The sequence below is a fragment of the Klebsiella sp. GB_Kp056 genome, assembly GCF_040064755.1.
Lineage (GTDB): Bacteria > Pseudomonadota > Gammaproteobacteria > Enterobacterales > Enterobacteriaceae > Klebsiella > Klebsiella quasipneumoniae.
In genome coordinates, this window is record NZ_JBEAJA010000049.1 from 1 (window position 1) to 57,509 (window position 57,509).

General features: G+C 57.2%; 54 protein-coding genes, 1 pseudogene and 1 other annotated feature (1 of these 56 running past the window's edge). Of the genes and pseudogenes, 16 read left to right on the plus strand and 39 right to left on the minus strand.

The genetic code is table 11. The features are described 5' to 3' along the window. The 3 genes from ABLV52_RS12205 to ABLV52_RS12215 all read left to right on the plus strand — a co-directional run. A partial coding sequence (locus ABLV52_RS12205; protein ID WP_211775229.1) for a sodium ion-translocating decarboxylase subunit beta occupies positions 1–262 on the plus strand: 262 nt, incomplete at its 5' end. A 165-nt stretch (positions 263–427) separates the two neighbouring features. Beyond that, entirely contained in the window at positions 428–2,056 is a 1,629-nt protein-coding gene (locus ABLV52_RS12210; RefSeq protein ID WP_048296653.1) for a sensor histidine kinase, read from the plus strand. Then, the gene (locus ABLV52_RS12215; protein ID WP_048296651.1) at positions 2,049–2,753 is read left to right on the plus strand and encodes a response regulator; all 705 of its coding nucleotides are present in this window, start codon (positions 2,049–2,051) and stop codon (positions 2,751–2,753) included. The genes ABLV52_RS12210 and ABLV52_RS12215 overlap by 8 nt, the downstream gene beginning before the upstream one ends. Positions 2,754–2,758: 5 nt before the next feature. Here ABLV52_RS12215 and ABLV52_RS12220 read toward each other — a convergent pair whose 3' ends face one another. Further along, positions 2,759–3,388, minus strand: a complete 630-nt coding sequence (locus ABLV52_RS12220; protein WP_032452407.1) for a serine-tRNA(Ala) deacylase AlaX — start codon at positions 3,386–3,388, stop codon at positions 2,759–2,761. 92 nt (positions 3,389–3,480) lie between these two features. Between ABLV52_RS12220 and ABLV52_RS12225 the strand changes: the two genes are divergently transcribed. Further along, positions 3,481–4,410, plus strand: coding sequence for a LysR family transcriptional regulator (locus ABLV52_RS12225; RefSeq protein ID WP_348890438.1), 930 nt, complete (start codon positions 3,481–3,483; stop codon positions 4,408–4,410). Here the strand turns inward: ABLV52_RS12225 and ABLV52_RS12230 are convergent. From ABLV52_RS12230 to ABLV52_RS12265, 8 genes and pseudogenes are all read right to left on the minus strand, one after another. Further along, positions 4,358–4,723, minus strand: a complete 366-nt coding sequence (locus ABLV52_RS12230) for a DUF805 domain-containing protein (RefSeq protein WP_348890439.1) — start codon at positions 4,721–4,723, stop codon at positions 4,358–4,360. The genes ABLV52_RS12225 and ABLV52_RS12230 overlap by 53 nt on opposite strands. Positions 4,724–4,752: 29 nt before the next feature. Further along, positions 4,753–5,667, minus strand: coding sequence for a ribonucleoside hydrolase RihC (gene rihC, locus ABLV52_RS12235; protein ID WP_023291929.1), 915 nt, complete (start codon positions 5,665–5,667; stop codon positions 4,753–4,755). 67 nt (positions 5,668–5,734) lie between these two features. Continuing rightward, positions 5,735–6,685, minus strand: coding sequence for a 4-hydroxy-3-methylbut-2-enyl diphosphate reductase (gene ispH / locus ABLV52_RS12240; protein WP_002887979.1), 951 nt, complete (start codon positions 6,683–6,685; stop codon positions 5,735–5,737). Position 6,686: 1 nt separating this feature from the next. After that, on the minus strand, positions 6,687–7,136 hold the full coding sequence (fkpB, locus tag ABLV52_RS12245) for an FKBP-type peptidyl-prolyl cis-trans isomerase (protein ID WP_023291927.1): 450 nt from the start codon (positions 7,134–7,136) through the stop codon (positions 6,687–6,689). 116 nt (positions 7,137–7,252) lie between these two features. Continuing rightward, positions 7,253–7,753: a signal peptidase II gene (gene lspA, locus ABLV52_RS12250; RefSeq protein WP_023291926.1), complete on the minus strand. Its 501-nt coding sequence runs from the start codon at positions 7,751–7,753 to the stop codon at positions 7,253–7,255. Then, the gene (ileS, locus tag ABLV52_RS12255) at positions 7,753–10,569 is read right to left on the minus strand and encodes an isoleucine--tRNA ligase (protein WP_032429278.1); all 2,817 of its coding nucleotides are present in this window, start codon (positions 10,567–10,569) and stop codon (positions 7,753–7,755) included. The genes lspA and ileS overlap by 1 nt, the downstream gene beginning before the upstream one ends. 43 nt (positions 10,570–10,612) lie before the next feature. After that, complete coding sequence (gene ribF / locus ABLV52_RS12260) at positions 10,613–11,551, minus strand: bifunctional riboflavin kinase/FAD synthetase (RefSeq protein WP_218810384.1); 939 nt, start codon at positions 11,549–11,551, stop codon at positions 10,613–10,615. Positions 11,552–11,558: 7 nt separating this feature from the next. After that, positions 11,559–11,764: pseudogene (locus ABLV52_RS12265) on the minus strand (DUF2575 domain-containing protein); the annotation flags it as partial. Positions 11,765–11,880: 116 nt separating this feature from the next. Here ABLV52_RS12265 and rpsT point away from each other — a divergent pair. Next, complete coding sequence (gene rpsT, locus ABLV52_RS12270; RefSeq protein WP_002887965.1) at positions 11,881–12,144, plus strand: 30S ribosomal protein S20; 264 nt, start codon at positions 11,881–11,883, stop codon at positions 12,142–12,144. Positions 12,145–12,253: 109 nt separating this feature from the next. On the opposite strand, the gene nhaR is transcribed toward rpsT, so the two are convergent. The 8 genes from nhaR to dnaK all read right to left on the minus strand — a co-directional run bounded on the left by nhaR (position 12,254) and on the right by dnaK (position 23,168). Next, complete coding sequence (gene nhaR / locus ABLV52_RS12275; protein WP_023291923.1) at positions 12,254–13,150, minus strand: transcriptional activator NhaR; 897 nt, start codon at positions 13,148–13,150, stop codon at positions 12,254–12,256. A gap of 54 nt (positions 13,151–13,204) precedes the next feature. Continuing rightward, positions 13,205–14,380, minus strand: coding sequence for a Na+/H+ antiporter NhaA (nhaA, locus tag ABLV52_RS12280; RefSeq protein WP_348890440.1), 1,176 nt, complete (start codon positions 14,378–14,380; stop codon positions 13,205–13,207). Positions 14,381–14,551: 171 nt separating this feature from the next. After that, positions 14,552–15,820 carry a cytoplasmic protein gene (locus ABLV52_RS12285; RefSeq protein ID WP_348890441.1) on the minus strand — a complete coding sequence of 423 codons (1,269 nt, stop codon included), beginning with the start codon at positions 15,818–15,820 and terminating at the stop codon, positions 14,552–14,554. A gap of 27 nt (positions 15,821–15,847) precedes the next feature. Beyond that, the gene (locus ABLV52_RS12290) at positions 15,848–17,047 is read right to left on the minus strand and encodes an anaerobic sulfatase maturase (RefSeq protein ID WP_348890448.1); all 1,200 of its coding nucleotides are present in this window, start codon (positions 17,045–17,047) and stop codon (positions 15,848–15,850) included. Between the two features lie 99 nt (positions 17,048–17,146). After that, positions 17,147–18,640: a sulfatase-like hydrolase/transferase gene (locus tag ABLV52_RS12295; protein ID WP_275257082.1), complete on the minus strand. Its 1,494-nt coding sequence runs from the start codon at positions 18,638–18,640 to the stop codon at positions 17,147–17,149. A 20-nt stretch (positions 18,641–18,660) separates the two neighbouring features. After that, positions 18,661–19,428, minus strand: coding sequence for an outer membrane protein OmpK (locus tag ABLV52_RS12300; RefSeq protein ID WP_023291918.1), 768 nt, complete (start codon positions 19,426–19,428; stop codon positions 18,661–18,663). A gap of 602 nt (positions 19,429–20,030) precedes the next feature. Further along, complete coding sequence (gene dnaJ / locus ABLV52_RS12305; protein ID WP_002887955.1) at positions 20,031–21,164, minus strand: molecular chaperone DnaJ; 1,134 nt, start codon at positions 21,162–21,164, stop codon at positions 20,031–20,033. 87 nt (positions 21,165–21,251) lie between these two features. Next, positions 21,252–23,168, minus strand: coding sequence for a molecular chaperone DnaK (gene dnaK / locus ABLV52_RS12310; RefSeq protein ID WP_023291917.1), 1,917 nt, complete (start codon positions 23,166–23,168; stop codon positions 21,252–21,254). Positions 23,169–23,564: 396 nt separating this feature from the next. Here dnaK and ABLV52_RS12315 point away from each other — a divergent pair, with 396 nt between their 5' ends. From ABLV52_RS12315 to satP, 3 genes are all read left to right on the plus strand, one after another. Next, entirely contained in the window at positions 23,565–23,969 is a 405-nt protein-coding gene (locus tag ABLV52_RS12315) for a DUF2541 family protein (protein ID WP_171879320.1), read from the plus strand. A 28-nt stretch (positions 23,970–23,997) separates the two neighbouring features. Continuing rightward, positions 23,998–24,747: an acidic protein MsyB gene (gene msyB / locus ABLV52_RS12320; protein WP_032452396.1), complete on the plus strand. Its 750-nt coding sequence runs from the start codon at positions 23,998–24,000 to the stop codon at positions 24,745–24,747. An 88-nt stretch (positions 24,748–24,835) separates the two neighbouring features. After that, positions 24,836–25,402 (plus strand): acetate uptake transporter, encoded by a 567-nt coding sequence (gene satP / locus ABLV52_RS12325; protein ID WP_348890442.1) that lies wholly within the window; start codon positions 24,836–24,838, stop codon positions 25,400–25,402. A gap of 55 nt (positions 25,403–25,457) precedes the next feature. Here satP and ABLV52_RS12330 read toward each other — a convergent pair whose 3' ends face one another. From ABLV52_RS12330 to tal, 3 genes are all read right to left on the minus strand, one after another. Further along, positions 25,458–26,759, minus strand: coding sequence for an MFS transporter (locus ABLV52_RS12330; protein ID WP_023291913.1), 1,302 nt, complete (start codon positions 26,757–26,759; stop codon positions 25,458–25,460). Positions 26,760–26,878: 119 nt separating this feature from the next. After that, entirely contained in the window at positions 26,879–27,466 is a 588-nt protein-coding gene (gene mog / locus ABLV52_RS12335) for a molybdopterin adenylyltransferase (RefSeq protein ID WP_023291912.1), read from the minus strand. 99 nt (positions 27,467–27,565) lie between these two features. After that, positions 27,566–28,519, minus strand: coding sequence for a transaldolase (gene tal, locus ABLV52_RS12340; protein ID WP_004204228.1), 954 nt, complete (start codon positions 28,517–28,519; stop codon positions 27,566–27,568). 202 nt (positions 28,520–28,721) lie between these two features. Here tal and ABLV52_RS12345 point away from each other — a divergent pair, with 202 nt between their 5' ends. Together ABLV52_RS12345 and yaaA are read left to right on the plus strand one after the other, a co-directional pair. After that, entirely contained in the window at positions 28,722–30,152 is a 1,431-nt protein-coding gene (locus ABLV52_RS12345) for a sodium:alanine symporter family protein (protein WP_085551417.1), read from the plus strand. Between the two features lie 77 nt (positions 30,153–30,229). Further along, positions 30,230–31,003 (plus strand): peroxide stress protein YaaA, encoded by a 774-nt coding sequence (yaaA, locus tag ABLV52_RS12350; protein ID WP_032452393.1) that lies wholly within the window; start codon positions 30,230–30,232, stop codon positions 31,001–31,003. A gap of 49 nt (positions 31,004–31,052) precedes the next feature. On the opposite strand, the gene thrC is transcribed toward yaaA, so the two are convergent. The 6 genes from thrC to yjjY form a co-directional block, all read right to left on the minus strand. Beyond that, positions 31,053–32,333 (minus strand): threonine synthase, encoded by a 1,281-nt coding sequence (thrC, locus tag ABLV52_RS12355; protein WP_002887863.1) that lies wholly within the window; start codon positions 32,331–32,333, stop codon positions 31,053–31,055. Positions 32,334–32,336: 3 nt separating this feature from the next. Then, the gene (thrB, locus tag ABLV52_RS12360) at positions 32,337–33,266 is read right to left on the minus strand and encodes a homoserine kinase (RefSeq protein WP_002887853.1); all 930 of its coding nucleotides are present in this window, start codon (positions 33,264–33,266) and stop codon (positions 32,337–32,339) included. 1 nt (position 33,267) lies between these two features. After that, positions 33,268–35,730 carry a bifunctional aspartate kinase/homoserine dehydrogenase I gene (thrA, locus tag ABLV52_RS12365; RefSeq protein WP_023291908.1) on the minus strand — a complete coding sequence of 821 codons (2,463 nt, stop codon included), beginning with the start codon at positions 35,728–35,730 and terminating at the stop codon, positions 33,268–33,270. Between the two features lie 25 nt (positions 35,731–35,755). After that, positions 35,756–35,873: a sequence feature (Thr leader region), on the minus strand. Then, entirely contained in the window at positions 35,812–35,880 is a 69-nt protein-coding gene (gene thrL, locus ABLV52_RS12370) for a thr operon leader peptide (RefSeq protein ID WP_004222578.1), read from the minus strand. (Overlaps the previous feature by 62 nt.) 211 nt (positions 35,881–36,091) lie before the next feature. Further along, entirely contained in the window at positions 36,092–36,778 is a 687-nt protein-coding gene (locus ABLV52_RS12375; protein WP_348890443.1) for a tRNA/rRNA methyltransferase, read from the minus strand. A 396-nt stretch (positions 36,779–37,174) separates the two neighbouring features. Beyond that, complete coding sequence (gene yjjY, locus ABLV52_RS12380; RefSeq protein ID WP_004146984.1) at positions 37,175–37,315, minus strand: protein YjjY; 141 nt, start codon at positions 37,313–37,315, stop codon at positions 37,175–37,177. 95 nt (positions 37,316–37,410) lie between these two features. Between yjjY and arcA the strand changes: the two genes are divergently transcribed. After that, on the plus strand, positions 37,411–38,127 hold the full coding sequence (gene arcA, locus ABLV52_RS12385; RefSeq protein WP_002887843.1) for a two-component system response regulator ArcA: 717 nt from the start codon (positions 37,411–37,413) through the stop codon (positions 38,125–38,127). 63 nt (positions 38,128–38,190) lie between these two features. On the opposite strand, the gene creD is transcribed toward arcA, so the two are convergent. The 4 genes from creD to creA are packed head-to-tail and all read right to left on the minus strand — an operon-like array spanning position 38,191 to position 42,208. Further along, the gene (creD, locus tag ABLV52_RS12390; RefSeq protein WP_348890444.1) at positions 38,191–39,549 is read right to left on the minus strand and encodes a cell envelope integrity protein CreD; all 1,359 of its coding nucleotides are present in this window, start codon (positions 39,547–39,549) and stop codon (positions 38,191–38,193) included. Between the two features lie 59 nt (positions 39,550–39,608). Beyond that, positions 39,609–41,033 carry a two-component system sensor histidine kinase CreC gene (gene creC / locus ABLV52_RS12395; RefSeq protein ID WP_348890445.1) on the minus strand — a complete coding sequence of 475 codons (1,425 nt, stop codon included), beginning with the start codon at positions 41,031–41,033 and terminating at the stop codon, positions 39,609–39,611. Continuing rightward, a complete protein-coding gene (gene creB, locus ABLV52_RS12400; RefSeq protein WP_023291904.1) occupies positions 41,033–41,722 on the minus strand; it encodes a two-component system response regulator CreB in 690 nt (229 codons plus the stop codon). Before creB ends, creC begins: the two co-directional genes overlap by 1 nt. A 12-nt stretch (positions 41,723–41,734) precedes the next feature. Then, positions 41,735–42,208, minus strand: a complete 474-nt coding sequence (creA, locus tag ABLV52_RS12405) for a protein CreA (RefSeq protein ID WP_009309170.1) — start codon at positions 42,206–42,208, stop codon at positions 41,735–41,737. A gap of 209 nt (positions 42,209–42,417) precedes the next feature. On the opposite strand from creA, the gene robA reads away from it, so the two are divergent. Beyond that, complete coding sequence (robA, locus tag ABLV52_RS12410) at positions 42,418–43,287, plus strand: MDR efflux pump AcrAB transcriptional activator RobA (protein ID WP_004204217.1); 870 nt, start codon at positions 42,418–42,420, stop codon at positions 43,285–43,287. Here the strand turns inward: robA and gpmB are convergent. After that, a complete protein-coding gene (gene gpmB, locus ABLV52_RS12415; RefSeq protein WP_004204216.1) occupies positions 43,284–43,931 on the minus strand; it encodes a 2,3-diphosphoglycerate-dependent phosphoglycerate mutase GpmB in 648 nt (215 codons plus the stop codon). The genes robA and gpmB overlap by 4 nt on opposite strands. A 113-nt stretch (positions 43,932–44,044) precedes the next feature. Between gpmB and yjjX the strand changes: the two genes are divergently transcribed. Beyond that, complete coding sequence (gene yjjX / locus ABLV52_RS12420; protein ID WP_032452387.1) at positions 44,045–44,560, plus strand: inosine/xanthosine triphosphatase; 516 nt, start codon at positions 44,045–44,047, stop codon at positions 44,558–44,560. On the opposite strand, the gene trpR is transcribed toward yjjX, so the two are convergent. Next, positions 44,547–44,876, minus strand: a complete 330-nt coding sequence (gene trpR, locus ABLV52_RS12425) for a trp operon repressor (protein ID WP_004204213.1) — start codon at positions 44,874–44,876, stop codon at positions 44,547–44,549. The genes yjjX and trpR overlap by 14 nt on opposite strands. A gap of 88 nt (positions 44,877–44,964) precedes the next feature. Next, positions 44,965–46,902: a murein transglycosylase gene (gene sltY, locus ABLV52_RS12430; protein WP_044525328.1), complete on the minus strand. Its 1,938-nt coding sequence runs from the start codon at positions 46,900–46,902 to the stop codon at positions 44,965–44,967. Positions 46,903–47,130: 228 nt separating this feature from the next. Here sltY and ettA point away from each other — a divergent pair, with 228 nt between their 5' ends. Next, complete coding sequence (ettA, locus tag ABLV52_RS12435) at positions 47,131–48,798, plus strand: energy-dependent translational throttle protein EttA (RefSeq protein ID WP_023291900.1); 1,668 nt, start codon at positions 47,131–47,133, stop codon at positions 48,796–48,798. A gap of 93 nt (positions 48,799–48,891) precedes the next feature. Here ettA and nadR read toward each other — a convergent pair whose 3' ends face one another. The 3 genes from nadR to serB are packed head-to-tail and all read right to left on the minus strand — an operon-like array spanning position 48,892 to position 52,509. Beyond that, complete coding sequence (nadR, locus tag ABLV52_RS12440) at positions 48,892–50,124, minus strand: multifunctional transcriptional regulator/nicotinamide-nucleotide adenylyltransferase/ribosylnicotinamide kinase NadR (protein ID WP_004886547.1); 1,233 nt, start codon at positions 50,122–50,124, stop codon at positions 48,892–48,894. A 21-nt stretch (positions 50,125–50,145) separates the two neighbouring features. Further along, positions 50,146–51,528 (minus strand): DNA repair protein RadA, encoded by a 1,383-nt coding sequence (gene radA, locus ABLV52_RS12445; RefSeq protein WP_023291899.1) that lies wholly within the window; start codon positions 51,526–51,528, stop codon positions 50,146–50,148. A gap of 9 nt (positions 51,529–51,537) precedes the next feature. Continuing rightward, the gene (gene serB, locus ABLV52_RS12450; protein ID WP_023291898.1) at positions 51,538–52,509 is read right to left on the minus strand and encodes a phosphoserine phosphatase; all 972 of its coding nucleotides are present in this window, start codon (positions 52,507–52,509) and stop codon (positions 51,538–51,540) included. 104 nt (positions 52,510–52,613) lie between these two features. Here serB and ABLV52_RS12455 point away from each other — a divergent pair, with 104 nt between their 5' ends. Continuing rightward, positions 52,614–53,261 (plus strand): YtjB family periplasmic protein, encoded by a 648-nt coding sequence (locus ABLV52_RS12455; RefSeq protein WP_023291897.1) that lies wholly within the window; start codon positions 52,614–52,616, stop codon positions 53,259–53,261. Next, entirely contained in the window at positions 53,261–54,277 is a 1,017-nt protein-coding gene (lplA, locus tag ABLV52_RS12460) for a lipoate--protein ligase LplA (RefSeq protein WP_032452385.1), read from the plus strand. Before ABLV52_RS12455 ends, lplA begins: the two co-directional genes overlap by 1 nt. Before the next feature lie 83 nt (positions 54,278–54,360). On the opposite strand, the gene deoD is transcribed toward lplA, so the two are convergent. The 3 genes from deoD to deoA form a co-directional block, all read right to left on the minus strand. Further along, positions 54,361–55,080, minus strand: coding sequence for a purine-nucleoside phosphorylase (gene deoD / locus ABLV52_RS12465; RefSeq protein WP_002887789.1), 720 nt, complete (start codon positions 55,078–55,080; stop codon positions 54,361–54,363). Positions 55,081–55,183: 103 nt separating this feature from the next. Continuing rightward, a complete protein-coding gene (gene deoB / locus ABLV52_RS12470; protein WP_072421116.1) occupies positions 55,184–56,407 on the minus strand; it encodes a phosphopentomutase in 1,224 nt (407 codons plus the stop codon). Between the two features lie 52 nt (positions 56,408–56,459). Beyond that, on the minus strand, positions 56,460–57,509 hold the 3' portion of the coding sequence (deoA, locus tag ABLV52_RS12475; RefSeq protein WP_032429093.1) for a thymidine phosphorylase. The gene runs 273 nt beyond the window's last position; the window shows 1,050 of its 1,323 coding nt (coding positions 274–1,323); the start codon falls outside the window, past its right edge; its stop codon occupies positions 56,460–56,462.

Below are 57,509 nucleotides of genomic sequence, written 5' to 3' on the forward strand. Positions count from 1 at the left end.
GATCGCCTTCTGCGTGGGGACCGCCGCCGGGGTGCTGATGGCGAAGCTGCTGAACAGGTTCAGTAAGAACCCGATCAACCCGCTGATCGGTTCAGCCGGGGTGTCGGCGGTGCCGATGGCGGCAAGGGTGTCGAACAAGGTGGGTCTGGAAGCGGACGGGCAGAACTTCCTGCTGATGCACGCGATGGGCCCGAACGTGGCGGGGGTGATCGGCTCGGCGATCGCCGCCGGGGTGATGCTCAAGTACGTGCTGGCGATGTAGGCCGGCGTCCTCCCCGGAGGCGTGGCCGTTGCCCCGCCTCCGGGTCAGGATTAACAACGCCCCTTTGCCATCGATCACTTTTCTGAAATTAGCGGTTCTGTGCGCCATCTGCGGGTTCTCGGGCCGCGAAACGGGGAAACTAATCATTTAATGTCTATTGGCGCTATGTATACCCGAAAAATCACCCACTGGTTTGCCAGGCGATCGTTTCAGAATCGCATCTTCCTGCTGATCTTATTCACCTCGACGATCGTTATGCTGGCGATGTCATGGTATCTGACCGACATTACCGAAGAGCGTCTGCATTACCAGGTCGGGCAGCGGGCGCTGATTCAGGCAATGCAGATTTCGGCGATGCCGGAGCTGGTCGAGGCGGTTCAGAAACGCGACCTCGCCAGAATCAAAGCGCTTATCGACCCCATGCGTTCGTTCTCCGACGCCACCTATATCACCGTCGGTGATGCTAGCGGCCAGCGCCTCTATCACGTCAACCCTGATGAAATCGGCAAATCGATGGAGGGCGGCGACAGCGATGAAGCACTATTAAACGCGAAAAGCTACGTGTCAGTGCGCAAAGGCTCGCTGGGTTCCTCGCTGCGCGGTAAATCACCGATTCAGGACGAGACCGGCAAGGTGATCGGCATTGTGTCGGTAGGCTATACCATTGAACAGTTAGAAAACTGGCTCAGCCTGCAGATAAGCTCGCTGCTGATCCCGATGGCGATCATGTTACTGCTCCTGCTCTACTGCGCCCGCCGCTTCTCGTTGCATATCAAAAAGCAGATGCTGAATATGGAACCCCAACAGCTGTCGCAGTTGTTGATCCAGCAAAGCGTATTGTTTGAATCCGTGTTCGAAGGGCTTATCGCCATCGACTCCCGTTACAAGATCACCGCGATTAATCAGACTGCCCGCCGGCTGCTCAACCTGAGCCAACCGGAAACGACGCTTATCGGTAAAGGGATCAGCAGCGTGATTTCGCAGGAGGCTTTCTTCTACGATGCGCCGCAGACCAATAAAAAAGACGAGATCGTCACCTTCAATCAGATCAAAGTGATCGCCAGCCGGATGGCGGTGATCTTAAATAATGAGCCACAGGGCTGGGTGATCAGCTTTCGTAGTAAAGACGATATCAACACCCTCAGCCTGCAGCTTAGCCAGGTACAACAATATGCCGATAACCTGCGCGCCGTGCAGCATGAGCATCGCAATCTGATCTCCACCATCGCCGGCCTGCTGTTTCTTAAACGCTACGATCATGCGCTGGATCTGATCCAACAGCAGTCGGAAAGTCACCAGAAGGTCATCGATTTTATCGCGCGTAATTTCCAGGACAACCACCTGGCCGGGCTGTTGATCGGCAAATATTACCGGGCCAAAGAGCTTGGACTTGAGCTGATTTTCGATCCGGCCTGCTTCGTCGACAGATTACCCACCGCCCTTTCTCACAACGAATGGATCTCGATCGTGGGGAATCTGCTTGATAACGCCTACAATGCCAGCCTGCAACAGCCGCAGGGCTCAAGGCAGATAGAGTGCCTGATCAACAGTGACGGCCACGAGGTGATTATCGAGGTCGCCGATCAGGGATGCGGCATTGACGAGACGCTGCGCGATCGGATCTTCGAGCGCGGCGTCACCAGCAGCGTCAGCAAAGATCATGGCATCGGACTCTGGCTGGTTCGCAGCTACGTGGAACAGGCAGGCGGCAGCATCGTCGTCGAAAATAACATTCCTTTTGGCACCATCTTTACTCTTTATATTCCCCTGACCCGAGATGAACATCATGGATAGCATCACCACTCTTATCGTTGAAGACGAACCTATGCTGGCGGAGATCCTGGTGGATAACATCAAACAGTTTCCCCAGTTCGACGTCATTGGCATTGCGGATAAACTCGAGAGCGCCAGGAAACAACTCAGACTGTATCAACCGCAGCTGATCCTGCTGGATAATTTCTTACCTGACGGCAAAGGTATCGACCTGATCCGCCATGCGGTCAGTACCCATTACAAGGGGCGGATTATCTTTATTACCGCTGATAATCATATGGATACCATCAGCGAAGCACTGCGCCTGGGGGTGTTCGACTATCTGATTAAGCCGGTGCACTATCAGCGCCTGCAGCACACCCTGGAACGCTTCGCTCGCTATCGCAGCTCGCTGCGTTCCAGCGAACAGGCCAGCCAGATCCACGTCGATGCGCTGTTTAATATTCAGGCTCGGGAACAGACGGAACCGGCCAGCGCACCGCTACGCGGGATCGATGAAAGCACCTTTCAGCGCGTACTCCAGCTGTTTGCCGACCCGGCGGTGGTGCATACCGCCGACTCGCTGGCGCGTATCCTTGGCAGCAGCAAAACCACCGCCCGCCGTTATCTGGAACAAGGGGTGAAGAACGACTTTCTGGAAGCGGAAATTAGCTACGGCAAGGTTGGTCGACCGGAGCGTATTTATCGCGGCAAACAGACCTCCCCTGAGCAGGTCTGAAACGTTTACGCCAGGGAATAGCTGACCACCAGCTGCCCCTTCTTCATCTTAATCTGACTGATAAGAATGTCGCCCAGCTCCGCCAGGCGGGCGACATGTGTGCCACCGCAGGGATAGGCGGGCAGTTCGCCAAACCCCACCATGCGCAAACCCTCAGCGAAGATCACCTGACGCGGGAGGTCCTGCGCCTGCCATGCCTTCACCTGGCTCAACAGCGCGCTGGCGTCGGGTATCACGGCGTGGTTCCCGCCGGTGAAAGCGATCCGCCCTTCGCCAGGCCAGTGGTGCGCTTTCACCGGTTGCCAGCCAAGCTGTTCGCCCGCCAGGCCAAGCAGGTGGCCGGCGGAATGCAGGCGGGCATGCAGTTGTCTCGCGGAGGCATCTATTCTCATCTCCACTTCACCGAGGGGAAGCGGTTGCGACAGAATATGCAGCACGCTGTCGCCACGCACAATAACCGTCTCAACGGCCTGACCAGCTATCCAGCCGCGATCCGCCGGTTGACCGCCCCCTTGCGGGTGAAACAGCGTCCGATCCAGTTCGATGGCGTAGCGGCCATCCGCTTCAGCGGTGCAGGCGATGATCTGGGCGCGCCCATCGGTAGCGTCGCTGGTGTAATAAACCCGTTCAGTCATAGTGATTCTCCTCTCTGTCCGCCCAGTATATTATTAATACCGACAGCGATAATCCTATCACCAGCCAATGCACTCTTGCTCCGGGAGCACAAATGAATCTCAGCCTCCTGCCCGACCTTGCCCTTTTCGTCCAGATCGTCGACCAGGGCAGCTTCTCCGCCGTCGCCCGCCAGAGCGGCATTACCCCTTCCGCCGTTAGCCGCAGCGTGTCGCGGCTGGAGCGAGAGATGGGCTGCAAACTGCTGCAGCGTACCACCCGCAAGCTGCGTCTGAGCGATGCCGGGGAAACGGTGTATCAGCATGCCCAGCAGATGCTGGAAGCGGCGCGACAGGCGATGGATTCCGCCGGCAGTCGCCAAACGGTCGCCCAGGGAAAGCTGACGCTCAGCGTGCCGAAAGCCGTCGGCCGCTTCGTGATCCATCCGCTGATGATGGCGTTTTTTCAGCGTTACCCGCAGGTTGACGTCTGCCTGCGGCTGGAAGATCGCCCTCTGGATTTTATCGATGACGGTATCGATCTGGCGTTACGCATCACCGATACCCCCTCGCCCGGTCTGCATGGCAAACCGTTGATGCCAGTCAAGCACGTTATCTGCGCCACTGAGGTCTATTTACAGCGCCACGGTATGCCGCGCACGCCGCAGGAACTGCGCGCGCACAGCTGCATCAGCCTTGGCGAAACGCCCGCCGACGCGCGCTGGAAGTTCCGTCGGGAAGGGAAAACCGAAACGGTGCAAACATACGGGCGGTACGCCGCCAACCATACCGCCGTGCGCCTCGACGCGGTCAGGCAGCATTTAGGGATCGGCAGCCTGCCGCTGTTCACCGCCCGCGAGGCGCTGGCGAATGGCGACATCGTGCAGGTGCTGCCCGAATGGGAATTTATCAGCAGCTACTCTGGCGATCTGTGGCTGCTCTGGGCGGGAGATAAGCATATGCCCGCCAGAATGCGGGCGATGATTGATTATCTCAGCGAGACGGTGCCGACGCTGAACGCAGGCAGCATAGCGCCAGCGAAATAACCGCAAACCACGGAATGATAACCCCCAGCACGAACCAGAGCCCGGAGCGGCCGATATCATGCATCCGCCGGCAGCCGATCGCCAGCAGAGGGAGAGTCATCAGCAGCAACCACAGCGCAGCAAAGGGAATAACAACAAAACTGAGGATGCCGTATTGAGGGTTAAAGCTGGTTGCCAGCCACCAGACGGCCAGCGGCGCGCTGGCGATCAGTAGATTGATAAGAAAAAACGTCCAGAACTGCTGTCGGCTGGCCCGGCCGCTAAAATTAAAGGTCTCTTTCCAGCCGCTTAAATACGCCTGTCCATAGGTCATCACTTCTCTCCTTGAAGATTGGGTGAGTATCACGGCGCCAGGGCGATCACCTCCGCCGCCCAGCGCTGAAACCCTTCGACATCGATATCCAGCGCCACCTGGGCATTGGCCGGCTGGCCCAGTCGCCCTTCGATATCCACCACCGTGGCGCCGGCGGTCCAGGTTCCCTGCGTCTCCACCGCCACAAAACACGGCTGTAGGGTGAACAGTTCCGGGCGGACCAGCCATGCGATAGCGCAGAGATCGTGCATTCTCAGACCACTACTCATGCTGCCGCTGCGATAGTGGCTAAACAGCGCATGGAGCATTTTACCGGTCTGATTCAGCGTCGGCAGGGTCGCCAGATAATCCGCCGTCAGCAGCGCCCGATTGGTGACGTCCAGCCCGCACATGATAATCTCCAGCCCGCTGTGGAAGACTTTCGCGGCGGCTTCCGGATCGATGGCAATATTGAATTCGGCATTCGGCGTAAAGTTGCCCCGGCCCGCCGAGCCGCCCATGATCACCAGCCGGCGAATGTTGAACACGCATTCGGGATACTGAGTCAGCAGCAGCGCAATATTGGTCAATGGGCCAATCGCCACCAGAGTGATCGGCTCGGCAGCATGCATCAGCGCATCGCGGATCGCCTGGAAGGCCGGCTTCGCCAGCGGTTGCCGGTGATGCTCAACAAAGTCATACCCTTCCATACCGGATTCGCCATGCACCGAGGCGGCATCGCGCAGAGGACGCACCAGCGGCATCGAGGCGCCCTGCGCCAGCGGCACATCGGCATGCCAGAAGTGCAGCAGCTGCAGCGCGTTACGGGTCGTCTTCTCCACCGAGACATTGCCCGCCACGGTGGTCATCAGCTGCAGATCCAGCTCAGGGGCGAACAGCGCCGCGGCAATAGCGGCAGCATCGTCGATGCCCGGGTCTGTATCAAGAATGATCGGTAAGCGCATGGTTTCTCCCTAAAAAAAATGCCAGACGTTAAGTCTGGCATCTTCTCATACTGCTGACGGAAAGAACTTACTCTACTTCACGGACATCCACACGCAGCTCTTTCGGCACTTCAAAGACGATATTCTCTTCCCGGCCTTCCAGCGGTACGGCTTCGCCGCCGCCCAGCTCCTGCAGGCGGGTAATGACGTTCTGCACCAGAATATCCGGCGCCGACGCGCCCGCCGTCACGCCGACGCAGGCCGCATCCTTGACCCACGCTTCCTGAATATCGGAGGCATCGTCAATCAGGTAAGCCGCCTTACCCATCCGCTGCGCCAGTTCGGCGAGGCGGTTTGAGTTGGAGGAGTTTTTCGAACCAACCACCAGCACCACGTCAGCCTGCTCCGCCAGCGCGCGCACCGCTTCCTGACGGTTAGTGGTGGCATAGCAAATGTCGTCTTTGCGCGGGCCGACGATTTTCGGGAAACGCGCGCGCAGCGCGTCAATCACATCCGAGGTATCATCCACTGAGAGGGTGGTCTGGGTCATAAACGACAGCCGGGCGTCGTTTTTGACTTCCAGCTTGAGAACGTCTTCCGGCGACTCGACCAGGTACATGCCCCCTTGCGGGTTATTGTACTGCCCCATCGTGCCTTCGACTTCCGGGTGCCCGGCATGGCCGATCAGAATCGACTCTTCGCCACGGCGGCTGGCGCGGGCGACTTCCATATGCACTTTCGTCACCAGCGGACAGGTGGCGTCGAACACCGTCAGATCGCGGCTCTTCGCTTCATTCCGTACCGCCTGCGATACGCCGTGAGCGGAGAAGATCAGGATCGCGCCATCCGGTACTTCGCTGATCTGTTCGATAAAAATGGCGCCGCGCTTGCGCAGGCTATCCACCACATAGCGGTTATGCACCACTTCATGACGAACATAGATCGGCGCGCCGTACAGCGTCAGCGCGTTTTCTACAATGCTGATAGCGCGGTCAACGCCAGCGCAAAAGCCGCGCGGGTTAGCCAACAGGATCTGCATGTTAATCCTCCAGCGCCGGATCGATCTCCAGCACTTCAATATCAAAATGAACGGTGCGCCCGGCCAGCGGATGGTTGAAGTCGACGGTGATGGAATCGCCGTTCACTTCACGGATCACGCCAGGCATTTCGCTGCCATCCATTGCGGTAAAGAGCATAATCGCGCCGATCTCCGGCTCGCCGGCGTCGATAAACTCGCGGCGAGAGAAATACTGAATCAGGTCCGGGCTCGGGACGCCAAATGCGGCGTCAGGCTCCAGCGAAAAGGCCTTTTTCTCGCCCTCTTTCAGACCAAGAAGCTGTTGCTCCAGCCCCTCAGACAGGGAGGTGTCGCCGAGGCGAAACAGCGCCGGTTTGCCATTGTTACGGGTGGACTCGGCGGTGGATCCATCGTCCAGCTTCAGCGTGAAGTGAACGAGAACCGCGCTGTTGCTCTGTACGGATTTAGACATGCAAATTGCTCGCTTGTTTTCGGTCACCTGTTGCCCGGAGGCGCTACGCTTACCGGGCGACGGGAGACCACACATTCTGTAGGCCGGGCTGGCGTGGCGCCACCCGGCATTAACATTTACGCCTGCTCTTTTGCGGTCGGTTTCGGCAGGAAGCCTTCCAGCACAATCATCGCCGCGCCGATGCAGATAGCGCTATCGGCGAGGTTGAAAGTGGCGAAGTGCCAGTCGCCGACGTAGAAGTCGATCATATCGACCACAAAGCCGTGCCACAGGCGATCGAACAAGTTGCCCAGCGCGCCGCCGATAATCAGGGCGTAGGCTATATTGTTCAGCTTTTGCGTCGCCTTCGAACGGTACATCAGCACCGTCAGCACCACGCAAATGCCGATGGCGATCCCGGAAAAGAACCAGCGCTGCCAGCCGCCGCTGTCGGCGAGGAAGCTAAAGGCCGCGCCATAGTTGCGGGCATAATGCAGATTAAGCGACGGGAACAGCGGAACCGTCTCCCCCAGAGCGAAGTTCTGGAGGATCAGGAATTTGCTGCCCAGATCGATAATCAGCACGGCTACGACCACCCACAGCCAGCGTAGCCCCGTTGAACAAATCGATTTACTCATCAGGCGAATTTACGTTGCTCGCCGTCACCGGCGACGTTGCTCACACAGCGTCCGCAGATTTCCGCGTGTTCCGCCACCTTGCCGATATCGGTGGTGTAATGCCAGCAGCGCGGGCATTTCTCACCTTCAGCTTTGCTCAATGCGACTTTCAGCCCTTTGAGCAGTTCGCTCTGCTGGGCATCAGCAGGCGCGCTCGCATAGTCTGCGACGTTCGCCCCGGAGGTCAACAGGACAAATCGCAATTCATCGCCCAGCGCGTTGAGCTTAGCGGCCAGATCGGCATCAGCATACAGCGTCACCGAGGCTTCCAGCGAGCCGCCGACTTTCTTATCCGCACGCGCCTGTTCGATCACTTTGTTGACTTCGCCGCGGACTTTCAGCAGCTCATCCCAGAAGCCGTCATTCATCGCTTCGTTGTCGGCCAGACCGAAGAGACCTTGATACCATTCGCCGGTAAAGACGTATTTCTCACGCTCGCCCGGCAGGTAACCCCAGATTTCGTCCGCGGTGAAGGACATGATCGGCGCCATCCAGCGCACCAGCGCTTCCACGATGTGGAACAGCGCGGTCTGGCAACTGCGACGCGCCACGCTGTCCGCCCTGGCGGTGTACTGACGGTCTTTGATGATGTCGAGGTAGAACGAGCCCATCTCAATGGAGCAGAAGCGCATCAGGCGCTGCACCACTTCGTGGAAGTCGTAGGATTCGTAGGCTTTCAGGATATCTTCCTGTGCCGCCTGCGCGCAGCCGACCGCCCAGCGATCCAGCACCACCATCTCTTCCGGTTTGACCATGTCTTTTGCCGGATCGAAACCGTTCAGGTTGGCCAGCAGGAAGCGCGCGGTGTTACGGATACGACGATAGCTGTCCGCGGCGCGTTTGAGGATCTCGTCAGAAACCGCCATTTCGCCAGTGTAGTCGGTGGAAGCCACCCACAGGCGCAGGATATCGGCGCCCAGCTTGTTCATCACGTCCTGCGGGCTAACGGTGTTGCCGATAGACTTGGACATTTTGCGGCCCTGACCATCGACGGTGAAGCCGTGGGTCAGTACCTGACGATATGGCGCTTTGCCTTTCATCGCCGTGGAAATCATCAGAGAGGACATGAACCAGCCGCGATGCTGGTCGGAGCCTTCCAGATACATATCGGCGGCGTGACCGGCGAATTCCGGACGCACGTCAACCACGGAAGAGTGGGTCGACCCGGAGTCAAACCAGACGTCGAGGGTATCCGGCACTTTCTCGTAGCTGTCAGCGTCATCGCCAAGGATGTCGCGGGAATCGAGATCCCACCACGCCTGGATGCCGTCGACTTCAACACGCTTCGCGACTTCTTCCATCAGCTCAAGGGTACGCGGGTGCAGTTCGTGAGTTTCTTTATGCACGAACAGCGACATCGGCACGCCCCAGGTACGCTGACGGGAGATGCACCAGTCAGGACGGTTGGCGACCATCGATTCGATACGCGCCTGGCCCCAGTCCGGGATCCACTGCACGCCTTTGATCTCTTTCAGCGACTGCGCGCGCAGACCTTTCTGATCCATGCTCACGAACCACTGCGGGGTGGCGCGGAAGATGATTGGCGACTTGTGGCGCCAGCAGCACGGATAGCTGTGCTGCATTTTTTCCACATGCAGCAGCGCGCCGCGCTCACGCAGCATCTCAACGATGATATCGTTGGCTTTGAAGACGTTGATACCGTCCAGAGACGGATAGGTGCCTGGCAGATAAGCCCCGTCCGGGCCAACCGGGTTAGCGATTTCCAGACCGTATTTCTGGCTGATCGTGTAGTCGTCCGGACCATGGCCGCCGGCGGTATGCACCGCACCGGTACCGGCATCCAGCGTCACGTGGTCGCCAAGGATCGCCGGCACGTCGAAATCGAGGAACGGGTGCTGGAAACGCATCAGTTCAAGCTCGGCGCCGTTCACCGCCGCCAGGATGGTGTAATCGGCCGCGCCAACGCGCTTCATCACGCTCTCAACGAGGTCTTTCGCCAGGATCAGCGCCTGGCCGTCCACCTGCACCAGCGCATAGTCGAACTCTGGCGACAGGGAGATGGCGCGGTTAGCCGGCAGGGTCCACGGGGTGGTGGTCCAGATAACCAGCGACACCGGGCCGTTGACGTCGGCGACGCCGAATTTCGCCAGCACCGCGGCTTTATCTACCGCGTGGAACGCCACGTCGATGGATGGAGAAGTCTTGTCGTAATACTCCACTTCCGCTTCCGCCAGCGCGGAACGGCAGTCTACGCACCAGTGCACCGGCTTGGCGCCTTTATGCAGGTGGCCGTTGCCGATGATTTTACCCAGCGCGCGAATGATGTTGGCTTCGGTTTTGAAGTCCATGGTCAGATACGGATGCGACCAGTCGCCCAGCACGCCGAGACGGATGAAATCTTTACGCTGACCCTCGATCTGCAGAGCGGCATATTCGCGGCACTTGGCGCGGAATTCTGCGGCGGTGAACTTCTCGCCCGGCTTGCCGTATTCCTGCTCTACTTTCAGCTCGATCGGCAGACCGTGGCAGTCCCAGCCCGGAACGTAAGGCGAGTCATAGCCCGTCAGTCCTTTGGACTTAACGATAATGTCTTTCAGAATCTTGTTAACCGAGTGACCAATATGAATACTGCCATTCGCATAAGGAGGGCCATCATGCAGAATGAAGGTTTTTTTGCCTTTTTTGGCTGCACGAATGATGCCGTACAGGTCATCATCGGTCCAACGCGCCAGCATTCCCGGTTCGCGTTTGGCGAGGTCGCCACGCATAGGGAACCCTGTTTCCGGCAAATTCAGGGTCGATTTATAGTCACTCATCAGATTCTCGGTTCCGTATTTCGGTTTGATAAACACCAGTGGCTCAGGCCTGGCTGGTCAGCCCAAATAATTCGCGGGCCGTTAACTCATCACGTGCGATTTGCGCCTTCAGCTCGTCGAGCGACGCAAACCGCTGCTCATTACGTATCTTTTTACGCAGTACTACATTGATATGGCGACCGTAGAGGTCCATTACAACGTCCAACAGATGCACTTCGAGCTGCTGACGCACGCCCGCTACCGTTGGACGGGTGCCAATATTGGCGACGCCGGCGATCGGCTTGTCGCCCAGCCCTGTCACTTCTACCGCATAGACCCCTTTAACCGGGGAAACCTGACGACGCAGCGGTAAGTTCGCCGTCGGAAAACCTATGGTACGGCCCAGTTCGTCGCCATGCACGACGCGTCCGGAAATGCTAAACGGATGGCCGAGCAGCGTCTCCGCCAGCAGGAGATCGTCATCGGCCAGCGCCTGACGCACCGCCGTGCTGCTGATCCGCACCCCGCCTTCGCAGAAGGTTTGGGTGCTGGTGACGTCGAAGCCGTATTCCGCCCCCGCCTTTTGTAATAACAAGAAATCCCCCTGGCGACCAGCGCCAAAGCGGAAATCGTCACCGACGGCAAGGAACTGCACGCCCAGGCGGCGCACCAGCAGTTCGCTGATAAAATCCTGCGCCGTCAGCGCGGCGAACCGGCGGTCGAAGCGAACGCACAGCACATAGTCGACCCCGCTTTCAGCCAGATGGCTCAGCTTTTCACGCAGGCGGGTCAACCGCGCCGGGGCTTTATCGGCGGCAAAGAGCTCGAGCGGCTGGGGTTCGAAAATCATCACTACCACCGGTAAACCGCGCTGGCGGCCCTCTTCGCGCAAGCGCTGCAGCAGCGCCTGATGCCCACGATGCACGCCGTCAAAATTGCCAATGGTCAGCACGCACCCGTGCGGGGCCTGACTGAGATTATGTATGCCGCGTATCAGCTTCATGTCTGGCTCAAAACAGTGAAAATCGTCCGAGTATACCTTGTACAACTGTCAACGTTAACCAGCGATTGCTCCTCGGCAACGAAAGTTCTCAGGAATTCATTCACTCAGCGCGAGTCAGCGGGAAAACCGCCCGCCTCAGGCGATTTTTATGGTGGAAAAGCTGTATTCGCCTGCAACAAGCTGGTAGAATCTTGCGCCATCACTACGTAATGAAGCGCTGTGGTGTTAAACGGCGCTTATTTGCACAAATCCATTGACAAAAGAAGGCTAAACGGGCATATTCCTCGGCCTTTGAATTGTCCATATAGAACACATTTGGGAGTTGGACCTTGGCTAATATCAAATCAGCTAAGAAGCGCGCCGTTCAGTCTGAAAAGGCTCGCAAGCACAACGCTAGCCGTCGCTCTATGATGCGTACTTTCATCAAGAAAGTATACGCAGCTATCGAAGCTGGCGACAAAGCTGCTGCACAAAAAGCATTTAACGAAATGCAACCGATCGTGGACCGTCAGGCTGCTAAAGGTCTGATCCACAAAAACAAAGCTGCGCGTCATAAGGCTAACCTGACCGCTCAGATCAACAAACTGGCTTAATCGCTGCTTGTTGTCGCTTTGTGAAAAAACCCGCGAAAGCGGGTTTTTTTATGCCTGTCATCTTTCCCGTCCTGGCGCGACCTGAGCCACGCCAGCCCACGCTTTCCGGCTATCTGGGTTCAGTAAACAGCGACGAATAATCGCGATTGCAGATGCGCTGTACCGCCGGATGCTGAATCATCCGTTCGGCGAAAATGGCGTGATACTCCTCCATCACGCTATCCATGCGGCCAATTTCGACAATCGATTCATCATGGTAGAAATCATGCGCGTAGAGCGTCGGCGCGACAAAAATCGCATTATGCGCGGCGCCGAAGGCTTTCATGAGCGCCGCGTCGTCAAACTCGCCGAGGATCTCCACCTTCAGCCCCTGCACGTTAATCCAGTTCAGCAGCTTACGTCCCAGCATCGAGCGTCGACCAGGGATCAGCAGCCGTCGCTCTTCAAGACAGGCCGGGAACGGCTTCATTGGCGCCGGGTTCATGCACCAGAAGCTGACGCTGCACTCGCCAATCTTCACCGAAAACAGCCCTTCCTGCTGCGTCGAGTCGATCGGGCAGTCAGAGATAATCATATCGAGCTTATGCTGGCTCAGTTGCTCCAGCAGCAGCTCATGGGTGGATTCAAAACAGCGCAGATGGATCTGCTCGCTTTCGACAACGGCGGCATCCAGTACGCCGCTGACCAGCCGTTTCGATAGCGCATCGGCCACGCCGACGTCAAACAGCAGATTCGACTCTTTGCGGTAGTTGACGATGTCGAGCATCTCCTGGCTCAGGGTAAACATCCGGTCGGCGTAGCGAAAGACCAGCTCCCCGAGCTCGCTCGGCTCCAGCCCTCTTCCCTTGCGCTTAAATAACTTTCCCTGCAGACGCTCCTCCAGCGCTTTGATCTGCCCGGTAATGGTTTGCGGCGTCAGAAACAGCGCCTCCGCCGCGCCCACGACAGACCCTTCTTTATAGACGTGCCAGAAGTAGTACAGATGGTTGTAGTTGATATGTGACATGCTTCTCTCCCTGATAATGTCCAGGAGAGCCTGGCAGGCCCTCCTGCAGAAAGGTTATACCGCGAGGCGAGTATCCGTTACGCGCTGACGCAGTATGAGGTAGCCGGTAACAGCTGATACCACCGATCCAATTAAGATGCCAAGCTTGGCCCAGTTAATTAACGCGGGATCGACATTGCCGAAGGCAAGCGTGGCGATAAAAATCGACATCGTAAAGCCAATCCCGCACAGAATGCCCACCGCCATAATCTGCCGGCAGGTGGTCCCCTCCGGTAGCGAGGCCCACTTCAGCTTCAGGGCCAGCCAGCAGAACAGGCTGATCCCCAGCGGCTTACCGATAAACAGGCCGGCCATGATACCCAGGGGCAGCAGCGACGTCAGTCCATCAAGCGTAACCCCCCGCAGCGAGACGCCCGCGTTGGCGAAGGCAAATAGCGGCAGGATCATAAACGCCACCCACGGATGCAGGACATGCTCAAGCACTTTAGCCGGTGACTGATCCTGCTTCTCCTGGAGCGGGATCATAAAGCCGACGATGACCCCGGCAAGCGTCGCGTGAACGCCGGACTTCAGCACCGCGGTCCACAGCACCGCACCGACCAGAATATAGATCCCGGTGCGTCGCACGCCGCTCAGATTCAGAACCACCAGCACCGCAATCGCCGCCGCCGCCACGCCCAGCGAGAGCATTGACAGGTCGTGGGTATAGAACAGCGCGATAATCACGATAGCCCCAAGGTCATCAATAATCGCCAGCGCCATCAGGAAAATCTTCAGCGCCGTCGGGACGCGGCTGCCTAACAGCGCCAGCACGCCGAGGGCAAAGGCAATATCCGTCGCCGCCGGGATCGCCCAACCCTCTCTGGCGACAGGATCCTGAGCGTTAAAGGCCAGATAGACCAGCGCCGGGACGATCATCCCGCCGAGCGCGGCAATCACCGGAAAGACCGCCTGACGGCGACTCGCCAGCGAGCCCTGAATCAGCTCGCGTTTGACCTCCAGGCCAATCAGCAAGAAGAAAACCGCCATCAGGGCATCATTGATCCATAGCAGCATATTCTTGTTGATCTCCAGCGCCCCCACCCGCAGCTGTACAGGCGTATCAAGGAAGGAGTGATACAGACCGCTGGTCACGCTGGTATTGGCCATGACCATCGCCAGCGCCGCGGCGATGATTAAGACAATGCCGCCGGAAGCATCGCTACTGAAGAATCGTTGCAGATGTTTCACTTTTACTTTCATCCTGTTGGTGAATAACTCGATAAAAGTATAATACACAGACTGATAACTCGAAAAAATCAGATTTAAGTTGCGCTAATACTCGATTTTTACGAGCTAAAGAGGAGGGATAAGACAATGATAGACTGGGCAGCGAAAGGCCAGGCGTTGACGAAAGCAGAATTAATCGCGCAGATCGTCCCACATTTTCTGTCTTTTATTATATTCATATTTCAGACAATCCAGCGTCACGGTCACGTTCGCCGGAGACAGGCGATTTAGCTGCGGCAAAAAAGGATGCGCGTGCAGGTATTGAATAAATTTCGTCGCGCCATTTAACGTGGCGTGCCGCAGATTGGCCGTTTTTTTATTGCCGGTTAGGTTACAAACCGCCATCGCATAGTCCCGTGTAGAGAAGGTCCGCCAGACATTGTTGCGGTTCCCTCCGCCCATAAACAGGCGCGGCGGGATATCATGCAGCGGCGGCGTCATGCCTCGCTCTCTGACAAATGAGATATGGCATCGCCCCTGTTGAACCTGCTGCAAATTCGCCATCAGGCAGCCACCTAATATAAAACATTCCTGATCGATGTAGTGTTGAATATTGAGGGAGCGTGCATCTGTCAGTGTTTTGACTAATTCAAAATGGCGATAAGCCGGCAATACGGGTTTGACCAGCATTCCCGGATCGTTTTTGTATAACGCAGCCGGTCCGTAATCCACATCAAAAAGCGTTGCGCGCCGCATCGTTATCGCTTCTTTCCGTTGCACAAGATGTACCAGCGTACCGGGCGGCAGGCGCTCTTCGTAATAAGAGTGGTATTGATACTCCGTTTCAACGGGCTGGAGTGAATAATTGGTTGTTATGGATATAATCCGACCGGTAGTCTCCTCGGCGGTGACCAGCACATACAGAAAATTGTCACCGCCGTTAAATTTAACCCGAAAAGCGCGGGTACTGAGGGTAATGTCGAAAGCGGGAAAGGCAAACTCGCGTTCCGCCTGATTTGCCCTGCGGGATAACTTCTGTAATTCACGGCTTAGTCCGGTACTGTCTAACGCAAGGGCGGATCGGATATCCGCCAGCGAAGCCCCATCCTGGATGAGTGCGGCAAGATAATCCTGGCGCGGATCGGTTTTATATCTGACGGGATAAAGAAATGTTTTATGGCACTGCTGGCAGCAGACGCGTGGCTCTCCCTGCGCGGAAAAGCCATACTTTTTTAGTGAGACGCTGCCGCATCCTGGGCAGGATTTTATCAACCCTTTCCATACCCGATTTACCGACTGGCGAAAAAGATTCAGCGATCTTGCCGAAATCACAGGAAAATGAAAACCACATGCCCTGCATAACACATTTTTCCCCTGGTTCTGGTAATCCGGGCTGTTCAGCACGCCCAGATTTTTGCAGCCTGGCGTTTTGCAGCTATCGACATTAACCTGAGAAAACATGATTAACTCCCTGTGACGGTATGATTTTCAAACAAATATTGATTTTATTTCTGCCGGTGAAAAACCATTCTCATGGAGTGTTTTCATCGCACTCATGATCACTGCGCTATGAGAGAAAAACGCTTTATAGCCTGCGCACAAATAGTTGTGGTTTCTCTCGCCCGTCGCGGATTGCAAGAAGCGGTGCTTGGGGCAGCCGCCGTAGCAGGCAAATTGCCACTGACAAGAGCGACACTCCTGCGCCATTGAGTGGCTTTTATCATCACCAAACTGCTGGTTTTGCGCGCTATTATTCATCGCATGTAGCGTTGTATCCTGAATATTTCCCAGCCTGTACTGCGGATAAACAAAATGATCGCAGTTATAAACGTCGCCGTTCATCTCCATCGCAAACGCGCTGCCGCAGGTTGGCGCGAATACGCATACCTGGGGAGGCAACCCACACCAGGCGGCAAGCGTCTGTTCAAACATCTGTATGCCTATGTCGCCAATGTCTTCGCGGACCCATACATCAAAAATAGCGTTAAGAAAATGGCCAAACTGTAGCGGATCAACCGACCACGGCATCATTTTTGTTTGCCTGTCCTCAGGGTGCGCCAGCCCAAGGCCGCTCTTTTCGCTGCTTCTTTCCACCAAAGGGATAAATTGCATATAACGGCTGCCGATGCTCTTCAGATAGCGATATACCTGAAGCGGATGGCGCATATTGCTCTGATTAACAACCGTCAGCGTATTAAATTCAACGCCGTGGCGGTTCAGACATTGTATGGCCTGTTCAACTTTCGCATGCGTCGGATTTCCCGAGCGCGTAACGCGCCATTCGTCATGCAAGGCTGCATCACCGTCAATGGAAATACCGACCAGGAATTGATTGGCCCGAAAAAACTCAGACCATTGGTCGTCGATCAAAATGCCGTTCGTCTGGAAGGTATTCACAATCGTTTTTCCCGCAGCATAACGCTGCTGGAGTTCGATCGCCCGGCGATAAAAAGGCAGCCCCATCAACGTCGGTTCTCCGCCCTGCCAGGCAAAAATCACCTCATCAACCTCTTGCGCGGCAATATGTTGTTTAATGAAGCGTTCCAGCATCTCGTCTGACATTCTGTAGTTGCGCTTTCGCTCCGGGTAGAGCTTTTCCTTTTCCAGATAGAAGCAGTACTTACAATCAAGATTGCATACTGAACCTGTCGGTTTAATCATGACCTGACAGCTCTTTCTTCGCATGATCGCTATATCCATCCCAATAAAAAGAACCTGATTCAGTTTAAACACCGAATCAGGCGGGCATCGCCCTAAGTGGCATACTACGGTTTTATGGTTATTCGGTTAGCCCCAGGTGACCGGCGTCGGCTTATCGCCACGGGCTTTCATTAACGAATCGTTATCGATGTCTGCTTTATACTTCAGGAACTTATCGTACAGTTGTTTCTCAATATCCGGCCGTTTGCCAATCTGATTGAGCGTTTCGTAACGGTCGGTCTTCAGGTTGTAGAGATACTTCGGTTTATTTGCACGATCGATGATCATCTTCCAGTCGCCATCCCTGATCGCCCACTCATCGGTTGGATCGTCCTGGAATGGCATATCAACGCCGAAGATCAACGGCTTATTACGCTCCAGCGGCTTCTGTTCCAGCAGCGGAACCAAAGACTGGCCATCGTACGTGCGATCGTTCGGGAGTGTAAAATCCATCATCTTCGCCAGCGTCGGCATCCAGTCAAGACCGGAAACCGGCGTATCCGTCACCATCCCCTGCGGCAGATGTTTGCCATATTTAATAATCGCCGGAACGCGGATGCCGCCTTCCCACAGATTATCTTTACGGCCACGCAAACCATCGGTCTCACCCGCCAGGTTCAGCTCATACACCTTACGCGCCTCACGCGTTACCGGGCCATTGTCACTGGTGAAAATCACGATGGTGTTGTCTTCTTCGCCCATTGCCTTAATTTTATCCAGCACTTTACCGACCTGAGCATCCATGTAACTGATGTTCGCGTAGTACTCCCCCGTGCCACGCCACGGTTTATCAGCCCAGTCGCCATAAAACAGGTCTGGATGCTGTTTTTGGTACGCGCTCATATATTGCGAGTACATATCGAGATATTTCTTCGGCGAAGCCAGCGGGCTGTGCACCTCAGTAAACGCGACATATAAGAAGAACGGCTTATCATCTTTCTTATTATCCAGCCAGTTCACCACTTCAGAGCTGACAAATTCACCGCTCATTTTATCTGCGCGACCAATTCGTTGCCCATTGCGTAGCCATCCTGTCGGATGCACCACCCCGTAGCGAGGACGCTCTTTGGCATTATCCAGCGTGGAATCCGTGACAAATCCCGCCGGATTCACCAGACTGTAATCAAACCCCATATCTTTTGCCTGGGGTTGATCGGTACGATCTCCACCTGCATTCAGGTGCAGTTTGCCCATCATCGCCGTGTCATAGCCCTGCTGTTTCAACAGATTGGCGATGGTCAGTTCATTACGCCCTAATGCAACATCTTTGCCTTCCGGGATCCATGAGCGAATACCGGTGCGAAATGGCATACGACCGGTTAACAGGCCCGCACGGGAGGGAGAGCACAGCGGCGCAGGCGCATAATAATCGGTGAATTTCACCCCTTCCTGCGCCAGTTTGTCGATATTCGGGGTTTTGACAATGGGATGTCCATAAGTTGCAAGATCGCCATACCCTAAATCATCAGCCAGAATAATAACCAAATTAGGGCGCTTTTCTGTTGCGGCATGTGCTGTTGACAGCGCGCTCCCGGCACATAGCGCCAGCCCAATCATACTGGCAACAACTGTTCTTTTCATTTTAACTCCTTTGACATTTTTTAAAATTCATACCCAACCATATAAATCATTTGATCGCCAAAGCCGTCATAACCTAATTTGTTTTTAAAATAACGCCAGGTTACCGTTGCCTTCCAGCGAGGATAAAACTTCCAGGCCAGCGTTAAACCGCCATTAATGCCATAATCACCGTGTTGCTGTTCCGCGTAGGCATCATTTCGCTCAAATTCAATTTCATTCCAGTCTGACAGAACAAATTTCTCGTCAAACAGTGTGAAGTTATAAGCTGCCGTCCAGCCCAGCACATACCCGTTCCAGCCGCTTGTTTGCCCATATTTTGGTGAAACATAATCACCCGACTCATTGTGGAGTCCGAGGTAAGGTTTAAAGAATCCCCATTTCCCGGACCATCCCAGATAACCAAGACCATAAAACATGTCCAGATCATCCCCCCACGTATTTTCCCACTGGCCATAAATCTTGCCAAAGAGCGTATAATCAGAGCCAAAAAGGCGAACATGCGTCATCGCTGAAACCGTATGGTTACGCCCCGCGACAGAATGGTTGAGTACATTACTTTCAAAAAAAGAATAGAATTCAGCTTCTTTAAAATTGACGCCAAAATCAGCTGTGGCTTTCCAGACCTCACCACGACCTACATCGACAAAGCCGCTGTTCCAGTCAGCATAACCTGCATTAATCGATCCAAAAGAATATTGGTAGTCCAAAGATGCTTGTACGGAGTGACTAAAGCCCAAGGATGCTGCAAGTATCGTACAAGCCAATAGCGTATTTTTTATCCGAGGCATTGAAAGTATTTCCCAAAGTTATAATTCGTCCATAGACATACACTACTTTTCTGCGGCGCTTATTGTTAGCGAAACACACCATCAAAATAGTGATGAAAATCTCATATCAAAAGGGACGATGGGTATTATCAGGCATGTGTCAAAATATGTTGTTTTAGTGAGGGTAAGTTATTATTTATAAATATCCGGCACGATCATAACGCACTTGTCTGTTACCTATTTTTGTCATAACTGGCGCGCAAGGACGTTATTGATTTGAGCGACGTCCGACAATACCCATTTGGGCAACCACAGATGAAACGTTCGGGCTTTATCCTGGATGATTAAGACATAATGCCCCAGCAACATCGAAATGACCAGACCATCAATTATTCATATAATAAATAATAAAGCCCTATTGAGATTAACTGCACATATATTAAATGCATGTAGGTTATGCCATGAGGGAAAAATAAATCAATGGGAAGAACGCTGTTAATACTCCTGATTCAATCAAATAAACATTCTGAATCAAAGAGTTAAATTAATGGGTGCATCAAGAAGAAATAAAAAAGCCTGAGATTTCTCAATCTCAGGCATTTTATCAGCAATGACGGAAATGATTAACGAGTCAAATCATCAAAAAACTTCTTCACACCGTCAAAGAAGCTTTTCGAACGCGGGCTGTTGTTTTCCCCGGTCGGGCCGCCGAAGCTTTCCTGCAGCTCCTTCAGCAGCTGCTTCTGCTTCTCGTTCAGCCCCACCGGCGTCTCCACCACCACCCGGCACAGCAGATCGCCCTGCGCGCCGCCGCGAACGGATTTCACGCCTTTCCCACGCATCCGAAACAGCTTGCCGGTCTGGGTTTCACCCGGAATTTTCAGGTTGACGCGACCGTCGAGCGTCGGGACCTCAATCTCACCGCCCAGCGCAGCCATGGTGAAGTTGATCGGCACTTCGCAGTACAGGTTATTACCTTCACGCTCAAAGATAGCGTGCTGCTTCACCTGAACCTGAACGTACAGATCCCCTGCCGGTGCGCCATGCTCGCCGGCTTCGCCTTCGCCCGCCAGACGGATCCGGTCGCCGGTATCCACGCCCGCCGGGATTTTAACCGACAGGGTTTTGGTCTTCTCAACGCGGCCGTGACCATGACATTTATTGCACGGATCTTTAATCAGCGTACCGCGTCCCTGACAGTGCGGACAGGTCTGCTGTACTGCAAAGAAACCCTGACGCATCTGTACCTGGCCCGCGCCATGACAGGTCGGACAGGTCTGCGGTTTGCTGCCTGCTTTGGCGCCGCTGCCGTGGCAGACGTCGCACTCTTCCAGCGTCGGAATACGGATCTCTTTGGTGACGCCACGAACCGCTTCTTCCAGCGTCAGCTCCATGTTGTAACGGAGATCGGCGCCACGCGCCGCGCGCTGCCGGCCACGTCCGCCGCCAAAGATATCGCCGAAAACATCGCCAAAGATATCGCTGAAGTCCGCACCGCCGCCAAAACCGCCGCCGCCGCCCATGCCGCCCTGCTCAAAGGCCGCATGGCCGTACTGATCGTAGGCCGCACGCTTCTGGGCATCAGTCAGGATTTCATACGCTTCTTTGATTTCTTTAAATTTGGCTTCGGCCTCTTTATCACCCTGGTTGCGGTCCGGGTGATACTTCATGGCCAGGCGCTTATAAGCCTTTTTGATTTCACGCTCTTCCGCTGTTTTGGAGACGCCTAAAATCTCGTAGTAATCTTGCTTTGCCATCGGTGTTTTTCAGCCCCTTAACATGCGTGCACGGGCGGAGAGGAAACCTCTTCGCCCGTGCCAGTGTTTTACCCGTTCAAAGGGCGATTATTTTTTATCTTTCACTTCTTCGAACTCAGCGTCGACAACATCGTCGTCTTTCGCGTTGCTCGCCTGAGCGTCAGCGGAACCCGCCTGCTGCTGCGCATGCTGCTGCTGGGCGATTTCCATCAGCTTCTGGGAAACCTGCGCCAGCGCCTGCATTTTCGCTTCGATGTCCGCTTTGTCTTCACCTTTCAGCGAAGTTTCCAGCGCGGTCAGCGCAGACTCGATGGCAGTTTTGTCGTCAGCCGGCAGTTTATCGCCTGCTTCTTCAACCTGCTTGCGAGTGCTGTGCAGCAGATGGTCGCCCTGGTTACGGGTCTGTACCAGCTCTTCGAACTTACGGTCAGATTCGGCGTTAGCTTCCGCTTCGCGAACCATTTTCTGAATTTCTTCTTCATTCAGACCGGAAGACGCTTTGATGGTGATCTTCTGCTCTTTACCGCTGTTTTTGTCTTTCGCGGAGACGTGCAGGATACCGTCAGCATCGATGTCAAAGGTCACTTCGATCTGCGGCATGCCACGCGGCGCCGGGTTAATACCATCCAGGTTGAACTGACCCAGAGATTTGTTATCAGACGCGCGTTTACGCTCACCCTGCAGCACATGGATGGTAACCGCGGACTGGTTGTCTTCAGCGGTAGAGAACACCTGGCTGTGCTTGGTCGGGATAGTGGTGTTTTTGCTGATCAGCGCAGTCATCACGCCGCCCATGGTTTCGATACCCAGCGACAGCGGGGTCACGTCGAGCAGCAGAACGTCTTTCACATCACCGGTCAGTACACCGCCCTGAACGGCAGCGCCGATCGCCACGGCTTCGTCCGGGTTAACGTCTTTACGCGGTTCTTTACCAAAGAACTCGGCCACTTTCTTCTGCACCATCGGCATACGAGTCTGACCACCAACGAGGATGACGTCGTTGATATCGGAAACGGACAGACCGGCATCCTGCAGGGCTACTTTCAGCGGCTCGATGGAACGGTTAACCAGGTCTTCTACCAGGCTTTCCAGTTTCGCACGCGTCACTTTGATGTTCATGTGTTTCGGACCGGTCGCGTCTGCCGTGATGTACGGCAGGTTAACGTCGGTCTGCTGAGCAGAAGACAGTTCAATCTTCGCTTTCTCAGCGGCTTCTTTCAGGCGCTGCATCGCCAGCGGGTCGTTGCGCAGGTCAATGCCCTGATCTTTCTTAAATTCATCAACGAGGTAGTTGATCAGACGGGTATCGAAGTCTTCGCCGCCCAGGTGGGTATCACCGTTGGTCGCCAGTACTTCGAAGGTTTTTTCGCCATCAACTTCGTCGATTTCGATAATAGAGATATCGAAAGTACCACCACCGAGGTCGTAAACCGCGATCGTGCGGTTGCCCACTTCTTTATCCAGACCGTACGCCAGCGCGGCCGCGGTCGGTTCGTTGATGATACGTTTGACTTCCAGACCGGCGATACGGCCAGCATCTTTAGTTGCCTGACGCTGCGCATCGTTGAAGTAAGCCGGTACGGTGATAACCGCTTCAGTTACCGGTTCACCCAGGTAATCTTCAGCCGTTTTCTTCATTTTTTTCAGCACTTCAGCAGAGATCTGCGGCGGTGCAGTTTTGGTGCCCTTCACATCCAGCCATGCGTCGCCATTGTCTGCGGCAACAATTTTGTATGGCATGATAGAAACGTCACGCTGAACTTCTTCGTCCTGGAAGCGGCGGCCAATCAGGCGTTTAATCGCAAACAGGGTGTTTTGCGGGTTTGTCACTGCCTGACGTTTAGCCGGCTGACCAACCAGAGTTTCACCATCCTGGGTATAGGCAATGATAGAAGGCGTGGTGCGATCGCCTTCGGCGTTCTCCAGCACGCGTGCAGTAGTGCCATCCATAATCGCTACACAAGAGTTGGTAGTACCCAGGTCGATACCAATAATTTTACCCATCTAAACGTCTCCACTAAAAATTCGATCAACATGTGGTTGTGAACCTGTAATAAGGGCGAAACGTGCGGTTTCAACTGCCCAGACATCATTTTTTTTCAGGTTCTTCACTGCGGTTGACTACAAGATGGGGTCGCCCACCCCGGCATCAAGGGGCAAGCAGAAAAATTTTTTGTCGGAGGCCAGCCGACGCCCTCGCCCGCTGCCGTCGATGGCTTAGCAAACGATGTTGCCGGGCGGCAAAAAAGATGGCGAAACACCCATACAAGTAACGAATAAAAAAACCGAATATATTCATAATATCATTGACATAAAACGCAATACTTGTGCGCTAAAAGCCCCGTTTTCGCAGTGATAAGATCCCCGCCCTCGCACTTTACTTATTCAGGGGACAGATTAATGAAATCACTATTCCGGCTTTCAGCGGGGCTTATCCTTAGCGTGTCAGTTATTACCTCGGCGGCCGCCAACGACCATAAGATCCTCGGCGTGATAGCCATGCCGCGCAATGAGACCAACGATCTGACGCTGAAGCTCCCCGTCTGCCGGGTGGTCAAACGTCTTCAGCTCAGCGCCGAACGCGGCGATATTCAGCTCTCCGGAGCAACGGTCTACTTTAAGGCCAGCCACGGCGCCAGCCACACCCTGAACGTGCCCGCCGGGATCAAAGAGGGCCACACCACCGGCTGGATCTCCCTCAACAGCGATAACGACAACAAGCGCTGTGTGAAAAAAATCGCCTTCTCCGGCCACACGGTCAACTCCTCAGATATGGCCTCACTGAAAATTATCGGCGACGACTAACGTCGTCCCCTGCCCGAGAGAAAACGTTATGCATATTAACTATCTGGATGATGACGATCTCGCCTTTCTGCCTGAGTGCAGCGAGGCGCATCTGGAAGCGTTTACCCGTATTCTGACCCACGGGGAAAATGGCAAACCCCGTCTCTCCAGTACGCTGCTGCGCAACGAGACCTTTCTGTCTATGGAGGGCCACCCGGAGCGCTATCGCCGCAACTGGCAGTTGATCGCCGGCGAGCTACAGCATTTCGGCGGCGACAGCATCGCCAATACGCTGCGCCGCCATGGCAAATTTTATCGCGCCATCCTGCTGGATGTGTGTAAAAGGCTAAAGGCGAAGGTCGATAAACAGATGACGACGCCGCAGATCGAGCAACAGTTGTTGACGCATTTTCTGCAGCACAGCTGGAATAAGCTGGATGAGGAACAAAAAACGCAGTTTCTCGCCGCGGTGGAGTGCCGGAGTCATGAGCTGGAAAGCCTGCTGCCCCATCTGTTGAGGCGCCGCAAGCTGAGTGAAGGCGTTGCCCTGCTACTCGATGAGCGGTTAACCGCCATTCTGCGCACGCACGCCGCCGTGAGCGTCATCGGCCATGGCCTGGTACGCGGCGCCGGGCTGGGGGGGCCGCTTGGCGCCGCGCTGAACAGCGTGAAAGCGGTAAGCGGCAGCGCTTATCGGGTCACCATCCCCGCGGTTCTGCATATTGCCTGTTTACGACAAATGCTCCACTCGTCGTCGGGCGCAACTGAAATTGGTGAAAAATACCCCGCCAGATCATAGACAGCCTTTCCGCGCCTCATTATTATGCCGCGCCCCGCCGCCAAGTCGCGGGGTAATGCTTCCCTTTTAATGATAATTTTGAGGAATTATGGGCAACACTAAGTTGGCTAATCCGGCACCGCTGGGCCTTATGGGCTTCGGCATGACCACTATTCTGCTTAACCTGGCGAATAGCGGCCTGTTCGCATTCGATGTAGCTATCCTGGCGATGGGCATTTTTTACGGCGGCATTGCGCAAATTTTTGCCGGCCTGCTGGAATACAAAAAAGGCAACACCTTTGGCTTGACCGCTTTTACCTCCTACGGCAGCTTCTGGCTGACGCTGGTTGCTATTCTCCTGATGCCGAAAATGGGCCTGGCTGATGCGCCGAACGCGCACTTCCTCGGCATGTATCTCGGCCTGTGGGGTATTTTTACGTTGTTCATGTTCTTCGGTACGCTGAAAGCCGTACGCATGCTGCAGTTCGTGTTCCTGAGCCTGACGGTGCTGTTTGCGCTGCTGGCGATTGGTCATCTGCTGGATAACGAAGGCATCGTGAAAGTTGCCGGCTGGATCGGCCTGGTTTGCGGCGCCAGCGCCATTTACCTGGCGATGGGCGAAGTGCTGAACGAGCAGTTCGGCCGCACCGTGCTGCCGATCGGCGAACCGCGTTAATCTTCCGCCGCCGCCCTGTAACAGGGCGGCGGCTGGTCATCATCGGCAAACCTGCTTAGCGCTGCAGCTCCCCTTCCGGCAACCTCGCCGCCGTCAGCCCCTGACGCAGCCAGATACCTAATCCCAGCCCCATCAGCGACAAGGCCAGCACATACCAGGCCGGGGCCATCGGCGACACCCCCATCAGCATCGTGACGGCAATTGGCGTCAGGCCGCCAAAAATCGCGTACGACAGATTGTAGGAAAAGGAGATGCCGGTGAAGCGCACTTCCGCCGGGAAGGCCCGCACCATAACATAAGGCACCGCCCCCACCACGCCCACACAGAGTCCCACCGTGCCGTAGAGCAGAAACAGCCGCTGCGGGCTGGCGCCAGACAGGTGGTAAAACGCCCAGCTGGCAACCGCCAGCAGCAGGCTGCCGACGATAAAGGTGCGGCTGGCGCCGAAGCGGTCCGCCGCCAGCCCGGCGAGCAGACAGCCGATGCACAACATAATCGTGGCGATGCTGTTGGCCTGCAGGGTTATCGCCGGGGCGAAGCCATAGTGTTTCTGCAGCCAGACCGGCGACATCAGGATCACCACCACCACGCCTGCCGACAGCAGCCAGGTCAGCAGCATAGAGACCGCCACCGCCTTCTGGTGCTTGAGGACGACCGCTTTTACCGGCAGCTCCTGCGCCAGCGCTTTGCGCTGCTGCATCTCAAGAAAAATCGGCGTCTCCTGCAGCCAGCGGCGCAGATACATCGCCACCAGACCAAATACGCCTCCCAGCAGGAAGGGGATCCGCCAGCCGCCGTCGTGGATCCCCTGCGGCGTCAGGCTGGTGTTGATAAGCGTCGCTACCACCGATCCCAGCAGGATGCCTACGGTCAGGCCGGCCGTCAGCGTGCCGCAGGCGATACCAATGCGTTTTTCCGGAACATGCTCGGCGACAAACACCCAGGCGCCAGGCACCTCGCCGCCGATCGCCGCCCCCTGCAGAATACGCATCAACAGCAACAGCAGCGGCGCGACGATGCCCACCGAGCTGTAGGTCGGCAACAGACCAATCGCCAGGGTCGGCAGCGCCATCAGCAGGATGCTGAGGGTAAACATTTTCTTGCGGCCAACCAGATCGCCAAAATGGGCCATGATGATCCCCCCCAGCGGACGCGCCAGGTAACCGGCGGCGAAAATGCCAAAGGTCTGTACCTGGCGAAGCCATTCCGGAATATCCGCGGGGAAGAAGAGCTCGCCGACGACGGCGGCGAAGAAAACGAAGATGATAAAGTCATAAAACTCCAGCGCGCCGCCAAGGGCGGCCAGCGTCAGCGTTTTATAATCCTGGCGGTTGAGCGGTCGGTTTGCATATGACATAACGCGATTTCATCCTGAGGCGTGCAGCGTATTTTATAGTGTGTAAAGTAAACAGCACTATATCGTAAATAAAACGGCACACCATCAGCGATGCATGTTATGTCACAAATGCATCAAATTCAGGATAAAGTTTCGCGTCGGGCACTTTTGGGACGAAATGCTTCTACCACACGGCCATCGGTTTCCACATAAGGCCCCTCCAGCAACTGTACACAATAAGGTACACTTGCGAAAATACCGTGCACCAGCACGTTGCCGTCAGCATCTTTCACCCCTTCCAGGGTCTCCTGAATCGCTTTCGGTTGTCCGGGAAGATTGAGGATCAGCGCCTGCTTGCGGATCACCCCGACCTGCCGGGAAAGGATCGCCGTCGGCACAAAGTGTAGGCTAACCTGGCGCATTTGCTCGCCAAAGCCCGGCATCTCGCGATCGGCAACCGCCAGCGTGGCGTCGGGCGTCACATCGCGACGCGCCGGGCCGGTGCCGCCGGTGGTCAGCACCAGATGGCACCCCATCTCGTCAACCAGTTCGCACAGCGTTTGCTCAATAATGACCTGCTCATCCGGAATCAGGCGAGTCTGCAGTTCAAAAGGGGTGGTAAGGGCACGCGCCAGCCACTCTTCCAGTGCCGGGATGCCTTTGTCCTGATAGACGCCGCTGGAGGCGCGATCGGAAATGGAAACTAAGCCGATTCGTAAGGTATTCATGGTTATTCCGTTCAAACTGTGGCGTTAAACGAAATGATACACTGCTGCTGGCGGGACAGACAGTGTAATGTGGCCGACGGGCGTCGGCCACCTGCGGGATTACAGCAGTTCGCCGATCATTTTTTCCAGTTTTTCCTGGTCGATCGCAAACTTACGGATACCTTCCGCCAGTTTGTCTACCGCCATCGGATCCTGGTTATGCTGCCACAGGAACTCAGATTCGGTAATACGCTCCGGACGCGCTTTCACTTCACCGGTATACACCAGTTTACGCTCAACGGCGCCTTCGCTTTCGGACAGCTCTTTCAGCAGCGCCGGGGCGATGGTCAGGCGGTCACAGCCAGCCAGTTCCAGAATTTCGCCAACGTTACGGAAGCTGGCGCCCATCACCACGGTTTCATAACCGTGCTGCTTGTAGTACTCGTAGATTTCGCTGACGGAAACCACGCCCGGATCTTCTGCCGGCGCGTACTCTTTCTTATCGGTGTTGGCTTTGTACCAGTCGAGGATACGGCCAACGAACGGCGAAATCAGGAAGACGCCCGCTTCGGCGCAAGCGCGAGCCTGAGCGAAGGAGAACAGCAGCGTCAGGTTGCAGTTGATGCCCTCTTTTTCCAGCTGTTCAGCGGCGCGAATGCCCTGCCAGGTGGAAGCCAGCTTAATCAGAATACGATCGTTGCTGATGCCCGCGTCGTTATACAGCTTGATGATGCGCTTGGCTTTAGCGATAGACGCTTCGGTGTCGTAGGAGAGACGCGCATCCACTTCGGTGGAGATACGGCCCGGGATCAGTTTCAGAATTTCGAGACCGATGTTCACCGCCAGCTTGTCGGAAGCATCGAGGATCTGCTGCGCGCGATCGCTGCTCTGGCTACGAGCCCAGGCCACAGCGTCGTCAATCAGCTTACGGTACTCAGGGATCTGAGCCGCGCCGAGGATCAGGGAAGGGTTGGTGGTGGCATCCTGAGGCTGATACAGCTTCATTGCCGCAATATCTCCGGTGTCAGCGACGACAGTGGTGTACTGACGCAGAGAAGTTAATTTATCCGTCATGATATATTTCTCTTAAACAGCAGTTAAGGGGATGTAACCGGTCTGCCCAGATGATAACACGCTGCCGGGTCAGCGCAACCGCCGACGAGAGAAGAGCGCAGAGTGTGATAAACTATGCAGATTAATTTGCTGAAAGCGCAAGGATTGTCACTTAATTGGTAACGCTTACACTGGCGTGCAGGCATGGACAAGAGGATGTTTAATGCCTGATTTTCTCTCATTTATCAATGAAATACTCTGGGGCTCAGTGATGATTTATCTGCTACTGGGCGCCGGTATCTGGTTTAGCTGGCAAACCCGGGGTATTCAGTTCCGTTACGTGCGCAAATTTGGCCGCAGCCTGAAAAAAAGCCTGCACCCACAGCCGGGCGGTTTAACCTCCTTTCAGGCGCTCTGTACCAGCCTTGCTGCGCGAGTCGGCAGCGGCAATCTTGCCGGCGTCACGCTGGCTATCGCCGCCGGCGGGCCCGGAGCCGTATTCTGGATGTGGGTCTCCGCCCTGCTCGGCATGGCCAGCAGCTTCGCCGAATGTTCCCTTGCCCAGCTGTATAAAGAGCGCGATAGCCGCGGGCAGTTTCGCGGCGGTCCGGCCTGGTATATGGCGCGCGGGCTCGGCATGCGCTGGATGGGCGTTCTGTTTTCGATCCTCCTGCTGCTGGCCTATGGCTTTATCTTCAATACCGTACAGGCCAACTCCGTGGCCCATGCCCTGCGCTATGCGTTCGATCTGCCGGCGGCAGTCAGCGGCGGCGTGCTGGCCGTTGTCGTTCTGCTGGCCATCCGCCGTGGTTTACGCGGCGTGGCGCGCCTGATGCAGTGGATCGTCCCCATCATGGCGCTGCTGTGGATCGCCACCAGCCTGCTTATCGGCCTGTGGCATATCACCGCCCTGCCGACGATTTTCGCCACCATCTTTCGCTGCGCCTTCGGCTGGCAGGAAGCCGCCGCCGGCGCGGTGGGCTACACCATCAGCCAGGCGCTGACCAGCGGCTTTCAGCGCGGCATGTTCTCCAATGAAGCAGGAATGGGCTCTTCGCCTAACGCCGCCGCAGCCGCCGCCTCCTGGCCGCCGCACCCGGCGGCGCAGGGTATCGTGCAGATGATTGGCGTGTTTATCGATACCATCGTCATCTGTACCGCCAGCGCGATTATCGTCATGCTGGCGCCCCACCCCGACAATGAGTATACGCTCAACGGCATCCAGGCCCTGCAGCACGCGATGAGCATGCTGGTCGGGGGCTGGGGGGCGGGTTTTATCGCTTTCATCGTGCTGCTGTTCGCCTTTAGCTCTATCGTCGCCAACTACCTGTACGCGGAAAATAATCTGGTCTTTCTGCGTCTGGATAAGCCGCGCTATATCTGGGCGCTGCGGATACTTACCGTCCTGATGGTGCTGCTGGGAACCGTGGTTAGCCTGCCGGTCGTCTGGCAGAGCGCGGATATCATTATGGCGCTGATGGCGATGACCAACCTGACGGCCATCCTGCTGCTCTCCCCGACGGTGCGGATTATCGCCAGTGATTATCTGCGTCAGCGCCAGCTGGGCATTCAGCCCACTTTCGATGCGTCGCGCTATCCTGAGATTCACCAACAGCTGGCCCCGGGCGCGTGGAATGAACTGCCGCGCGAATAGCGCGGCAATCGCAGCTATCGATCCCACCATGCACTTTTTTTGTTAAAATTCGTCGAAATTACCTGCAAGGACTGGATATGCTGATTCTGATTTCACCTGCTAAAACACTCGATTATCAAAGCCCGCTGGCAACGACTCGCTATACCCAGCCCGAACTCCTCGAGTATTCTCAACAGCTTATCAGCATCGCCCGTCAGCTGACCGCGCCGCAAATCGGCAAGCTGATGAGCATCAGCGACAAGCTGGCGGATCTGAACGCCACCCGTTTCCACGACTGGCACCCTGACTTTACGCCGCAAAATGCCCGCCAGGCGATCCTCGCCTTTAAGGGCGATGTCTACACCGGCCTGCAGGCAGAGACGCTCACCGAGGACGACTTTGACTTCGCCCAGCGACACCTGCGCATGCTCTCCGGCCTGTATGGCGTGCTGCGTCCGCTGGACCTGATGCAGCCCTACCGCCTTGAGATGGGGATCCGTCTGGAAAACCCCCGCGGCAAAGATCTGTACCAGTTCTGGGGCGAGACCATTACCGAGAAGCTGAATCAGGCGCTGCAGGCTCAGGGCGACGATATCGTCATCAACCTGGCTTCCGATGAATATTTTAAATCGGTGAAAACGCAAAAATTGCAGGGCCAGCTGATCAAGCCGGTATTCCTCGATGAGAAGAACGGCAAATTCAAAGTGATCAGCTTCTATGCCAAGAAGGCCCGTGGCCTGATGAGTCGCTACATTATTGAAAACCGCTTAACCCAGCCGGAACAGCTGAAATCCTTTAATAGCGAAGGCTATTTCTTTGATGCGGAGGCGTCGGAGAAAGGCGAACTGGTGTTTAAACGCCACGAGCAGTAAGTAAACGGTCCCCCTACGGCGTTCGACGCAACAGGGGGACGGTAAGGATTTAGCCCATCATCAGCTTACGCAGCGCGGCGAAATCCGCCGGCAGGTTGTGAGACAGCAGCGGCAGGTCGGCGCGGTCGGCCAGCTCTTTCGGCAGCGGCAGGGTCTCCTGCAGGATCTCCTCCACGCTCTCTTTGAACTTCGCCGGATGGGCGGTGCCGAGGAACAGACCGTACTCTCCCGGCTGCAGCTGATCGCGCAGCGCGCGCCAGGCAATCGCCGCGTGCGGCTCAGAGATGTAGCCGATGGCCTTCAGCTCGCGCATTGCCGCTTTGGTGGTCTCATCATCGACCGCGGCATAGCCCAGCTCGCTGAGACGCCAGATTTTACGGCGGAACAGCTCTTCGACACGCGGCCAGTTGTTCGGCTGGCTGACGTCCATGGCGTTGGACAGCGTCGCCTGGGTGGCTTTTGGCGCCCACTCGCCGCCCTGCAGATAGCGCGGAACGGTGTCGTTGGCATTGGTGGCGGCGATAAAGCGTTTGATCGGCAGACCCAGCGACTTCGCCAGCAGACCGGCGGTCAGATCGCCGAAGTTGCCGCTCGGCACGGAAATCACCAGCTGATTGCGGGCTTCCTGCGGCAGCTGCGCCGCCGCTTCGAAGTAGTAGCAGATCTGCGCCAGCAGGCGGCTGATGTTAATGGAGTTCGCCGAGTTGAGCCCCAGCGTCGCCTTCAGTTCTTCATCGTCAAACGCCTGCTTCACCAGCGCCTGGCAGGCGTCGAAGTCGCCGTCAATCGCCACGGTTTCAATGTTGCCGCCGAGAGTACAGAACAGCTTCTCCTGCAGCGGGCTGATCTTGCCGCGCGGGTAGAGGATCACTACCTTAACGTTCGGCAGTCCGTAGAAAGCATGCGCCACCGCCGCCCCGGTATCGCCAGAGGTCGCCGTGAGGATGGTGACCGGCTTATCGCCCGCGATGTGGGTCAGCATCTGCGCCATAAAGCGGCCGCCGAAATCCTTGAACGCCAGCGTGGGGCCATGGAACAGCTCCAGACAGCCGACATCCTCCTGAACCTTGCTCACCGGCGCCGGAAACGCAAACGCCGCGCGGACCCGCTGCTGCAGGACATCCTGCGGGATCTCATCGCCGATAAAGGCGGATAAAATTTTGGCGCTGCGGGTGACAAAATCCTGCGCCAGCATGTCGTCGATTTCAGTCAGGCTGAATTCCGGCAGATCGTGCGGAAAGAACAGGCCCTGATGCTTGCCAAGTCCCTGGGTAACGGCCTGCGCAAAGCTGACCTGCTCATTGTGATCTTTTAAGTTATACAGTTTCATTGGTTATCCCACTACGCGTGCGCCCGCCGTGTCCAGCCGGCAAATATGAACAAAGCCTTCCTGATTCTGCAGATAGTGCGCGCCAAGCCAGTCGGCGACGCGCTGTGCGGTGTCCGGCTTATCGCACAACGCGAACAGCGTTGGGCCAGAGCCGGAGATGCCGCAAGCCTGGGCGCCCATCTCCATGGCCGCCTGACGCGCTTCGCTAAAGCCCGGCAGCAGTTTGGTTCGGTACGGTTCGGCAATCACATCTTTCATCAATTTTGCCGCCAGCTGCGGCTGGCGGGTGTAGCAGGCGTGAATAAAGCCCGCGAGGTGGCGACCATGGGCGATACAATCCTGACGGCGGTACTGCGCCGGCAGAATCGCCCGCGCTTCGGCGGTGGATACTTTAATCCCCGGATAGGCCAGCACCCACAGCCACTCATCAAACCCGGGCACCTGCTGGCTGATAATCCCGTTCTCTTCGATCATCAACTGCATACCGCCAAGATAGCACGGCGCCACGTTGTCGTAGTGAATGCTGCCGGAGATACGCCCTTCCATCTCCCCCATCAGCGCCAGCATGCGCGTCTCGTTCAGCGGCTTACCGCAAAACTCGTTCATCGCCACCAGCGCGGCGACCACCGAGCAGGCGCTGGAGCCCAGCCCGGAGCCAATCGGCATGTTTTTTTCCAGGGTCATCGCCACCGGCACCGTTTTACCGATCTCCCGGCAAAAGCTTTCCCAGCACTGGTAAACAATGTTCTCCTGCGGCGCCGTCGGCAGTTTGCTGGCGAAGCGTCCCAGATTCTGCAGGCTGAATTGCTCCGCCGCTTCGACAGTAACGTTGTCGCCCAGCAGCGTGCCATCGACCGGCGTGACCGCCGCGCCCAACACATCAAACCCGACGCTCATATTGGCACTGGAAGCCGGGGCATATACTTTGACCATCTTAAACTCCTAACTTCCAGGAAAGGGTGCGCAGCAGGTCGGCGAAAACACCGGCCGCCGTGACGTCGTTCCCGGCACCATAGCCGCGCAGCACCAGCGGCAATGGCTGATAATAGTGGCTGTAAAAGGCCAGCGCGTTCTCGCCATTTTTGACTTTGAACAGCGGATCGTTGCCGTCAACGGCGGCAATTTTCACCCGGCAGGTACCATCCTCTTCGATATTACCGACATAGCGCAAGACTTTACCTTCATCGCGCGCCTTAGCGATCCGCGAGGCGAACGCATCATCCAGCGACGGCAGGCGGGCCATAAAGGTCTCAACATCACCGCTGGCGTCGAAGTCCGCCGGCAGCGCCGACTCGACGATAATGTCCGACAGCTCCAGTTCACGTCCGGTCTCACGGGCCAGAATCAGCAGCTTACGCGCGACATCCACCCCGGATAAATCGTCGCGCGGATCCGGCTCGGTATACCCCATCTCACGGGCCATCGCCGTCGCCGCCGAGAAACTCACGCCCTCATCCAGCTTGCCGAAAATAAACGACAGTGAGCCGGAGAGGATCCCGGAGAAATGGCGCAGTTCATCGCCGGCGTTGAGCAGGTTCTGCAGGTTCTCAATCACCGGCAGGCCAGCGCCAACGTTAGTGTCATAGAGGAACTTGCGGCGCGAGCTGCTCGCGGCGTGGCGCAGCTGATGATAGTAATCCAGCGAAGAGGTATTGGCCTTTTTATTCGGCGTGACCACATGGAAACCTTCGCGCAGGAAGTCGGCGTACTGATCGGCGACCGCCTGGCTGGAGGTACAGTCGACGATCACCGGATTCAGCAGGTGGTACTCTTTTACCAGGCGGATCAGGCGGCCAAGATTAAAGGGTTCTTTCGCCTCCGCCAGCGACTCACTCCAGTTTTCCAGATTCAGACCATGCACGCTGGTCAGCAGCGCCTGAGAGTTGGCCACGCCGCAAACGCGCAGATCGATATGTTTGCTCTTCAGCCAACTCTGCTGGCGTTTGATTTGCTCCAGCAGCGCGCCGCCGACGCCGCCGACGCCAATGACGAACACTTCGATCACCTGGTCGGTGTTGAACAGCATCTGATGGGTCACGCGCACGCCGGTGGTGGCGTCGTCATTGCTGACCACCACCGAAATGGAGCGCTCGGATGAACCCTGGGCAATCGCCACGATATTGATATTGGCGCGGGCCAGCGCGGCAAAAAACTTTGCCGAGATACCGCGCAGAGTGCGCATTCCGTCGCCCACCACCGAGATAATAGCCAGACGCTCCATAATGGCCAGCGGCTCCAGCAGCCCCTCTTTCAGCTCGAGATAAAACTCATCTTCCATCGCCCGTTTAGCACGCGCACAGTCGCTCTGCGGCACGCAGAAACTGATGCTGTACTCGGAAGAGGATTGGGTGATCAGCACGACCGAGATGCCGGCGCGGGACATGGTGGCGAAGACGCGGGCCGCCATGCCGACCATGCCTTTCATCCCCGGCCCGGAGACGTTGAACATCGCCATGTTGTTGAGGTTAGAGATGCCTTTGACCGGCAGATCGTCCTCGTCGCGGCTGGCGCCGATGAGCGTTCCCGGCGCCTGCGGGTTGCCGGTATTTTTAATCAGACATGGGATTTGGAACTGGGCGATAGGGGCGATGGTGCGCGGGTGCAGCACTTTCGCGCCAAAGTAGGAGAGCTCCATCGCCTCCTGATAAGACATCGATTTCAGCAGACGCGCATCCGGCACCTGGCGCGGGTCGCAAGTGTACACGCCGTCGACATCGGTCCAGATTTCGCAGCAGTCGGCGCGCAGGCAGGCGGCCAGTACCGCAGCCGAATAGTCGGAGCCGTTGCGCCCCAGCACCACCAGCTCGCCCTTCTCATTGCCGGCGGTAAACCCGGCCATCAGGATCATATGGTCTGCCGGGATCTGGCTGGCGGCGATGCGGCGGGTGGATTCGGCGATATCGACCGTGGATTCCAGATAGTGGCCCACCGCGAGCAGTTTTTCCACCGGGTTAATCACACTGACTTTATGACCACGGGCTTCCAGCAGACCCGCCATGATGGCGATGGAGAGCTTTTCGCCTCGGCAGATCAGCGCGGCATTGACGCTGTCCGGGCACTGACCCAGCAGGCTGATACCGTGCAGGACATGCTTAATCTGAGCAAACTCCTGCTCAACAAAGGCTTTCAGCTGGGCGAGCGGGAAAGCGGGCTGGGCGTCGGCAAGGCCCTGAAGAAGTTCGGTAAAAATGCGTTCAGCGTCGGCAATATTGGGGAGGGCATCCTGGCCGCCAATGGTCTTTTCAATCATCGCTACCAGATGGTTGGTGATCTTCGCCGGGGCAGACAGGACGGTCGCTACCTGCCCCTGCCTGGCATTACTCTCCAGAATATCGGCAACCCGCAGAAACCGTTCCGCATTTGCCACTGATGTACCGCCGAACTTCAACACTCGCATGGTTCTTACCCCTTGATCTCTTGTCAAAAAAAAAGCCCGCACTGTTCAGGTGCGGGCTTTTTTCTGTGTTTCCTGTACGCGTCAGCCCGCACCGTTACCTGTGGTAATGGTGGTGGTGATAATGGTGGTAATCATGCCGATGCGATTCATGGATGTTGTGTACTCTGTATTTTTATCTGTCTGTGTGTCCTGCCTATATTGGTTAAAGTATCTGCCCTCTTAAGTCAATGAATTTCTCAATTAACCTCATTTCAGCGAGCTTACGTATTGCGCCACCCCGACAAGGAAAAACATCCAGATCGGCGGAACACCTCCCACAAAAACAGCACATACAACCATAATTAAAATATATGACAGAGCTTTATTCTGGAAGGTTTTTTTCAATATCATGCAGCAAACGATGCAACATTGCCGTGTCGCGCTGCTGCAGCAGCCCCATTCGTTGCGACAGCCAGTCGGCCAGTTTGGCATCATCCTCCACGCCCAGACGCGAAAGCAAGGCCAGGGCGCGCAGGCGCAACGCCTGCAGCTGATGATGGTCTGCCGCGGCGGCGGCGGGCGCCGGTTGTTGCATAAGCGATGCTAATTGATAGCAGTAGACCATCACCGACTGACCGAGGTTTAGCGAAGGATAATCCGCGGCCATCGGCACGCCGGTCAGCACATCGGCCAGGGCCAGCTCCTCATTGGTCAATCCGGCGTCTTCACGGCCAAATACCAGCGCGGTATGGGTCATCCAGTTCGCCTTCTCCTCCAGCAGCGGCAACAGCTGCTGCGGCGTAGCGTAATAGTGAAACCGCGCGCGACTGCGGGCGGTGGTGGCGACGGTAAAATCGACGTCGTGCAGCGCCTCGGCAAGGGTGGAATAGGTGGTGATGCCATCGAGGATGTCGCCTGAGCCGTGCGCCACCCAGCGTGCCGCCGGCGCCAGATGGGCTTCACTGTCCACGATCCGCAGATCGTGAAATCCCATGGTTTTCATCGCCCTGGCGGCGGCGCCGACGTTCTCGGCCCGGGCAGGACCGACTAAAATAATCGTTAAACGCATTGCGGTTTTTTTCTCTCTCTCAGGCGTTGTCGAGGCGCGGAGCCCCCCATTTTACGCGGTGAAAATTTACAAATTTGCAACAAAAATCACTAAAATTGCGTTTTCTTACCCATAAAAAAATCTAAACTGTTCTCAGGAGGCCATGACAAGGAGTATGTTAACAGAACCCATTTATCCATATGATGGGCAATGAAATTTCACCTGACGCATCGTTCCAGGCATTGGATTCACTGTATTTATTAATTTATCCACGCAACTAGTTGAGCCGGGTAAAGATTGTGACTATAAAGAGCATGACGATGCAATGATTTCACAAGACTGTTAACGTGCTACAATTGAACTTGATATATGTCAACGAAGCGTAGTTTTATTGGGTGTTCGGCCTCTCTTAGCCTGTTATGTTGCTGTTAAAATGGTTAGGATGTCAGCCGTTTTTGACACCGTCGGGTCCAGAGGGAAAGTACCCACGACCAAGCTAATGATGTTGTTGACGTTGATGGAAAGTGCATCAAGAACGCAATTACGTACTTTAGTCATGTTACGCCGCGCATGTTAATTTGCGACATGCAGCAGGCAGGTCAGGGACTTTGGTACTTCCTGTTTCGATTTAGTTGGCAATTTAGGTAGCAAACATGCAGACCCCGCACATTCTTATCGTTGAAGACGAGTTGGTAACACGCAACACGTTAAAAAGTATTTTCGAAGCAGAAGGTTACGATGTATTCGAAGCGACCGATGGCGCGGAAATGCATCAGATCCTGTCTGAAAATGATATCAACCTGGTGATCATGGATATCAACCTGCCGGGTAAAAATGGTCTTCTGCTGGCGCGCGAGCTGCGCGAGCAGGCTGACGTCGCGCTGATGTTCTTAACCGGTCGCGACAACGAAGTGGATAAGATCCTTGGCCTCGAAATCGGCGCTGACGACTATATCACTAAACCGTTTAACCCGCGTGAACTGACTATCCGCGCGCGCAACCTGCTCTCCCGTACCATGAACCTCGGTACCGTGAGCGAAGAGCGTCGCAGCGTGGAAAGCTACAAGTTCAACGGCTGGGAACTCGATATCAACAGCCGTTCCCTGGTCAGCCCGAACGGCGAACAGTACAAGCTGCCGCGCAGTGAATTCCGCGCGATGCTGCACTTCTGCGAAAACCCGGGCAAAATTCAGTCTCGTGCCGAGCTGCTGAAGAAAATGACCGGTCGCGAGCTGAAGCCGCATGACCGTACCGTTGACGTGACCATTCGTCGGATTCGTAAACACTTCGAATCCACTCCGGATACCCCGGAAATCATCGCTACCATTCACGGTGAAGGTTACCGTTTCTGTGGCGATCTGCAGGAATAATGCGATTTATTCCGCAGCCATGATGTGAAAACGGCGCCCCGAGGGCGCCGTTTTTTTATGCCGTCACTCTTTCCAGAGGCGCAGTTTGTCGTCATCGGCAGACGACGGCGGAGGCACACTGCCTTTCGGTAACGATAACGCATACCAGTCCACTCGCCGGGTCAAAAACATCAGGCTGCTTAGCGCCAGCACCAGCACCCCGGTACCCAACAGCAGCGCGCTGTCCTCGGAATGCAGCAGAAACCACATCACCCCGTCCAGCAGCAGCAGCGCCGCGACAAACAGCAGGCTGTTACGCCATCCCCTGAGCACCGCCTGGAGGTAGATCCCGTTCATCACCGCGCCGGACAGGCTGGCGGCCAGCCAGGCGGCGGTAAAGCCAATGTGCTCCGAAAGCGCCAGCAGCACCAGGTAAAACAGCACCAGCGATAAGCCCACCAGCACATATTGCATCGGATGCAGGGGGCGATGGGTCAGGCTTTCGAAAGCGAAAAAGGCCATAAACGTCAGCCCGATTAACAGGATGGCATATTTTGTCGCCCGGTCGGTTAGCTGGTACTGGTCGGCAAGCGACATGACATCGGCACTGAACGCCGGCAGGCGCGACCACGGGATCTCCATATCATCCTTGAAATAGCTGCCCATATCGTTGGCGAACCAGCTGCTTTGCCAGTGGGCGCGATAGCCGGCAGCATTCACTTCGCGTTTCGTTGGCAGGAAGCTGCCGAGAAAGCCGGGATGCGGCCAGTTACTGGTCAGCTGCAGCTCGCTGTTGCGCCCGAGTGGCGCCAGTGAAAATGCGCCCGTCCCGTTCAGATCGAGCGAAAAAGCGATCTCAAGCGACTTGTTGTCCTCCGCCAGCGCAGGCATCGGCATATGGATGCCCGCCCCATCGCCGCTGATCCCCAGCCCAGGCTCCACGCTTAATACGCTGCCGTTAACCTCCGGGGCATGGATGGCGCCAATGCCGCGGGCATCGCCGACGCTCACCACCAGCCGCGGCTGGCCCAGGGAGATATTCGTTTTTCGCAATGACGCCAGACGCAGCGGATCGAAGGTGGCCTTGATCTGCAGGGCGTTATGCCAGACCTGCCCGCTGTAGATGCCCACCCTCCTCGACTCCACGGTCTGTTTGCCGCTGACCGCCAGCGACTCCGGCAGCCAGTAGTACTCCCAGCTCCGCTGATATTCGACCTCTTTTTGGTTCTCCCTGCGGGTCAGCGTCTCGGTTACCGGAATAGCGATCAGCGGCCCGGCGAGTTTTTGCGGGCCGCTGGTGCTCTGTTCAATGGCATCCACAACCTCGCTGCGATAATCAGCCCGCTCATTGATGAGCTCCCTGACTATCATCAAAGGCAGAGATAACAGCACAATACAGCCTATTAACGTGGTGATTTTCCAGAATAACGGTGATTTCAACATAGCTTTCTCCCTATCGTGATGGCCTCACAATAGGGCGGTTGTGTGGGGGGAATTTGAAGCTATGTGAAGGGACGGTGAAGTCTCAGCGTGGCGACCACGCCGCCTTCGGGCCGATTGTGTAGACGGATATCGCCGTGATGCAGGCGCGCGACTTCACGAACAAAGGCCAGCCCAAGGCCGCTGCTCTTATGGTCGTCTTCACGCGGCAGCGAGTAGAACCGATCAAAGATCCGCGTCAGGGCATACTCCGGAATACCGCATCCGTTATCCGTTACGCTCAGTCGCACCTCTGCATTTCGTTTCTCTACTGCCAGGGCGATCTCGCCCCCCTGGGGGGTAAAATCAATCGCGTTGTCGAGCAGATTGCCCAGCGCCTGGGACAGCAGTTCGCCATCGCCATTGACCAGCATCCCACTCTCCTGCCAGCGCAGGGTGATGGCTTTCGCCGCCAGGGCGATGTCGCGCTCTTCCGCCAGGCGTTGGTATAGCGCATCTATCGACACCGGCTGCGGCTTTATTTCCAGCCGGCTTTCCAGTCGCGCCTGCTGGAGCAACCGCTCCACCAACAGCTGCATGCGAGTATTTTGCGTGAGGATATTCTCAGTAAACCGCGCCGCCACCGCAGGCGGCGGCTCTTCGCGCAGGATCTCCGCCGCACCGCGGATGGCCGCCAGCGGACTTTTCAGCTCGTGAGTCAGGTCATAGACATAGTTTTCGATGGCGTTTTTGCCTTCGAGCTTCACCCGCATGCTCTCCAGCGCCTGGGCCAGCTTACGCAGTTCGCTGCTGCCGACCTCCGGCAGCGGCAGCGGGCGGTCAGCTGTCACCGAGTCCGCATAGCGCACCAGCTTGCCGATAGAGAAATTGATCCACCAGACGACGCCGCAGCCAATCAACAGGGCAATGCCCAGCAGAGCGCCGCCGGCCCAAAGGATCCTCCGCTCGCTGCGCTGAATGACCGGCGTCATCGCCAGGTTGGGTTTACCGACGCTCAGCACGCCGATAATCCGCCCCTTATCCATCACCGGCGCGGCGATATACATCACCGAGCTGGCTTCATCATGCGGATCGCTGCGCGTACTGCGCGCGCCGTACTGGCCGCGCAGGGTGAGCCAGACGTCGTTCCAGCGTGAATAGTCCTGTCCTGTCGCCTCTCCGCTCGAGTCAAACACCACCTTACCCCGGGCATCGGTCAGATAGACGCGGTACTCATTCCGCACCTTTTTAATTCCGCCAATATTGGCGTTGAGCCGCTGCTGGTTGAGCTGGTGAAAGGCCTGCGCCAGCCTGCCCTGCTGCGGGTTTGCCGCCAGCAGGTCCTCACGCGCCAGCGCCGCCAGCAGGGTGGCGGTATCGTTGAGGGTCCCCTCCGTCGCCCGGCGCACGCCCGGCTTCACTTCCTGGACAAAGATCGACAGTACAAACCACGCGGCGATCGCGACGATAAGAAAATAGCCCAGCAGCAGGCGCATGCCGATGCGCATCAGCCGCGCCCCAGGCTGTAGCCCATCCCGCGATGGGTATTGATTGGCGCCACCTCAGGATTAACGACCCGCAGTTTAGCGCGCAGGGTTTTGATGTGGGTGTCGACGGTGCGGTCGAGGCTTTCCCAGGCATCGCTCCACACCAGCTCCATCAGCTGCTGGCGGGAGAAGACGCGACCGGGCGCGTGAAGCAGCGTTTTCAACAGCAGAAATTCATAGCGCGTCAGGTTCAGCGGCTGGCCGAACCAGCTTATCGACGCCGCCTGCTCGTCAAGCACAAACTCGCCGACGCGAACTACCGACGAAGGCGCGGCGAATTTTTGCAGCCGCCGCAGCACGCTGCGCACCCGCGCGCAGACTTCGCGCGGCGAAAACGGCTTGGCGATGTAATCGTCAGCGCCGATTTCCAGCCCCAGCAGCTTATCGACCTCGTCGCTCCGCGCCGTCAGAAACAGCACCGGCAGCGCCGGAAAGCGCGTCAGCAGGCGCCGACAGAGCTCGAAGCCGCTGATATCCGGCAAGCCGACGTCGAGGATGGCCACATCGGGCGCCTGATGCGCCGCCGCCTCCAGCGCGGGCAACCCGCGGTCAAAGACGGTGACCTGGAAGCCCTCCTGCTGGAGCATATAAACCAGGGTATCGGCGATACTCTGTTCATCCTCAACTAACCAAATCCGTGGCTGCTGCATGCGCGCTCCCGTTTATTTATTCCAGGGCATAATCGGCACGGCGCTGATGGCGTTCTTCGGCGAACCATCAACCACTTTATCCGAATAGGTCAGGTAGACCAGCGCATTGCGTTTCGCATCATAGAAGCGAACGACCTGTAGCTTTTTAAACACTAGCGAGGTGCGCTTCTGGAACACCACGTCGCCCTGGCTTTTGCCATTTTTGATTTTGTCCGTCAGCTCAATCGGCCCGACCTGCTGGCAGGAGATGGCCGCGTCAGAGGTATCTTCCGCCAGACCCAGTCCGCCTTTGATCCCGCCGGTCTTCGCCCGGCTGATATAGCAGGTCACGTTCTGCACATCCGGATCGTCAAAGGCTTCGACGACAATTTTGTGATCCGGCCCTAACCATTTGAAGACCGTATCCACGGAACCAATCTGCTCCGCCTGAGCAACCTGGCAGCCGGCCAGCAGCAGCAGGCCCATCGCAAACTTCTTGTATTTCATATTGTTACCATTCTTAAAAAATATAGCTGAGTGATTATCACGCACTTTGCGGAAAAGGTTTATAGATCACAGCTTTACAAAATTCTCGTTCAGATCCACGGACCTACCGCATTTAAAAGCAAAAAAAACACTGAATGCTAAAACATCAAAAAATGCTATTATCCGCTACTTTAATATCAGGCACCTGTGTTTAAGGATGGGGACATTTTATGGATCAAGCAGGGATTATTCGCGATCTCCTTAGCTGGCTGGAAGGTCACCTGGATCAGCCGCTTTCTCTGGACAATGTGGCGGCGAAGGCGGGTTATTCCAAGTGGCATTTGCAGCGAATGTTTAAGGATGTCACCGGCCATGCCATCGGTGCCTATATTCGCGCGCGCCGGTTGTCGAAATCAGCTGTCGCATTACGCCTTACCGCCCGTCCAATCCTTGATATTGCGCTGCAGTACCGTTTCGACTCCCAGCAGACCTTCACCCGGGCGTTTAAGAAGCAGTTCTCGCTGACGCCGGCGCTCTACCGCCGCTCGCCGGACTGGAGCTCGTTCGGTATGCGTCCGCCGCTGCGTCTTGGCGAGTTTACCCTGCCGAAACATGAATTTGTCGCCCTGCCCACGACTCAACTGCTGGGGGTAACCCAGAGCTATACCTGTAAGCTGGAGGAAATCTCCGACTTCCGCAACCAGATGCGGGTCCAGTTCTGGCGCGATTTCCTCGGCAACTCGCCGTCGATCCCCCCGGTGCTCTATGGGCTGCATGAACCGCGTCCGAGCCTGGAGAAAGACGATGAACAGGAAGTGTTCTATACCACCGCGCTGACGCCGGAGATGGCTAACGGCCACCTGCAGAACGCCCATCCGGTGACGCTGGAGGGCGGCGAGTATGTCATGTTTACGTATGAAGGGCTGGGTACCGGCCTGCAGGAATTCATCCTGACGGTCTACGGCACCTGCATGCCGATGCTGAACCTGACGCGTCGCAAGGGGCTGGATATTGAACGCTTCTATCCTGAAGATGAAAGCCGGGATCAGGCCACGCCGATTCAGTTGCGCTGCGAATATCTGATCCCGATCCGCCGCTAACGCTGCAGCTCGTCCATCGCGGGGGCGTCAAGATGCGAGACGTCGCCCGCCGTTTCCACCACCCAGCCGGAAGCCAGCCACGGGCTCTGCTGATAATCGACGCGCGAGATAGAGCAGTTGCGCAGGCGCAGACGACGCTCTGCGTACGCCGGCAGCCCTAAAATCGTGCTCACCAGGCAGCCCAGCGCGATACCATGACTCACCAGCAGCGGTCGACTACCGGCCGGTAATTCCAGACAGGCTGCCAGCGCCGCATGCATGCGTTCGCTAAGCTCCTGCATCGATTCGCCCTGAGGAATACGACCATCCGGCGTGCCGTTGACCAGCTGGCGGCGCCAGCCCTCTTCTTCTTCGCTGAGCGAGTCGATATGGCGCTTCTCCAGCACCCCCATATCCAGCTCGCGCAGGCGCGCATCGGCGATCACGCTGCAGCCGCAGGCTTCGGCGATAATCTCTGCTGTGCGGCGGGTTCGTCCCAGATCGCTGGTAATGATATGGGTGATCCCCAGCGTTCTGGCGCGCTCGCCAACCTGCCAGGCCTGGCGCTCACCGTGTGCGGTCAGCGGGCTGTCGGACTGACCCTGAATACGTCGCTCGGCGTTCCACTGCGTTTCACCGTGGCGAACAAGGTATACCTGTAACATGCTTTTTTTCCGTTCTGAACTCGTTATCGACCGCTTTCGGGCATTACCGCCTGCCCTGGGGGTGATTTAGAGTATACTGCGATGACGTTAGTTTATTCTGAGTTGTTTTGATTATGCACCATGTTGTCTCAGCGACCACTAATCCCGCCAAAATTCAGGCAATTCTGCAGGCTTTTGACGAGATTTTCGGCGAAGGATCCTGCCACATTGAGTCCGTATCCGTCGAGAGCGGCGTGCCGGAACAGCCCTTCGGCAGCGAGGAAACGCGCGCTGGCGCACGAAATCGCGTCGCCAATGCGCGCCTCGCCCAGCCCCATGCCGATTTCTGGGTCGCCATCGAAGCCGGAATTGACGATGGCAGTACCTTTAGCTGGGTGGTCATCGAAAGCGCCAGCCAGCGCGGAGAAGCGCGCTCAGCCACGCTGCCGTTGCCTGACGTTATTCTTGAGCAGGTTCGCGCTGGCGAAGCCCTCGGGCCGGTCATGTCGCAGTATACCGGCATCGATCAGATCGGTCGTAAAGAGGGGGCGATTGGGGTTTTCACCGGCGGCAAATTAACCCGCAGCAGCGTTTACCATCAGGCGGTCGTGCTGGCGTTAAGCCCGTTCCACAACGCTATTTATCGCTAGCCAGCAGCGTCTGCTCCAGCCACTGGCGCAGCTCAACCGGCGCCGACTTCAGGCTGTTCGACCCGCGGGTAATGGTCGCAATGCCGGCGCCGAGCTCATTTTTCAGCTCGCGCTGGCTCATCTCGCCGCGCAGCAGCTCTTCGATAATGCGCACCCGGGTTCCCAGCGCTTCGCGCTCATCAGGGGTTAGCATTAGCTGCAGCAGCGGCAAATGCAGATCCTGCGCATAGGCCTGCTGTAGCAGCGCCACAAAGCGCAGCCACTCCTGATGACGTTGTTCGGCAACGGCCGCGGAATAGGGAGATTGTTGGGTCATATCGCGCCACCATATTGAGACGGGCAGCTTACGCTGCCCGTCGAATGTACTCTTCAACGAGTACAAAGCATAACATACTTCCCGGCGATCAGTAACGCTGCCGCCACTCCGCATCGCTGAAGAGCTTATCCTGCTGTCCCATAAAGTAGCGGTAGTAGGCGTCATAGGAGAGGACATTCTTCACGTAGCCGCGGGTTTCCGAGAACGGAATACTCTCGACAAACGCCACGGCGTCGATCCGTCCGGCGCTGTTCCCCTGCCAGGTGCGTACCCGACCCGGCCCGGCGTTATAGGCCGCCGAGGCGTAGATGCGGTTATTGCCGAACTGCTGGTAAACGTACTGCAGATAGCTGGTGCCGATGTTGATGTTGGTTTCCGGATCCAATAGCTGCGACGGGCCGCTGTAGCCGGGAATGCGGAACATGCTGACGGTATGCGTCGCGGTGCCCGGCATAATCTGCATCAGCCCGCTGGCGCCGACCGGCGAGCGCACTTTCGGGTTCCAGGCGCTCTCCTGGCGGGCAATGGCCATCGCGTAGCTCTGCGGAATATCTTTACCGCTGATATAGCGGGCAAACAGATCGTTATAGGCCAGCGGGAAGCGCTCCTCCAGCTGATCCCACAGCTTGCCGGCGATCGTCGCCTGGACGCTCAGATCCCACCAGTGCTGATCGAAGGCATAGCGCGCCAGCTGCGCCTGCTGAGATTTCGTGCGGCTGGTGACCAGATTCGCCCATTCGGTGCGCGCGGTGTTATCCATATTCCAGTACATCAGCTCGCGTACCCGGGCCATCTCCGGACCGGAAGCCAGCGCCGGATCGAGCGTGCCAGTCGCTTTATCGATGCGGAAGGTATACTCCTCGCCGAGACGCTGTGCGGCGACCATCGGGTAGAAACCGCGCTGCTGCATCAACGACCGGAGGATCGCCTGCGCCTCCTCGTCCCTGCCGCGCTCCAGCAACAGATCCGCCTGCCAGTAGCGCCATTCGTCTTTCTCTTTCGCCTCCATCGGCAGGCGCGCCAGCCAGGTATTCAGGCCATGGCGATCGCCCGTCCCCAGCGCCATCCGCACCCGCCGCTCCACCAGCGGCGTGGACTGCGATCGCATAATCGCATCGTCGCGCCAGATGGCCTGCTCTTCGGTCACATCGTTCCCCATCAGGCGCCAGGCGACAATATCGCGTAGCTCCTGGGTCTGATCCTCATTGAGCTGCTGGGCCTGCACCAGCGAAGGGATCATCAAACGGGCATTTTCCACATCCTGACGGGCGACGCTGGCGAAGGCGACGGCGGCCATCTGGCGGGTAAAGTCCGTCGCCCCGGTGGTGCGGGCAAAGGTCAGGACGCTGTTAGGATCGTTAGCCAGAGCGACCACGGCGCTGGCGATGCTCTGGTAGTTGGCGGGCATCTGCTGGGCCAGCGATTTCACCAGCCCGATATTGCCGGCCTTCATCGCCAGGCGGATCCGTTCGAGATAAGCCAGCGGATCCTGCTGGCCGGAGTCGCGCCAGGCGCTGAACAGCGGTTCACAGGCGCCGGGCTGGTTCTTGCCCGTCAGCCAGAGGTCTTTCGCTCCGCTCCAGGCCTCCTGCGACTGCCCCACGCTCAGTTTGGCGTAGTAGTAGTTGCACTGCGCCTCGGTGCTGGTCGGCTTATCGGGACTAAACGCCAGCAAGCCGCGCCAGTCGCTGCGCCGGGCCAGTTCATTCACGAAGCGCGAACGTAATGAACGCGCGGGGGGCAGCGTCGGGTTGGCGTCAATAAAGTTTTTCACCACCAGCGCCGGCTGGTTCATCAGATCGTCGGTAATCTGCCGGTACTGCAAATAGGGATACAGGGGATAGGTGCTTAACGTGGGCATCAGCTGGTCAACCACATCCATCTGCCGGTTATCCCACGCCTGCTTAATTTGTGCGTAGCGGCTGCGCTGTTCATCCAGTGAATCCGCATGCGCCAGCTGACTCAACGCCAACAGACCAACGCTGGCAGCCAAAAGATGCCACGCCATTTTTTTGGCTTTTTCCACAAGCTCTTCCTCTTTCAGGTGCATTTTCGCAGCATCGTGCCGCTTAAAAGCCCCTGCCGGTTCGGCAGGCGGCTTTACTTATGCTAATCAGACAACGCTAAACGCGCCATGTCCTGAACATTTTTTTACGCTTCTGTGAATCCTGTCGCCTCGCTGGGATTAGCGCGCGAAAAAGGCTACACTTCGGCTTTGAACTATCTATCAAAATAGAAAGAGGCGAAGTCCAACGTGGCTCAATTCGTTTATACCATGCATCGTGTCGGCAAAGTGGTTCCGCCGAAACGTCATATTTTGAAAAATATCTCCCTCAGCTTTTTCCCTGGCGCAAAAATCGGTGTGCTCGGTCTGAACGGCGCCGGTAAATCTACCCTGCTGCGCATCATGGCCGGTATCGACACCGAGATCGAAGGTGAAGCGCGTCCACAGCCTGGCATTAAAATCGGCTACCTGCCGCAGGAGCCGCAGCTCAACCCGGAGCACACCGTGCGCGAGTCCGTTGAAGAAGCGGTCGCCGAAGTGGTTAACGCGCTGAAGGGTCTGGACGAAGTCTATGCCAAATACGCCGAGCCGGATGCAGACTTCGATAAGCTTGCCGCACAGCAAGGTAAGTTCGAAGAGATTATCCAGGCGCACGACGGCCACAATCTGAACGTACAGCTGGAGCGCGCGGCCGACGCCCTGCGCCTGCCGGACTGGGATGCGAAAATCGCCAATCTTTCCGGTGGTGAACGCCGCCGCGTCGCGCTGTGCCGCCTGCTGCTGGAAAAACCAGACATGCTGCTGCTCGACGAACCGACCAACCACCTGGACGCCGAGTCCGTCGCCTGGCTGGAACGCTTCCTGCACGACTTCGAAGGCACCGTGGTGGCAATTACCCACGACCGTTACTTCCTCGATAACGTCGCCGGTTGGATCCTCGAACTTGACCGCGGCGAAGGTATTCCGTGGGAAGGCAACTACTCCTCCTGGCTGGAGCAGAAAGATCAGCGTCTGGCGCAGGAAGCCTCTCAGGAAGCCGCGCGTCGCAAATCCATCGAGAAAGAGCTCGAGTGGGTTCGCCAGGGCGCGAAAGGCCGTCAGTCCAAGGGCAAAGCCCGTCTGGCGCGCTTTGAAGAGCTCAACAACGTTGAATACCAGAAACGTAACGAGACCAACGAACTGTTCATTCCGCCAGGCGCGCGTCTGGGCGATAAAGTTCTGGAAGTCAGCAACTTGCGTAAATCCTACGGCGACCGCGTGCTGATCGACGATCTGAGCTTCTCGGTACCGAAGGGCGCTATCGTCGGCATCATCGGCCCGAACGGCGCGGGTAAATCAACGCTGTTCCGCATGATGTCCGGCCAGGAACAGCCAGATTCCGGCACCATCACCCTAGGCGAAACCGTTAAGCTGGCCTCCGTCGATCAGTTCCGCGACGCGATGGACAACAGCAAGACCGTGTGGGAAGAGGTCTCCGGTGGCCTGGATATCATGAAGATCGGCAACACCGAGATGCCGAGCCGCGCCTACGTGGGCCGCTTTAACTTCAAAGGCGTAGACCAGGGCAAACGCGTTGGCGAACTGTCCGGCGGTGAACGCGGTCGTCTGCACCTGGCGAAGCTGCTGCAGGTTGGCGGTAACGTACTGCTGCTCGATGAACCGACCAACGACCTGGATATCGAAACCCTGCGCGCGCTGGAAAACGCCCTGCTGGAGTTCCCGGGCTGCGCGATGGTTATCTCGCACGACCGTTGGTTCCTTGACCGTATCGCCACCCACATTCTGGATTACCAGGATGAAGGTAAGGTGGAGTTCTTTGAAGGTAACTTTACCGAGTACGAAGAGTACAAGAAACGCACCCTCGGCGCCGACGCGCTGGAGCCGAAGCGAATCAAGTACAAACGTATCTCAAAATAAAATGCAAAAAGGCAACGCAAGTTGCCTTTTTTAATGTTTGCTCCCTCTCCCACCGGGAGAGGGCCGGGGTGAGGGCATCAGCCCGCAGAGGATCTACCCCTGCTCCCCCATCAGCTGCTTCACCAGCTCGACGCAGCGCAGGAAGCGCGTATCGTAGTCCGACTCCTTAACATGGACGAACTCGATCTCATTCTCTTTCAGCAGCGACACCAGCAGCGACTGAAACTCTTTACGATCCACCGAACTCCCAAGGCTGCGTAACCCATCGGCCACCCACGGGGTATTGTTCTCCAGCAGGATCACCAGATCGAAGCGGTATTCATCAATCAGCGCCTGCACGAACGGGTGCTCTCGCCCCTCGTACTTCAGGCAGAACGCCTGAGTGCTGACGAAGTCGGTATCGATAAACGCCACCTTGTTGGCATATTTCACTGCGAAATCAATATACTGGGCATGCCCGAGGGCTATTTTATCGTAATCCGAATACTGGAGCGCCATCTCATCGCCGCCGAGATGCGAAAAGACATAATCCCGGCCATATTCCCAGGCGCTGGTGGTATTGAAGATATTGGCAAGCTTATTGACCAGCGTTGATTTCCCGCTCGACTCGCCGCCGAGGATCGCCACCGTCCGCACAAAGAACGGTTTCACTTCCGTCGGAATATATTCCCAGTAACGGAACGGGTTCTCGCGGATCTGGCCGCCGCTAATATTCATAAAGGTCCGCTTAGGATCGATAAGCACCGTCTCGATCCCCAGATGCTCAAGGTACTGCGGCGCATCGGCCTCTTCCGAGGTATAGATCCGGTTCGGCTCGATCCCTTTTTCGCTCATAAAAGCGCGGATCCCATGACTCCACACATCCCAGCCGTGCGGATAGGGTTCCATCCCCTCTTCATTGAAGGCATGGATGCGAATATTCTTCTGATATTTAAAGGTTTGTAGCAGCCAGCGCAGGCGGTCAGGCACCGTCGGCTGCTGTGACATGGCGCTCTCTTCAAACAGCTCGCGGTCGCGAGTGTCGTCATAGCCCATGATGATATGCAGCTCATCGACCTGGCTACAGGCGCGTTGAATCAAATAGATGTGCCCGGTATGCAGCGGGTAAAATTTACCAAACACCACGCCGACGCTTTTCTGTCGGCGGGGAAACTCCAGCCCGAGGAAACGATGCAGCGCTTCTAGCTTCTGCGCGCTCGGGCTTTTGATTTTGGCATTCAACAGTTGGCTGAGATACCCTTTGGTCATCCCGCTGGCTTCCGCCACCTGCTGCAGGGTACAGCCTTTCTGCTTTATGGCGCTTTTTAAATAGTCAAATGACGACATCGCTAATCTCCTTTTAACTTATTATAAGTCGTCAAAAACGCTTAGCGCGTCTGAAAGCTTTTTCACACCAAAGATTTGCATGCCTTCCGGCACTTTTTTCGGCACATTGGCCGCCGGGACGATGGCGCGGCGGAAGCCATGCTTCGCCGCTTCGGAGATACGCTCCTGTCCGCTCGGCACCGGGCGAATTTCGCCAGCCAACCCCACTTCGCCAAAGACCACCAGGTCCTGCGGCAGCGGGCGATCGCGCAAGCTGGAGACCATCGCCAGCAGCAGCGCCAGATCGGCGCTGGTTTCCGTGACCTTCACCCCACCGACCACGTTGACGAAAACGTCCTGATCGGCCATCTGCAGGCCGCCGTGGCGATGCAGCACCGCCAGCAGGATCGCCAGACGGTTCTGTTCCAGCCCCACCGCCACGCGGCGCGGGTTGGACATCATCGAGTGATCCACCAGCGCCTGGATCTCCACCAGCAGCGGGCGGGTCCCTTCCCAGACCACCATCACCGAGCTGCCGGAGGTGATTTCATCTCCCCGGCTGAGGAAGATAGCGGATGGGTTGCTCACTTCGCGCAGCCCCTGCTCGGTCATAGCGAAGACGCCCAGCTCGTTCACCGCGCCAAAGCGGTTTTTGTGGCTGCGCAGAGTGCGGAAGCGGGAGTCGGCATCGCCGTCCAGCAGCACCGAGCAGTCAATACAGTGCTCCAGCACCTTCGGGCCGGCCAGCGAACCGTCTTTGGTGACGTGGCCGACCATGACGATCGCCACGCCGCGTGTTTTGGCAAAGCGCGTCAGGTAGGCCGCCGTTTCACGTACCTGGGCGACGCTGCCCGGCGACGACTGAACGTCGGCCATATGCATCACCTGGATAGAGTCGATCACCATCAGCTGCGGTTTTTCTTCCTCGGCAATCTGACAGATCTGCTCAATGCTGGTTTCCGACAGCATGTTCAGGTTCGCCGTCGGCAGCCCAAGGCGATGGGCGCGCATCGCCACCTGCTGAAGGGACTCCTCCCCGGTGACGTACAGGGTTTTCATCCCTTCCGCCAGCTTGCACAACGTCTGCAGCAGCAGCGTCGATTTCCCCGCGCCGGGGTTACCGCCAATCAGGATCGCGCTGCCCGGCACCACGCCGCCGCCGAGTACGCGGTCGAACTCTTTAAACCCGGTGGAGAAACGCGGCAGCGCCTCCAGGCTGATGTCTGACAGCTTCTGCACCTTCGAGACGCCGGCGTGACCGGCGTAGCCTGACAAACGCTCGTTTCTCGCCACCTGCGGCGACGCGGCGATGCGCATCTCGGTGATGGTATTCCAGGCATGGCAGGCGCTGCACTGCCCCTGCCAGCGCGGGTAATCCGCACCACATTCATTACAGACAAATGCGCGTTTTGGAGCTTTCGCCACGTTTACCTCTTACTTTTGGTTCATGCTGCCCGAGAGAATACAGAATACCCCCATCAGGTCAGCGTGGCGGATAGTCACTTCCGCCTGTTCATTCACTTTAGGCTTAGCATGATACGCGATGCCAAGCCCGGCAGCCTTAATCATCGGCAGGTCGTTGGCGCCATCGCCGATGGCCACGGTCTGCGCCGTTGGGATCGCATACTTTTCCGCCAGCTTGCGCAGCGTATTGGCTTTGTATTTGGCATCGACGATATCGCCGAGCACGTTGCCGGTGAGCTTGCCGTCGCGGATCTCCAGTTCGTTGGCGAACACCGCGTCGAGATGCAGCTTATCGCGCAGATACTCGGCGAAGAAGGTGAAGCCGCCGGAGGCGATCGCCACCTTCCAGCCCAGCGTTTCCAGCTTGAGCACCAGCTGCGCCAGGCCCGGCATCAGCGGCAGCGCGTCGCGAACCTGCAGCAGAATGCTGGCATCAGCGTCTTTCAGCGTCGCCACGCGCTGGCGCAGGCTGGCGGTGAAGTCCAGCTCCCCGCGCATCGCCCGCTCGGTCACTTCCGACACCAGCTCGCCGGTGCCGGCCAGTTTCGCGATCTCATCGATGCATTCGATCTGGATCGCCGTGGAGTCCATATCCATCACCAGCAGTCCCGGGGTGCGCAGATGAGGGATTTTACCCAATGGCGCGACGTCCAGCCCCGCCTCATGCGCCAGCCGCGTCGCACGGGGGGTCAGCGAACCGGCCAGGCGGATCACCTGGTAATCCTCGACCACCCAGGAGGCGACGATCACTAACGCGGCGCCCAGCTCACGCTGCCAGTCCGTCAGACGGCGTTTATCCAGCCCACGCCCGTACAGCAGCCAGCCGCTGCGCCCGGCGTGATAATCCAGCGGCATGACCTCGTCACCGCTCAGGGAAAGCGGCAACCCAGGCCACAGGGAAACGTCTTCAGGCAGGTCGCACCAGGTCAAACTGTTAGGCATTACGGCTCCACATCTCTTCATTCAGGCGAGGAAAATAACGCATGAGGCTACCTTGTAACCAGCGCTTCTGGCAACATTAAGCTGCAAATTTTCAAAGGTGGAATATGGTTCGCGCAAAACTGAAATTCCGGCTGCATCGTGCGGTCATTGTCCTTATCTGTCTCGCCCTGCTCGTCGCGCTGATGCAGGGCGCCTCGTGGTTCAGTCAGAACAGTCAGAAACAACGCAATCCGCAGCTGGAAGAGCTGGCCCGCACGCTGGCGCAGCAGGTGGTGCTGAATCTTGCGCCGCTGATGCGCAGCGAGACGCCGGACGAAAAGCGCATCAATCAGCTGTTGACGCAGCTCACCCACAACAGCCGCGTACTGGACGCCGGGGTATATGACGACCAGGGCGACCTGGTGGCGCGCTCTGGCGAAAGCGTCGAGGTTCGCGACCGGCTGGCGCTGGATGGTAAGAAAGCCGGCGGCTACTTCAACCAGCAGATTGTCGAGCCGGTGCCGGGAAAAAACGGTCCGCTGGGCTACCTGCGTCTGACCCTCGATACCCATACGCTGGCGACCGAGGCGAAGCAGGTGGATAATACCACCAATATCTTACGCCTGATGCTGTTGCTGTCCCTGGCCATCGGCGTGGTACTGACCCGCACGCTGCTGCAGGGCAAACGCACCCGCTGGCAGCAATCGCCCTTCCTGCTCACCGCCAACAAGCCGGTTGAGGATGAAGACGATGAAAAGAAAGGAAATCTATAATGTCCACACTGCGCCTCCTGCTTTCTGACTCTTACGATCCGTGGTTCAACCTGGCGGTCGAGGAGTGCATTTTCCGCCAGATGCCCGCCACCCAGCGGGTGCTGTTCCTGTGGCGCAATGCCGATACCGTGGTCATCGGCCGCGCGCAGAACCCGTGGAAGGAGTGTAATACCCGCCGCATGGAGGAAGATCATGTGCGGCTGGCCCGTCGCAGCAGCGGCGGCGGCGCGGTATTCCACGACCTCGGCAATACCTGCTTTACCTTTATGGCAGGCAAACCGGAGTACGACAAAACTGTCTCCACCGCTATTGTGCTGGCGGCGCTCAATTCACTTGGCGTAACCGCCGACGCCTCCGGGCGCAACGATCTGGTGGTCAAAACCGACAGCGGCGACCGCAAAGTCTCCGGCTCCGCCTATCGTGAAACCATGGACCGCGGTTTTCACCACGGCACCCTGCTGCTCAACGCCGATCTAAGCCGTCTCGCCAACTACCTCAACCCGGACCAGAAAAAGCTGCAGGCTAAAGGCATTACCTCGGTGCGCGGGCGGGTGGCGAACCTGGTTGAGCTGCTGCCGGGCATTACCCATCAGCAAGTTTGCGAGGCGATCCAGGAGGCGTTCTTCAGCCATTACGGCGAACGGGTAGACGCCGAGGTGATCTCCCCGGACAACACGCCGGACCTGCCGAACTTTGCCGACACTTTCGCTCGCCAGAGCAGCTGGGAGTGGAACTTCGGCCAGGCGCCTGCCTTTTCCCACCTGCTGGACGAGCGCTTCCCCTGGGGCGGCGTCGAGCTGCATTTTGACGTTGAGAAGGGCCATATCACCCGCGCGCAGGCCTTTACCGATAGCCTGAATCCGGCGCCGCTGGAGGCGCTGGCGGAACGCTTAATCGGCTGTCAGTATCGGGCTGAGGTTTTGCAGCAGCAGTGTGAGGCGCTAATGGAGGACTTCCCGGAGCAGGAAGCGGAACTCAAAGCGCTGTCGGTGTGGATTGCCGGCGCGGTACGCTAAAAAAAGCCCGCTGGCGTAGCGCTTAGCGGGCCTGGAAAACCGCAGGCCGGGTCAGGCGAAGCCGCCGCCCGGCACAACAGCTTTTACTCTTTATCGCCCAGCAGCACGGATTCCAGCGCGATTTTAATCATGTCGTTGAACGTGGTCTGACGCTCTGCGGCAGTGGTCTGCTCGTGGGTACGAATATGGTCAGACACGGTGCAGATGGTCAGCGCTTTCGCCCCGAATTCCGCCGCCACGCCGTAGATACCCGCCGCTTCCATTTCCACGCCCAGGATGCCGTATTTTTCCATCACGTCGAACATGGACGGGTCCGGGGTATAGAACAGGTCTGCAGAGAAGATGTTGCCGACGCGCGCGTCAACGCCCAGCGCTTTCGCCGCGTCTACCGCGTTACGCACCATGCCGAAATCGGCAATCGCCGCGAAGTCGTGGTCTTTAAAACGCAGACGGTTCACTTTGGAGTCGGTGCAGGCGCCCATACCGATCACCACGTCGCGCAGTTTGACGTCTTCGCGCACCGCGCCGCAGGAGCCGACGCGGATGATTTTCTTGACGCCGAAATCGGTGATCAGCTCTTTGGTGTAGATAGAGCAGGACGGAATACCCATCCCGTGGCCCATGACGGAGATTTTGCGGCCTTTATAGGTGCCGGTGAAGCCCAGCATGCCGCGCACGTTGTTCACTTCACGCACGTCTTCGAGAAAGGTTTCTGCAATGTGCTTGGCGCGCAGCGGGTCGCCCGGCATCAAGACTACGTCGGCGAAATCGCCCATTTCTGCGTTAATGTGAGGAGTTGCCATCTTCAGTTCCTTTTACATTGTTGTTTTTGCCGGGCGGCGGCTACGCCTGACCCGGCCGACAAAACCGTAGGCCCGGATCGCTGAGCGCCACCGGGCAATTGCATCACAGCATGTTTTTACCGTACGCCATTGGCGAGGTACCAAAGTATGTCGCCAACGTCTGGCCGATGTCCGCGAAAGTTTCGCGGTGGCCTAACGATCCTGGTTTCACTTTCGGGCCGTACACCAGCACCGGAATATGCTCGCGGGTGTGGTCGGTACCGGTCCAGGTCGGGTCGCAGCCGTGGTCGGCGGTGAGGATCAGGATGTCGTCTTCCCCTACCAGCTCCATCAGCTCCGGCAGACGGCGGTCGAACAGTTCCAGACCCGCCGCGTAGCCGGCGACATCGCGACGGTGACCCCAAGAGGAGTCAAAGTCGACGAAGTTGGTGAAGACGATAGTCTCGTCGCCGGCTTCCTTCATCTCTTTGATGGTCGCGTCGAACAGCGCGTCCAGACCGGTGGCTTTCACTTTTTTGGTGATGCCGCAGTTTGCGTAGATGTCCGCTATCTTACCGACAGACACCACGTGGCCGTTCTTCTCGTCAACCAGCTTCTGCAGCACGGTCGGCGCCGGCGGTTCGACCGCCAGATCGTGACGGTTGCCGGTACGCTGGAAGTTACCGGCTTTATCGCCGATAAACGGACGAGCGATGACGCGGCCAATGTTGTAGCCGCCTTCGGTCAGCTCTTCACGGGCGATTTCGCACAGCTCATACAGCTTGTCGAGGCCAAAGGTCTCTTCGTGACAGGCGATCTGGAACACGGAGTCAGCGGAGGTATAGAAAATCGGTTTCCCGGTTTTCATATGCTCTTCGCCGAGCTGATCGAGGATCACCGTCCCGGAAGAGTGGCAGTTGCCGAGGTAGCCCGGCAGGTTGGCGCGTTTCACTAGCTTATCCAGCAGCTCCTGCGGGAAGCTGTTTTCATGATCGCTGAAGTAGCCCCAGTCAAACAGCACCGGCACGCCGGCGATTTCCCAGTGGCCGGACGGCGTATCTTTACCAGAAGAGAGTTCATGCGCCCAGGCCCAGGCGCCAATCACTTCGGCATTGCCATTCATTCCGGCGGCAATTTTACCGGTAGAGCCTTCATGCGCTTTCACCAGCCCCAGACGGGTCAGGTTCGGTAAATTCAGCGGGCCTTTGCGGCCGTGGTCAGCCTCGCCTTTGGCGCAGGCTTCCGCAATGTGGCCCAGGGTATCGGCGCCGACGTCGCCAAAGCGGTCTGCGTCTTCCGTTGCGCCAATCCCAAAGGAGTCCAGCACCATGATAAATGCACGTTTCATCTTGTTCTCCATACATCTTGCGCTGCAAAAAAGCGATCAGATCAGTATATCGCTATTCGGTGATACGGCGATAGACTGTCGGTGTAATTTCCGGAGCTTTATCGTCCAGTTTAATGGCCGCTTTGACCGCTTTCGCGGCCTCCTGCCAGCTGTTCTCGTCTTTGGCATGGATCACCGCCAGCGGACGCTGTCCGTCCACGCGGTCACCCAGACGCGCCATCTCGGTAAAGCCAACGCTATAGTCAATGGTGTCTGAAGCCTGACGGCGGCCGCCGCCCATAGAAACCACTGCCATACCCAGCGCGCGAGTATCCATCGCGCTGACAAAACCTTCGGTATCAGCATAGACTGCTTTGCTCAGCATCGCCGTCGGCAGATAATGATCATAATTCTCGACAAAGTCGCTCGGTCCTTTCTGCGCCGCGACCATACGGCCAAAGACTTCCGCCGCTTTACCGTTATCCAGTACCGCCTGCAGCTTCGCGCGCGCGTCGGCATCGTCCGCCGCCAGCTTGCCGGAAATCAGCATCTCTACACACAGCGCCATCGTCACGTCGAACAGACGCGGGTTGCGGTATTCGCCGGTCAGGAACTGGACCGCTTCGCGAACTTCAACGGCGTTCCCGGCGCTGGAAGCCAGCACCTGGTTCATATCGGTCAGCAGCGCGGTGGTGCGCACGCCGGCGCCGTTGGCGACCCCGACGATCGCTTCCGCCAGCGCGGCGGAAAGTTCATAAGTCGGCATAAACGCGCCGCTGCCGACTTTGACGTCCATCACCAGCGCATCCAGCCCTTCCGCCAGCTTCTTGGCAAGGATCGAGGCGGTGATCAGCGGAATGGAGTCCACCGTCGCGGTAATATCGCGGGTGGCATAGAAACGTTTGTCCGCCGGAGCGAGGGAGCTGGTCTGCCCGATAATCGCCACGCCGACATCTTTAATAATCTCGCGGAAGCGGTTGTCGTCCGGGAAGATATCAAAGCCCGGGATCGCTTCCAGTTTATCCAGGGTACCGCCGGTATGGCCGAGTCCGCGGCCGGAAATCATCGGCACATAACCGCCGCAGGCGGCCACCATCGGCCCCAGCATCAGCGAAGTGACATC

Excerpts from the sequence above, each read along its gene's own strand:
- serB (WP_023291898.1), bottom strand. The coding sequence starts at position 52,509 with ATGCCTAACAGTTTGACCTGGTGCGACCTGCCTGAAGACGTTTCCCTG.
- satP (WP_348890442.1), top strand. The coding sequence starts at position 24,836 with ATGGGCAACACTAAGTTGGCTAATCCGGCACCGCTGGGCCTTATGGGC.
- ABLV52_RS12295 (WP_275257082.1), bottom strand. The coding sequence starts at position 18,640 with ATGAAAAGAACAGTTGTTGCCAGTATGATTGGGCTGGCGCTATGTGCC.
- thrC (WP_002887863.1), bottom strand. The coding sequence starts at position 32,333 with ATGAAACTGTATAACTTAAAAGATCACAATGAGCAGGTCAGCTTTGCG.
- ABLV52_RS12315 (WP_171879320.1), top strand. The coding sequence starts at position 23,565 with ATGAAATCACTATTCCGGCTTTCAGCGGGGCTTATCCTTAGCGTGTCA.
- ABLV52_RS12285 (WP_348890441.1), bottom strand. The coding sequence starts at position 15,820 with ATGTTTTCTCAGGTTAATGTCGATAGCTGCAAAACGCCAGGCTGCAAA.
- yjjY (WP_004146984.1), bottom strand. The coding sequence starts at position 37,315 with ATGACTAAAGTACGTAATTGCGTTCTTGATGCACTTTCCATCAACGTC.
- deoD (WP_002887789.1), bottom strand. The coding sequence starts at position 55,080 with ATGGCAACTCCTCACATTAACGCAGAAATGGGCGATTTCGCCGACGTA.
- rihC (WP_023291929.1), bottom strand. The coding sequence starts at position 5,667 with ATGCGCTTACCGATCATTCTTGATACAGACCCGGGCATCGACGATGCT.
- ribF (WP_218810384.1), bottom strand. The coding sequence starts at position 11,551 with ATGAAGCTGATACGCGGCATACATAATCTCAGTCAGGCCCCGCACGGG.
- mog (WP_023291912.1), bottom strand. The coding sequence starts at position 27,466 with ATGAATACCTTACGAATCGGCTTAGTTTCCATTTCCGATCGCGCCTCC.
- yjjX (WP_032452387.1), top strand. The coding sequence starts at position 44,045 with ATGCACCATGTTGTCTCAGCGACCACTAATCCCGCCAAAATTCAGGCA.
- creA (WP_009309170.1), bottom strand. The coding sequence starts at position 42,208 with ATGAAATACAAGAAGTTTGCGATGGGCCTGCTGCTGCTGGCCGGCTGC.
- creB (WP_023291904.1), bottom strand. The coding sequence starts at position 41,722 with ATGCAGCAGCCACGGATTTGGTTAGTTGAGGATGAACAGAGTATCGCC.
- creC (WP_348890445.1), bottom strand. The coding sequence starts at position 41,033 with ATGCGCATCGGCATGCGCCTGCTGCTGGGCTATTTTCTTATCGTCGCG.
- thrB (WP_002887853.1), bottom strand. The coding sequence starts at position 33,266 with ATGGTCAAAGTATATGCCCCGGCTTCCAGTGCCAATATGAGCGTCGGG.
- ABLV52_RS12230 (WP_348890439.1), bottom strand. The coding sequence starts at position 4,723 with ATGACCTATGGACAGGCGTATTTAAGCGGCTGGAAAGAGACCTTTAAT.
- nadR (WP_004886547.1), bottom strand. The coding sequence starts at position 50,124 with ATGTCGTCATTTGACTATTTAAAAAGCGCCATAAAGCAGAAAGGCTGT.
- ABLV52_RS12375 (WP_348890443.1), bottom strand. The coding sequence starts at position 36,778 with ATGCGTTTAACGATTATTTTAGTCGGTCCTGCCCGGGCCGAGAACGTC.
- ABLV52_RS12210 (WP_048296653.1), top strand. The coding sequence starts at position 428 with ATGTATACCCGAAAAATCACCCACTGGTTTGCCAGGCGATCGTTTCAG.
- yaaA (WP_032452393.1), top strand. The coding sequence starts at position 30,230 with ATGCTGATTCTGATTTCACCTGCTAAAACACTCGATTATCAAAGCCCG.
- dnaK (WP_023291917.1), bottom strand. The coding sequence starts at position 23,168 with ATGGGTAAAATTATTGGTATCGACCTGGGTACTACCAACTCTTGTGTA.
- ileS (WP_032429278.1), bottom strand. The coding sequence starts at position 10,569 with ATGAGTGACTATAAATCGACCCTGAATTTGCCGGAAACAGGGTTCCCT.
- ABLV52_RS12345 (WP_085551417.1), top strand. The coding sequence starts at position 28,722 with ATGCCTGATTTTCTCTCATTTATCAATGAAATACTCTGGGGCTCAGTG.
- trpR (WP_004204213.1), bottom strand. The coding sequence starts at position 44,876 with ATGACCCAACAATCTCCCTATTCCGCGGCCGTTGCCGAACAACGTCAT.
- ABLV52_RS12225 (WP_348890438.1), top strand. The coding sequence starts at position 3,481 with ATGAATCTCAGCCTCCTGCCCGACCTTGCCCTTTTCGTCCAGATCGTC.
- robA (WP_004204217.1), top strand. The coding sequence starts at position 42,418 with ATGGATCAAGCAGGGATTATTCGCGATCTCCTTAGCTGGCTGGAAGGT.
- ispH (WP_002887979.1), bottom strand. The coding sequence starts at position 6,685 with ATGCAGATCCTGTTGGCTAACCCGCGCGGCTTTTGCGCTGGCGTTGAC.
- lspA (WP_023291926.1), bottom strand. The coding sequence starts at position 7,753 with ATGAGTAAATCGATTTGTTCAACGGGGCTACGCTGGCTGTGGGTGGTC.
- ABLV52_RS12330 (WP_023291913.1), bottom strand. The coding sequence starts at position 26,759 with ATGTCATATGCAAACCGACCGCTCAACCGCCAGGATTATAAAACGCTG.
- creD (WP_348890444.1), bottom strand. The coding sequence starts at position 39,549 with ATGTTGAAATCACCGTTATTCTGGAAAATCACCACGTTAATAGGCTGT.
- arcA (WP_002887843.1), top strand. The coding sequence starts at position 37,411 with ATGCAGACCCCGCACATTCTTATCGTTGAAGACGAGTTGGTAACACGC.
- ABLV52_RS12220 (WP_032452407.1), bottom strand. The coding sequence starts at position 3,388 with ATGACTGAACGGGTTTATTACACCAGCGACGCTACCGATGGGCGCGCC.
- dnaJ (WP_002887955.1), bottom strand. The coding sequence starts at position 21,164 with ATGGCAAAGCAAGATTACTACGAGATTTTAGGCGTCTCCAAAACAGCG.
- fkpB (WP_023291927.1), bottom strand. The coding sequence starts at position 7,136 with ATGTCTAAATCCGTACAGAGCAACAGCGCGGTTCTCGTTCACTTCACG.
- deoB (WP_072421116.1), bottom strand. The coding sequence starts at position 56,407 with ATGAAACGTGCATTTATCATGGTGCTGGACTCCTTTGGGATTGGCGCA.
- gpmB (WP_004204216.1), bottom strand. The coding sequence starts at position 43,931 with ATGTTACAGGTATACCTTGTTCGCCACGGTGAAACGCAGTGGAACGCC.
- ABLV52_RS12300 (WP_023291918.1), bottom strand. The coding sequence starts at position 19,428 with ATGCCTCGGATAAAAAATACGCTATTGGCTTGTACGATACTTGCAGCA.
- ABLV52_RS12455 (WP_023291897.1), top strand. The coding sequence starts at position 52,614 with ATGGTTCGCGCAAAACTGAAATTCCGGCTGCATCGTGCGGTCATTGTC.
- lplA (WP_032452385.1), top strand. The coding sequence starts at position 53,261 with ATGTCCACACTGCGCCTCCTGCTTTCTGACTCTTACGATCCGTGGTTC.
- nhaR (WP_023291923.1), bottom strand. The coding sequence starts at position 13,150 with ATGTCACATATCAACTACAACCATCTGTACTACTTCTGGCACGTCTAT.
- msyB (WP_032452396.1), top strand. The coding sequence starts at position 23,998 with ATGCATATTAACTATCTGGATGATGACGATCTCGCCTTTCTGCCTGAG.
- tal (WP_004204228.1), bottom strand. The coding sequence starts at position 28,519 with ATGACGGATAAATTAACTTCTCTGCGTCAGTACACCACTGTCGTCGCT.
- ABLV52_RS12215 (WP_048296651.1), top strand. The coding sequence starts at position 2,049 with ATGGATAGCATCACCACTCTTATCGTTGAAGACGAACCTATGCTGGCG.
- thrA (WP_023291908.1), bottom strand. The coding sequence starts at position 35,730 with ATGCGAGTGTTGAAGTTCGGCGGTACATCAGTGGCAAATGCGGAACGG.